We start from the raw sequence: 54,954 nt of genomic DNA on the forward strand, positions 1-54,954 counted from the left end.
TGACACGGGCCTGCGAAACGCCAAAACTGGCCGCCTGGTGTTCTTGCAGGGCATTGCTTTTCAGGTAGGTGAGCAGAAAAAACAGCTTCACATCGCTGCCCGCCAGCACCGCCGTCGGCCGTTCGCGGTGAGCCGGAAACTGCCGCCGCTTCCCCGCCAGCGTATGCCAGCGGTGGTGCCGCTCCCAGGCCGGCGCGAAGGCGGTGAGCAAGTCGTCAAACTCGGCCACGTGCAGGCTGGTCAGGGCCAGAAACTGCCGGGGCCGCTCGCGTAAGGCACGGTAATCCATGCCCAAATCTACGGCTGCTCCTCGCGGATTAACTTAGCCACCTTTTCCGAATTAGGTCTATTAGAATTAGGGGAAATCTATACTGCAAAGCGGCCGGGGTGGGGACTCCGGCCGTTTTTGATTTTAAATGGTAGCTAGGCTGCTCCTTACTTGACGCGAATCACTTAGGGTTTTGGGAAACTACGGGACAGGCGCAGTGTGTATTTGGAATTTGAAAAAGAACGTCATTCTGAGCTTATCGAAGCCTATCTACCACTTCGTTCGTGGCTTTTTCAACGAAGCGGTAGAGAAGCTTCGACAAGCTCAGCATGGCAGAAACAACGGTTTCTTAAATTTCCCAACATGCTCCTAAATTTGGGTACATGTGGGTTGAGACGCAGTTACTAAACAACGCGCGGGCTAGCGTTGAAGCTGATTATCAAGAGAAGCATCTCTTGCTGATGTATATTTGACCAATTGCGGATGGTGTGCCATAACTATTCCGGAATCAATTTTCATCTTGATTTATGCCTCACTATACTTTTCGATTTCATCTTTTACTCTGCTTAGTTAGCCTGATTCGGTTGTTGGCAGGAGCTACCCCAAGCGAAGCACAGGTCATAGCTGCAGGGCATATGCATACAGCGTCGGTGCATCCAGACGGCACACTCTGGACTTGGGGAGAAAACAGTTCAGGTCAACTCGGCGATGGTACTACGCTCAATCAGGCTGCACCCGTTCAGGTAGGCGCGGATACTACCTGGGCAAGCGTAAGCGCCGGCCGTAACTTCACTGTAGCTGTACGCAAAGACGGTAGTCTCTGGAGTTGGGGCGCGAACGACGTAGGTCAGTTAGGAAACGGAACAAACAGCAGTTGGAGCTACCCTTCGCGGGTTGGGCTTGATACATGGCGTAGCGTAAGTGCGGGCGAAACCCATGTATTAGCTATCCGCACGGATGGGTCGCTGTGGAGTTGGGGAAGCAACAGCAACGGGCAGGCAGGCAATAATGTACCAATGGGTACAAACGCACCCGTACAACTCGGCACCGCTACCAACTGGCAGAGTGTGAGTGCAGGCGAGAGATACGGTATGGCCATTCGTACAGATGGGTCGCTCTGGGCGTGGGGCGCAAACTATTACGGCCAACTCGGCAACGGTACGCAAACGAACCAGTCTGTACCCATACAAGTAGGAGCTACTGCTACTTGGCGTCAAGTAGCAGCAGGGATGGGCCACACACTGGCCATTCGTACAGATGGGTCGCTCTGGGCGTGGGGCGCAAACTATTACGGCCAACTCGGCAACGGTACGCAAACGAACCAGTCTGTACCCATACAAGTAGGAGCTACTGCTACTTGGCGTCAAGTAGCAGCAGGGATGGGCCACACACTGGCCATTCGTACAGATGGGTCGCTCTGGGCGTGGGGCGACAATACCTGGGGGCAGCTGGGCACAGGTACTACTGCCCGATATCTGAGCCCGGTGCAAATAAGCCCGCTCACCAACTGGCAGACCGTTTCGGCAGGTTACGACCATAGTGTAGCGCTTCGTTCCGATAGAACTTTGTGGGCATGGGGCGAAAATGCGTACGGTCAAATCGGTAATGGTACCACTAGCCAGCGGCTTTCGCCAGTTCAGGTAGGTAGCCTATCAGGGTGGAAAAACGCGGCGGCTGGTTATCGATACACCATAGCGTTGCGAACAGATAATACTTTCTGGGCGTGGGGCGACAATACCTATGGGCAACTCGGCAACAACAGTGGGCTACAACTGGCACCCGTGGCAATAGCACCTCCTAGCACGTGGCAACAGGTGGCAGCGGGCAGTGACCACTCCGTAGGGATTCGTACGGATGGCACTCTGTGGACCTGGGGTGAAAATTTCTGGGGACAGCTAGGGGATGGATCTTCTCGTACGCAAGACCGCCCGGTGCAGGTAGGGCTGGCGGTTTGGCGGAGTATAAGTGCAAATAACCGATATACAGTGGCCATCCGAGCCGATGGAACGCTTTGGGGATGGGGAGTATCTGGTACTGGGAATATTCAGCGGCTGCCGGTGAAGCTTGATTCCGCTACTACATGGCACAGCGTGAGCGTTGGTGGGCGGCACGTATTGGCTATCCGCACCGATGGTACCCTTTGGGCCTGGGGCGACAACTCCTTCGGACAGCTCGGCATAACTTCTTCCTCCGTCAGCGAGCCAACACAGGTAGGTACGGCTACTACATGGCAGAGTGTGAGTGCCGGTAACGCCCATAGTATGGCGGTTCGTACCGATGGCACCCTTTGGGCGTGGGGGCAAAATGACAGCGGGCAATTGGGGGAGGGCACCACCATAAGCCAAGGCACACCAGTCCAGGTCGGTACGGCAACTACTTGGCGACAGGTAAGTGCCGGAAATGAGCATACGCTGGCACTGCGTACCAACGGTACAATCTGGAGTTGGGGCACTACTACGCTCGGCCAACTTCTAACTCCCCGGCAGATTGGTACCGTCACGACTTGGCAGCAGGTGCAGGCGAGGGGAGCTGTGTCGGCGGCGCTGCGCAGTAATGGCACGCTCTGGACTTGGGGAAGCAACTATTTTGGACAATTAGGCAACGGTACCTTGGTAAGCCAGAACGCTCCTGTGCAGGTGGGCACGGGGGCAACATGGCAGCAAGTAGCTACCGGCGGCGAGCATATGCTCGCTATTCGTACCGACGGTCAGTTGTGGGCTTGGGGCACAAACCGCAACGGGCAGTTGGCGCAGCCCATCGATAACCCAACTCCCATTTATGTTCCCAGCGGCGGTACACCCTTGGCTACCAAAGACGCCCGGGCAACGGCTGCATGGCGCCTATTCCCCAATCCTGCTCGGACTCAGGTTCGCATTGCAGGCTTGCCATCAGGCCCAGTAGTGGTCGAAGTATTTAGCACTCAGGGTCGCTTGGTACGTACTGTAACAAACAAACAAGTTCCTCTATCTGGGCTAAGCCCTGGATTATACATGCTACGGATACGGGCCGCCTCCGCTGTTCGCACGCTACGGCTAGTAGTCGAATAGCCATCAAAGCTCTTGCTGCGGCAGCTATTGCCATAAAGTCACATACTAGTCTAACTGCGCAGCTTCGCCGCCAGACCGGCCGGGCACTACTTGCTCACATCCTGATACCGGAACTCCCGCGCTATGCCTTCGAAGGGCTTGCCGTCTACCTCGGCGTAGGGATAGATGAAGTAGTTGAGGGGCTGGCTTTGCTGGCGTGGGGTCAGCTGCACGTCGCGGCCCCGGGTGAATTCGATGCGGTTTTCGTCGTGGGCGCCGAAGAAGTAGGCGCGGCGGCTGGGGTCTTTGGCGGCTTCGGAGGCATCAACGGGTACCCAGCCGGTTTGCCTGGTATAGAACTCGGCCCAGCAGTGGTAGCCTTTGATTTCGCCGGTGCCGCGCTCCGCGGGCAGCGGGAACCCAATGCTGAACCGGGCCGGAATGCCCAGCGCGCGGCAATAGCCGATAAACACGGCGTGAAAATCGGTGCAGTTGCCGCGGCGGGCGTCGCAGGCATAGTAGATGTCGCCGCGGCCCCAGCCCTGCCCGCTTTTGTCGTACGTAACGGTGCTGACGACGTGCTCATACACGGCGCGGGCCTTTTGGAGGTCGGTTTTGGCGCCGGCCTTCGTCACTACTTCCTGCGCCCAAGTCTTGATTTTGGCATCCAGCGGCACCAGCCGGTCGGGAGCCAGCCAGCGGGCCATGTCGGGGTCAGTAGGTTCGGTGGCGCGGGCTTTTGGAGCTTTGCCCGTGGTAGCTGGCGCCAGAAACGGGTTCAGATGCTCGCGCCGGGTGGCTTCAAACTGCATCGCCACGCGCAGATTCGCGGCCTGCGCGGCGGGCACTTTCAGGTGCAGCACCTGGTTGCCGTACGGCGCCGCCGCCAGCTTGTAGGGCACCGACGCCGTGATTTTCAGGTCCCGGATATCCTGCGAGGCGTCGGGGTGGGGCACCGGCAGCCACAGCTCCAGCGAGTCGGAGCCGGCTGGCAGAGCGGCGGGTACGGTGGCCGTGTAAGTAAAGGTGAAGGCACGGGCGCGCGGCGCGGCAGAAGGCGCGGCGGCCAGCAGTGCAAACCCGATGGGCAACAGGCCCCGAAAACGAACAGAACGCATAGATCAGCAGTATCAGCAGAGGCCCGGTACTAAGCCACAGCTACTCAAGACGCAAAGGTAGCCGGTTGCGTTCCGGTAAGTCCGGGCTGGCCAGACGAGCGGCCGGCGCGGGCTTCTGCCAAACTTCTTACCTTCACCGTCCCAACTTCTCACCCGGTTTCCACCCGCAACGCCCGTTTCCCGCATGGCTTACTACCACCGCCTTGGCCAGATTCCGCGCAAGCGCCACACCCAGTTCCGCCAGCCCGACGGCTCGCTCTATGCCGAGCAGCTGGTAGGCACGCTGGGCTTTCATGGCGTCTCGTCGCTGCTCTACCACAAGCATTTGCCCACCGAAATCCGCACGGTAGGCACGCCCGAGCCCTACAGCCCCAAGCTGCTGAAAGACCGGCCGCTGGAGCCGGCGCACCTGCGCACCCTGGCCCAGACCACCACCGGCGGCGACTACCTGCAGGCACGCCAGACCATGCTCGGCAACGCCGACGTGACGCTCAGCATCTGCAACCCCACGGAAAAGCGGATGCAGTACTACTACAAAAACGCCCTGGCCGACGAGGTGATTTTCGTGCACGAAGGCCGGGGTGAGCTGTGGAGCCAGATGGGCAAAGTCGCCTTCGAGCCCGGCGACTACATCGTTATTCCGCGCACCATCATTCACCAGTTGCACTTCGAGGACGGGCCAGTGCGCCTGCTCATCATCGAGTCGTTCAGCCCCGTGGAAACGTGCCGCCGCTACCGCAACCACTTCGGGCAGCTGCTGGAACACTCGCCCTACTGCGAGCGGGACATCCGGCCGCCCCACGAGCTGATTCAGGACGACGTGCAGGAGTCAGGCGAGTATCTGGTCAAGATCAAGAAGGAAGGCCAGTTGCACCATCTTACGTATGGCCACTCGCCGTTTGATGTGGTGGGCTGGGACGGCTACTTCTATCCTTACGCCACCAGCATCCACGATTTTGAGCCGATTACGGGCCGCCTGCACCAGCCGCCGCCCGTGCACCAGCACTTCGAGGCCAACAACTTCGTCATCTGCTCCTTCGTGCCGCGCCTCTTCGATTACCATCCGCTGAGCATTCCGGCCCCTTACAACCACTCCAACGTCGATTCGGATGAGGTGCTGTACTATGTGGCCGGCAACTTCATGTCGCGCAAAGGCGTGGATCTGGCCTCGTTTACGTGGCACCCCAGCGGCATTCCGCACGGGCCGCACCCCGGCACCGTGGAGGCCAGCATCGGCAAGAAGGAAACCCACGAGCTGGCCGTGATGGTAGACACGTTCCGGCCGCTCTACCTCACCGAAGCCGCGCTGCCCTACGTAGACCCGCGCTACCCCATGAGCTGGCAGCCCGGCTTCGTGCCCGACCCGCCGCGCGCCGCCGATATGATGGATTAGTTGCTGATTTCCTGAGGCTAAACCCTAAACAAGAGCGCCTGCCACACGTGGCAGGCGCTCTTGTTTGGAGGCGAAAGAGTGGAATCTGCTTCCTGCCCGGCGTTACTCGGCTGGGGTAGCAGCCAGGGTATTGTAGTGCTCCACCATTTTCAGCACGTCGTTTAGGTTGCTGTAGTCGAGGCCCTTGTACTTGGCGTAAGCGTCCATGTCGCCGGCGCGGGCTTTAAACACGCGCATCATGTTGCGGCGGTCCAGCGTCAGCTCGCCGGCAAAATCGGGCTTGGCTGCCTGCGTATAGAACAGCGTGGTGACGTGCAGCTGCTGCGCCGGACGAATCACGGTGTTCAGGGCCGGGTTGATTTCGGCGGCGCGCTCCTCAAATGTGTGGCGCACCAGCAGGCGCACGTCGCCGGTGCGGTTCAGCTCTTCCATAAAGCCGCGCCCCGAGCCGGTGCGCGTCGAGCTGTATTTGTACTCGCGGAACAGGTGCGGAGCCTGCCCGGCCGCCGGTACCAGCGTGAAGCTTTTGAGCGTACCCGATGGATACACTCGAATGCCGCCGGGCGCCGTGGCATCCTGCACCTCCAGCCACTGCAGTTTCAGGTTGTAGCGTACCCCCGAAACCGGGCCTTTCTCTCCGTCGAGTGGCTGCACGGTGCCCGCATTCCAGCCCTGGTTGTAGTAACCCAGCGCCGGCGTGCCCGCAATGGCGGCTTCTTTGTTGGCGGTACTCATGTTGAGGTTGCGGGCCGACATGGGCCGGCCGCGCGTGACGTCGGCCATATCATAGGAGCTCATGCCCGCCTGAGCCAGGGCAGAAGAGGCCGATAAAGACAACGCAAATAGCAGCGGCAGAACAGGTTTCATAGGAGGAATTGGGTGGAGATACAGACGTCAAATATACCGCTTTCCGGGCCTGGTAAGTTCCCGCCGGACAGCCTTTAGCCTTTAGCGGTTGCGGCCGTACTGCTCGTGGCTGCTCACCCAGTCGGAGCTGCTGATGGCCGAGCCCAGGCTTAGCTCGCCGGCCAGCACCACGCCGGCCACTATTTCCGCGAACTTGTTCACGGTGCCGCGGCCCACGCAGCCCAGCATGCGCAGGCACTCGTTCTGGGTGGCCAGGCCAGTGCCGCCGCCGTGCGTGGCCACTATCAGGCTCGGGATGGTGATGCTGATGTACAGGTCGCCTTCGGGCGTGATTTCCGAGTACAGCACGCCCGCCGACGATTCGCTCACGTTGGCCACGTCCTGGCCGGTGGCAATGAACAGGGCCGTAATGCCATTGGCCGAGTGCGCGCCGTTGTTGTTGGCGCCGCTCAGAAACGCCCCCACGTTGCTCACCTGCCCGTGGTAAGCCAGCTGCTCGGGCGTCACGCGCATGCGCTGCTGCAGAATGTCGCGCTTGATGACGGCCTCGGCTACCACCCGCTTGCCCCGGGTGCGCATCACGTTGATCTGGGACGCCTTCTTGTCGGTGGCGAAGTTGGACTCGAGGTAGAAGTGGCGGATGGGCGCGCCCTTGTAGTGCTCCAGAATCCAGGAGCAGGCCGCGAAGGTGGCGCGGCCCACCATGTTCTGCCCGGCCGCGTCGCCGGTGCTGTAGTTGAAGCGCAGGAAGGCAAACTTGTTGCTCAGATACGTATCAATGTACTGCAGCCTGGCTACGCGGGAGGTGCTTTCGGCCTCGGGCCGGATCTGCTCGATATTCTCCTCTACCCAGCGCCCAAAGTCCCGGGCGCCGCGGGCATCATCAAACACGAACACCGGAGCCCGCTGCATGGCGTCGCCGATGACGGTACACTTGACACCGCCGCACAGGTTGAGCACCTGCATGCCCCGGTTGTAGCTCGCTACCAGCGTGCCCTCGGTGGTGGCCATCGGAATCAGGAACTCACCGTCGGCGTGCTCCCCGTTCACGCGCAGCGGGCCGGCCAGCCCCACCGGAATCTGGGCCACGCCCGTGAAATGCTCGCAGTTGCCCTGCAGGTCGTGGGCATCGAAGGAGTAGTGCTTGAGGTGCTTGAACTCCTGCCCCGAGAATTCCTCGGCGAAGCGCTGCCGGGCCTGAATGGCGGCCTCGGAGTAGTCGTCCTGGTCTTGGCGCGGAATGCGGTGCTTGTTGTCGTGCTGCTGCGCAATGGCGTCCTCCACCTCCACGTTCAGGTCGCCGAACGGGTCGGCCGAAAACTGCACCTGCACTTTGTGGATTCCCTCCTTCAGGTGCTCAGTAGCCAGATGGAACGTAGCGGCCTGGCCCACCGGCAGCGTGTAGCCGGTATTGTCGGCGTTGAAGATGGTAGCCGGGCGCACGTCGCCCTCGCCCAGGTCCAGCGCAATCTGCTCCACGCCAATCTTCACGCCGTCAAGCTGCACATAGTCGATGCGGGTGATGCGCACCGTATCGAGGCGGTTCTTGATGCTGAAGGCCACGCCTTCGGGCGTGTTGTGGAGGCTGCCGCGGGTGTAGAGCAGCTTCAGCAGCATGGGGCTGGGCGTGAATATCATGGGAATTACGCTTAGGACGATGAGCGGGTAAAGTGCGAATTTTTCCGGGAAACATTACCCCGGCCCCTATCACAGGCAACGGCAAGGCTACTTCGTGACGAACGGCACGGCCAGCGTGTAGTACACCGCCACGGGCTTCCCGTTCTGGCGGGCCGGCCGAAACTCCCCGTCCAGCAGATGAATCACGCGCAGGGCCTCGGCATCGAGGGTGGGGTTGAGGCCCTTCACCACTTCGGCCTCACGCACCACGCCCGTATCCGTCACGATGAAGCGCACGAACACCTGGCCCTGCGTGCCCCATTGCTCCCGCGGAAACCTGCGGTTGCGCTCCACAAACTGCGCCAGCGCCCGGTCGCGGCCGTGGCGGTAGGTGGGCATCTGCTCGGCATAGCTGTACACCGTGGGCGGCGCCTGCTGCGCAAACGCCCCGGCCGGCAGGGCCGCCAGCACCATCACGGCCGCCCAGCGGCACACCCACTGTGGGAAAGCCGAGCCCCGGCCGGGCCCAAAAAACCGGCCCCATAAAGCGCCGGCACTGCTACTATAGGAAGAAAAGAAAGGCATAAGCAGAAAGAGCAGAGAGAAACGAATGCGCCTGTTTACGGCAGCGGGGCCACCGGCGGGTGCTCGTTGCGGGCCACGGCCAGCAGCCAGTCTTCGCCGAACCGGGTGAGGCGGAAAACACGGCGCGGCCCCTCGTAGGCAAAGCGCAGCAGCCCGGCCCGCACCAGCCCCGTGTGGGCGTGGCTGCCCGCCACCCGGCCCACCCCGGCCGCGGCCGCCAGCTGGGCCGCCGTGCAGGCCTCCTGCCGCAGAAACGCGTAGCACATGTGCGCCTGCGTGGCCCGGCCCCGCGCATTGCGGCCGGGCACCAGCGCGGCCAGTGTGTCTTCGAGGCGCTGCCGCACGCGGGCCGGCGTGAAGGTGTGCTCGTCGGGCGGCGGGGGCTGGTCGCGGCGGGCTACGCGGGCGGCGAGGTGGCCCACCAGCTCATCGGGGGCGGAAATAGGGGAGGTAGACATCGGATAGCACCCGCGTAGATAGCTGCGGACCGGAAGATAGCCAACGCCCACCATTTCAGCCCCATGCCCGCCGCCCCCGCGTAGCCCTACTGCGTGCCGCCGACCGCCTCAACTACGTCGTTGTATAGTAACCGACGAAGAATGCACGCATAAGGCAAGCCTTTGCTGCCTAACCATCAGTGCCCGTGCATATCAGGAAAGCAGGTGCTGCATAACACCTGGCGGCTGTCCGTATCCGGCATCCCGGTGCTGCCTAACACTTGGTGCCTGTTCATAAAAGGCAGCCCGGTGCTCAGTAGCCGCATGCGGATGGTTGTATGCTAGGCAGTGTGGAGAGTGGGTGTAACAAGTGGTCAGATGTTCGCCAGACCGTCATGCTGAGCGAAGCCGAAGCATCTCTACCGCCAACGTAATTTCTGGTTACCACTGCGGTAGAGATGCTTCGGCAGGCTCAGCATGACGTGCTTTTTGCTTGCTGTCTATACATACTAGCCTGGGTTGTAGCAAAACCGGCCGGTGCGGGCCTCGGGCGGGCGGCCGTGGGGCTACTTATCTTCCCAGAACTCGCGCCCTTTGCTGTCGATGTAGCCCGGCTGCCCGGTGCTGGTGGTTACGCGGGCCACGTCGGCCACGAAGGGTTCGGCGGCGGCGTATTTCACCTCGGTCAGCAGCCGGCCCTCGTGGCTGAGGTAGCCGAAGCGGCCGGCCTGCTCCACTATCGGATACAGGAAGCCGTTGGCGGCCGTGGCCCGGATGGCGTCATACTCCAGCGGCAGCACGAGGCGGCCTTTGGCGTTAAGCACGCCCCACTTGCTGCCCTGGCGCACCAGCAGCAGCCCGCTGTGGTGCAGGTCCCGGATTTCGTCGTACTCGGCGGGCACTACGGTGCTGGAGCCGCTCGTGAACCGGAAGCCGACTTTGCCCTGGCGGCGCAGCAGGTCGCCCTGCTCCAGGTAGTCGGTTTCGGGCTCCGGCCCGGCGGGCGAGGCGAGGCGGTGGCCGGCCGGCCCGATGGCGAAGGTGTCGCCGCGCAGCACCACGGTGGCGCGCCCGTCGGGCCCGAAGTTGCCGGCGTAGCTGTACTGGGCCGGTATCAGGGCGTTGCCACTGCCATCGATGTAGCCGTAGAGCGGGCCCTGGCGCACCCAGGCCAGCTCCTGCACGAAGGGGCCGGCCTCATCGTAGGCCAGCGGCAGCACGAGGCGGCGGCTCTGGTCGGCATAGCCCCAGCGGCTGCCTTTGCGGAACGGCACGAGGCGGCTGCCCGCCGTTTGGGCCGGGGCAAACTCGGGAAGCAGCAGACTCAGGGCGCAGGACGCCAGCAGGAGCCATCCTGGCCGTAGCAGACGAAACCGGAAAGCAGACATTACAGCTAAGGTACGAGGGGCAGCCAAAACCTGAGCGCCTGTTTGCGGGTTTCACCAGTTCTTCACGCTGTAGCGTGCAGCTTCACTGCTTTTCTGCGGCCGGCTCGCCCGCCGGCGCATAGGGCGGCGCCCTCTCACCTTGTATCTTTGCGCCTGCGGGCGTGCTTCCGGCCGCAACGGCTACTATGGCTTCTCTACCACTACCCTATCCACGCTTTACGCTCGGTTCTGCCCTCACAACCGAACAGCTGGACTTCTTCCGGCAACACGGCTTTCTTCACTTTCGCGCTTTTGCCGGCCCCGGGCAGGTGCAGGAGCTGCTGCGGGCCACCGAAGCCGTGCAGCAGCAGTGGCTGGCCGAAGGGGTGCAGAAAGTAAACGGCGTCCCCATCAAATACGGCAAAGACGTGGATGGCTCGCCCATCGTGCAGCGCTTCGCCTTTGCCTCGCACTACAGCCCCGTGCTGGCCGAGTTCCTGCAGGATGCGCGCTTTCGGGCCTTGTTTCCGCTGCTCGAAGCGCCGGGCGGCCGCGTCGGCATCAACGAAAAGGACGGCCTCGTCATCAACCACTACGTGAACGTGCCGGGCTCGGAGTTTTCGCAGATGGGCTGGCACACCGACTCGCTGCGGGACGTGTTCTACGGCAAGCGCATCGGCCCGATGCTGAACGTAGGCTTCCACCTCGATGGCACGCCGGCCACCAACGGCGGCCTGCGCCTGATTCCGGGCACGCACCGCCAGCCGCTGCGCGAAATGCTGTTTCGCAAGAAATACTACAAGGACGTCAGCGCCGACTCGCACGAAATAGCCGTGGAAACCGAGCCCGGTGACCTGACCGTGCACGACGGCCGCATGTGGCACCGCGTGGCGCAGTCGCCGCTGGTGGGGGAGGTGTCGAGGCGCCGCGTGATGTATGTGCCCATCGTGGCCGGCAAGTACCAGCCCAAGCACGAACACAGCCCCACGCCGTTCTACCTGCGCTTTCTGCACCTGGTGAAGTAGAGTGAATGAGTGAGTGAATGAGTGAATGAGTGAATGAGTGTTTTTTCTGACAGCTTATGGGCTCGGTAGATAAGGTTGCTTTTATAGATGCGTTGAGGAACCGTACAAAGCAGTTATCCTTGCGTACTATCCGGCTGTTTCAGCAACTACCGAAGACCGAGGAGGCACGGATTATTGGGCGGCAGTTGTTGCGGGCTTCCACATCCGTTGGGGCAAACTACCGTGCTGTTTGCCGGGCTAGGTCAAAAGCAGAATATTATGCAAAGCTTTGTATTTGTGTGGAAGAGGCTGACGAAACGCTGTTTTGGCTGGAGCTTCTGATGGAGTCCGGTATAGTTTCGGAGGAGAAGCTAAAGCCACTGCACAAGGAGTTTGAAGAAGTAGTGTCCATACTGGCTACTGCACGTAAATCAGCTTCCGCGCACTGAGCAGTCAGCTACTCAGCCAACCATTCACCGCCGCGTCTACAGCACCTGCCGGTTGCGTCACTCATTCACTCATTCACTCATCCACTCATCCACTCATTGAAAACTGCCCTCATTACCGGCGCTTCCCGCGGAATCGGGCGCGCTTTTGCTACCGAGCTGGCCCGCCGGGGCTACAACCTGCTGCTGGTAGCGCGCTCCGCAGACCAGCTGGAGCAGGCCGCCACGGAGCTGCGCCAGCAGGCCGGTGTGGAAGTAGCCGTGCTGGCGCAGGACCTGGCCGCTTCAAATGCCGCGGAGCAGGTGGCGGAGTGGGCCAACAGCCAGACCCAGGAGTTGGCAGTGCTGGTGAACAATGCGGGTTATGGGCTGTGGGGGCGGTTTGAGGAGCTGAGCTTAGCCGAGCAGCAAAGCATGCTGCAGCTGAATATGCACGTGCCGGTGGCCCTTACGCACCGGCTGCTGCCCGCACTCCGGCAGCAGAAAAAGTCCTTCATCCTGAACGTGTCGAGTACGGCAGCCTACCAGGCAGTACCCACACTCACGCTCTACGCGGCCAGTAAGGCGTTTCTGCTCAGCTTCTCACGCGGGCTGCGCTACGAGCTGCGCGGCTCCGGCGTGTCAGTCACCTGCCTCAGCCCCGGCGCCACCACCACCGACTTCGCCGACCGTGCCGGGATGAGCGCCGGCCTGCAGGAAACCGCCAACAAAGTATCCATGACGCCCGAGCAGGTGGCGCAGGCCGGTATTGCGGCCATGCTGGCCGGCGAGGCCGAGCTGATTCCGGGCGCCCTGAACAAAGTATCGGCCCACCTGACCGGCCTCGTGCCCAAAGCCCTGACCGAGAAAATAGCAGCCGGCATCTACGAGAAGCACCTGAAGTAGCCTGCTCCGTTAGTACGCTGCTTTCCGGCTTCCTGAAACTATCCGGCCCGCCAGCCAGAAGCAGAATGCCGCGAAAAGCGGGGCGGCCAGCACGTCGTAGGTGTAGTGGGCGTGCTGCACCAGCACCAGCAGGCCCACGGCCACGGTGCCCGGCACCAGCCAGCGGCGCAGCCGGCCCGGCCCCACGGCCAGCGCCAGCAGTGCCACGGTGGCCGTGTGGCCCGAGAAAAACAGGTCTTTGGTGATGGGAGCCGGCGCTGCGTAGATAAGCGCATCCACCAGCGGGTCGCGGAGCAGGATGAGGCCGGCCGGGGGCTCCAGCGGCAGCAGCCACAACAGCAGGCAGCGGCACAGGTGCAGCAGCCAGTAGGCCCACAGCGCCCGCAGCAGCAGCGCCGGCCGCGGCAGCAGATACACCACAGCAGCCCCAATGCTCAGGTAGATAACCGCAAACGTGGGTCCCGATACATCGTAAGCGGGCAGCAGCGCCAGCAGCGGGTCGGGCAGCACCACGCCGGGCCGGGCCTGAATGAAGGCGAAGAAACCCGGCAGCCCCGCCACCAGCCCCAGCAGCAGCACCAGCACCCCCAGCAGCCGCCCCCGAAAGCCTGGCGTACGCCATGCGGCGGGCCAGCGCAGGGGCGCAGCAGTAGGTGGGGGGGCAGAAACAGGGGAAAGCGGCATCCGGCAAAGGTAAGGCCCGGCTGGCGTCGCAGGCGCAGCGTGGCCGGTGGCCGGAGCGGTTTGGTGGTTCTGCTGTTCGTGGGCGCGCGGAAGCCGCTGCCGCGCCGGATTGCTGGCGAACCGGCGCGGGCGTTGTACCTTTTGGGGCCACTTTCCACGTCTGCCGCATGAAGCGCCTGCTCCTGTTACTTCCCCTTGCTTTTGCATTTACCCGCCCGGCTGCTGCCCAGAATGCTGCCCTCAATGCCCGCATTGCCAAGCTCTCGGCGCAGCAGGAAACCCAGGTAATTGCCTGGCGGCGCGATATTCACGAGCACCCCGAGCTGGGCAACATGGAAACCCGCACGGCTGGCATTATTGCGGCGGAGCTGAGGCGGCTGGGGCTGGAAGTGCAGACCGGCGTGGCCCGTACCGGCGTGGTGGGCATCCTGCGCGGCGGCAAGCCCGGCCCCGTAGTGGCCCTGCGCGCCGACATGGACGGGCTGCCCGTCACGGAAAGTGTCGCGCTGCCTTTTGCCTCCAAAGCCCGCGCCCAGTACAACGGCCAGGAAGTGGGCGTGATGCACGCCTGCGGCCACGACACCCACGTAGCCATGCTGCTGGGCGCGGCCAACGTACTCAGCCAGGTAAAGAAAGACCTGCCCGGCACCGTGAAATTCATCTTTCAGCCGGCCGAAGAAGGCTCCTTGCCCGGCGTGACGGGCGGCGCCAAGCTCATGGTGCAGGAAGGCGTGCTCAGCAACCCCAAAGTCGATGCTATTTTCGGGGTCCACATCAACGCCCAGACCGAAGTAGGCACCCTCCGCTACCGCCCCGAGGGCGAAATGGCTTCGTCGGATGTATTCAGCATCAAGGTGAAAGGGAAGTCGGCGCACGGCGCGTATCCGTGGCTGGCCGTGGACCCGGTAGTGGCCGCCGCCCAGATCATCATGGGCCTGCAGACCATCGTGAGCCGGCAGGTGCAACTGACCGAAGATGCCGCCGTGCTGACTGTGGGCATGGTGCACGGCGGGGTGCGCAACAACATCATTCCCGAGCAGGTGGAGCTGACCGGCACCATCCGCACGCTCAACACCGACATGCAGCAGCAGATCTGGGCCGCCGTGCGCCGCACCGCCACCAACATTGCCGAAAGCGCCGGCGCCACCGCCGAAGTGGACATCGTGAACTATGCCCCCGTGACCTACAACGAGCCGCGCCTCACCGAGCAGATGCTGCCCACGCTGCGCCGCGTGGCCGGCCCCGGACAGGTGGAGCTGCAGAAAGCCGTGACCGGGGCCGAGGACTTCGCGTATTTCCAGGAGAAAGTGCCTGGGCTGTTTCTGTTTGTGGGCGGCATGCCCAAAGGCAAAAAGCCCGCCGATACGGCGCCGCACCACACCCCCGGCTTTTTCGTAGACGAAAGCGGCCTGACGCTGGGCGTGCAGACCCTGGCCACGCTGGCCGCCGATTATCTGGCGATGAAAAAATAAATCGTGATGAGGTGAAGGAGGGATGAAGTGATGAAGGAATGAGGTGGCAAGTGCTGGGCCAATCCCCACAATTTCATTTTTCCATCCTCATCACCTCATTACCTCATCACCTCATCACCCCATCACCAAAAACCACCTCAGTGCTCTAGTCCACCTGTACTCAATGAATATTGCCCTGGTAACCTGCGAAACGCTGGCTCAGTACGCCGCGCCCAACGTCGATGATGAAGACAACCTGCTCACGCGCTACCTCCGGGAGCAAGGCCACAGCGTCGAGCCCCGCATCTGGAGCAATCCGGCCGTCGACTGGCTGAGCTACGATGTGGTGGTGCTCAAGTCGCCGTGGGACTATTTCGACCGGGTGCAGGAGTTCTACTCTTGGCTCAACAGGATGGAAACGCTGGGCGTACGCCTGCTGAACCCCGTGAGAACCGTGCGCTGGAACGCCGACAAACAGTATCTGCGCGACATGGAGCAGGCCGGCGTGCGCATAGTGCCCACGCACTGGCTGGCGCAGGGTAGCGCTTTTCAGGCTGATGAGCTGTTCGCTACGCTTGGTTGTGAGCGGCTGGTGATGAAGCCCTCGGTGAGTGGCGGGGCCAAAAACACCTTCGAGCTGACCCACGACGAAGCCACGCGCCGCACCCCGGAACTGACGGAGCTGCTGCGCCACGAGGATTTTCTGGTGCAGCCGTTTCAGCCCCAGATTCAGGAGCAGGGCGAATGGTCGCTCATCTACCTGGGCGGCGAATACAGCCACTGCGTGCTGAAAACTCCCAAGCCCGGCGACTTCCGGGTGCAGCACTATCTGGGTGGTGGCATTGAGCCCCGTGAGGCGCCTGCTCACCTGCGCCGCGCCGCCGACCATATCGTGCGCGAGTTTGCCCAGGGCTGCCTCTACGCCCGCGTAGACGGAGTGGAAGCCAACGGCGAGCTGCTGCTCATGGAGCTGGAATTGATTGAACCCTTCCTGTACCTGGCCTCCGCCGAAGGCTCCCTGGCCCGCTACGAGCAGGCCCTGGCGCGGCTGTAAGTAGTTCTGATTCCGGCAGAAGCTCAGGTTTCTATCTGCCTGACTTTTGTGCGAAAAAGCCCCAGAAGACTTGTATCCGGCAAGTCTTCTGGGGCTTTCGAGCGTTCTAACTAGTAGTGCAAACCGCGGGAATCCGTGCTCAGAAGGCATTCACGGAGAAGCCCCCGTCTACGCTCAGGCACTGGCCGGTGATGTAGCTGGCGGCCGGCAAGCACAGAAACGCCACGGCGGCGGCCACTTCCTCCGGCTCGCCTACCCGGCCCTGCGGCGTGCGGCTCACCACCTGCTGCAGATATTCCGGGTTGCGCAGCACGGTTTCGGCCAGCGGCGTGCGGATGTACCACGGCGCCACTGCATTCACCCGGATGCCGGCCGGCGCCCATTCCACGGCCAGGTTGCGGCTCAGCTGAATGAGGGCCGCCTTGGTCATGCCGTAGATGGAGCCGGTGCGCACGTGCTGCAGCCCCGCCACCGACGACACATTGACGATGCTGGCCGCCCCAGCCGCCTTCAGCATCGGGTACGCGCCCTGGCACAGCCCAAACGCCGATTCCAGGTTAGTAGCCAGCAGCTGCTGATACTCGGTAGGGCTGTAGTCGGTGGTGGGCTTGCGGATGTTGGTGCCCACATTGTTGACCAGAATGTGGAGCACGCCACCGCGTTGCGCTACTGCGTCCAGTAGAAGCTGGCGGCCGGCTTCGGTGCTTACATCGGCTGCAATGGCGTGCGCATCGAGGCCCAGTGCCCGCCAGGCCGCTACCTGCGCCTCCAGTTCGGGAGCCTGCCGGGCTACGGCCAGCACCGTGGCACCCAGGTTCAGCAGCTCCGTCGCTATTGCCGCACCAATTCCTCTGGAAGCGCCCGTCACGAGGGCAAGCTGCTGGGTAAGGTTCCAGCGGTTGTTCAATTCAGTAGAAGAGGAGTACATGGTAGGGGCAAATGAGCGTGTAAAATTATGTCAGCCTGATGCTAAGGAAATTTGATTTTAGGGGGCTTAGGAGGGATAATATGGTACTAAAGATTCTAATAGTTGTATTAAGTATATATAGTAGATTATTGTGATAGTTGTAATAATTGTTGAGGATGAAAAATTAAATTGCAATGAAATGCGGCTGGTTTTGAAAAAAATATAAATTGATGCCCTGCATTATGGAAATTATGCAGGCCGATCTTCTTTCACTTCCACAACCACACAACATGCTCAACAAGTACTCTGCCGCAGCATTATTGCTGCTCGGTGGCCTCCACTCCGCGGCCGTAGCCCAGGACCTGTCCCGGGTACAAAGTAAAGACCTCAACGACAACGGCACGCCCTATCTGGTGCAGTTCAAAGCCGATGTGGCAGCCTACCAGCTCAACCAGGCCACCCAGCTGCTCCGCGACCAGCTGCAGCTCACCTCCGACGACCAGCTGCTGCCCCTCAAATCAGAAGCCGATGACCTGGGCTTTGCGCACGAGAAATTCCAGCAGTACTACAAAGGCATCAAGGTAGAGCATGCTACGTACTCGGTGCACGCCCGTGGTGGCAAAGTGCAGAGCATCAGTGGGCAGTTTGAGCGGGTGCGCGGCCTCAATGTCACGCCTTCCCTCTCCGCCGATGCTGCGCTGCAGCAGGCTATGGCCTTTGTGGGCGCCCGCAAATACATGTGGCAGGATGAGCGGGAAGAAGCCAGCCTGAAGCAGCAACTGGACAACGCCAACGCCACGTACCGCCCGCAGGGTGAACTGGTCGTGGTGCGCAACCTGCGCACTACCAATGCCGCGCTGGCTGGCAAGCCTACCCTGGCTTGGAAGTTCAACATCTACGCGCAGGCCCCCATCAGCCGCGCCTACATTTATGTTGATGCCCACTCCGGCGAAGTAGTGGGGCAGGACAACATCATCAAGCACGCGGCGGCCACGGCCACGTTTGCCACGGCCTACAGCGGCACCCGCACGCTGGCCAACGGCACCGCTACCGGCGGCTACAACCTGCGCGAAGCTACCCGTGGCCTGGGCATCGAAACCTACAACTGCAAGCGCAGCAACAGCTACACCGGCGCCGTGGACTTCGTGGATGCCGACAACAACTGGACCGCCGCCGAATACAACAACGCCACCTTCGACAACGTGGCCGGCGACGCACACTTTGGGGCGCAGGCTACCTACGACTACTGGAAGCTGGTACACAACCGCAACTCCTTCGACAACGCCGGCGCCAAAATCAAGAGCTACGTGCACTTTGATGACGTGCCGGGTGGCGCGGGCTACGAAAATGCCTTCTGGGACGGGGTGCGCATGACCTACGGCGACGGCGCCAGCACCTTCAAGCCCCTGACTGCCCTGGACGTGTGCGCCCACGAAATCGGGCACGCCATCTGCGAGAAAACCGCCAACCTGACCTACCAGAACGAGTCGGGCGCCATGAACGAAGGCTTCTCCGACATCTGGGGCGCCTGCGTGGAAGCCCGCTCGGCCAGCACCTACGGCCTCACCGGCAAGAGCACCTGGCTTATCGGCGAAGAAATCATGAAGGCCGGCGGCGCGCTGCGTTCCATGAGCAACCCCAACGCCTATGGCCAGCCCGACACCTACAAAGGCACGTACTGGAGAGCCACGACCAGCAGCCCAACCCAGTCCAACGACTACGGCGGAGTGCACACCAACTCGGGCGTACTCAACTACTGGTTCTACCTGCTGAGCCAGGGCGGTTCCGGCACCAACGACATCGGCAGCGCCTACACAGTAGCGGGCGTGGGGCTTGATGCGGCCGCCAAAATTGCCTACCGCACCGAAGCTGTGTACCTGTCGGCTTCCTCTACTTTCGCTAATGCTCGTGCCGGCGCTATTTCGGCCGCTACCGACCTGTATGGCGCTGGCTCGGCGCAGGTTACGGCCGTTACGAATGCCTGGTATGCCGTGGGGGTTGGGGCGGCTGCCGGTGGCGGCGGAACTACGCCTACCACGCCTACCTACTGCGCCAGCAAAGGCACCAACGTATCCTACGAGTGGATTGACCTCGTGAGCCTGGGCAGCATCAACCGCAGCTCGGCCAGCAATGCCGGCTACTACGACGGCACGGCCACCAGCACCAGCGTAGCCGCTGGCTCGTCGCAGACCATCAGCTACAGCGCCGGCTTCACGGGCACGGCCTACACCGAGTACTGGAAGATCTACATCGACTACAACCAGGACGGCGACTTCATTGACAGCGGCGAAACCGTGGTGAGCCGCGCCGGCACCAGCAGCAGCACCACACTCACGAGCACCTTCACCATCCCGACTACGGCCAAAAACGGCAAAACCCGGATGCGCGTGGTCATGAGCGACGCCTCGGCCACGACCAGCTGCGGCATCTACAGCTACGGCGAAACCGAGGACTACAGCATCACGATTTCCGGTGGCGCCGCTATTGCCGGCAACACGGGCAGCAACGCCAGCATGGGCCTCACGCAGAACGTTGCGCGCAGCCTGGAGCTGTATCCTAACCCTGCCACCGATGTCGTGAACATCATCATGCCCGACAACGCTCCGGTAGTATCCGTGACGCTCACGGACCTGCGCGGCGCCAAAGTAACCGGTCTGCGCATCAGCGGCGACCAGCTGAACGTGTCGGCTCTGGCCCGCGGCATCTACACCCTCACTGTCAGCGACGGGCAGAAAGTGTTCCACCAGCGCTTCGTGAAGCAGTAATTGCTTCTCGCGCTTGCAAAAAAGGCCCGTCAGTAGACGGGCCTTTTTTTGTTGATGGGTTGGTTGCTACACGTTGATGACTATTGCATTATCGGCCCCAGGGCGCGTATTCCAGCTTCAGCTCTACCAGGCCGTAGCCGTCGTTGAGACTGGAGCTGGAGCGGCCGCTTACCGGGCTCACATCGTCGAGCTGGTCGGTGGTGGTGAAGAAGTAGGCGGCTTCGGCCGTGGCGTTGAGCTTGGGAGTGAGGCGGAACACAATGCCCAGGCCCACGGGCGCCGTAACGGCCAAAGCCGGATAATCCTTGCGCTCCGGGGACAGGAAGGGAGTCCGGTCGTCGGGCCGCAGCGTACCGATGTAGGATTTGGGGTTGTAGAGCAGAAAGCCGGCCCCGGCTTTCACGAACGGCTTGATGAGGGCTGCCGGCCGCTTGGGGCTGGCAAACTCGCTTTCATCGCGCAGCAACTCGTAGCGCAGAAACGTAACCCCGCTCACGTTGCGCCCCCGGAAGGCCAGGCCCCGTTCAGCCAGCTGGTCTTTGGCCCCAATCTGAAAGTAGGTGGCTTCTCCGCCAATCACCAGGCGCGGGCGCAGCAGGTACAGAATGCCCAGGCTGCCGCTGCCACCGGGCAGGTTGTTGCCCAGGTCACCGGCCAGGTCGCCGTTGTAGAGGGCCACCCCGCCGCCGGCCGTAAAGCGCACCGGGCCCCGGTAGTAGGCGCGGGCCTGGCTGCTGTAGTGGCGTTTGCGGCGCTCCGGCCCATCCTGGGCAGCAGCGGCGTGCGCCAGTACCATGCCGGCCGCAAAAGTAGAAATCAGCAGAAAGTGCTTCACGCAGGGAAAAGGGGGTTAGGTGAGCAAGTGGATAGCAGGTAGAACGTAGGTATACACGAATAAGAGCGCAAAACGCGTGGTACGCGCAACACCGGGGGCGGGGTTGCGGCGGCCGGCCCAGAGTGGCAGCCACAATCCCGGCGGCCTATTTAAACTTGCCTTCCGGGTCGGGCATCTTCGCCAGCAGGTCGCTGATGAAGTTGAAGTCGATGCTGGTCATGTTGATGTTCTGGCCTTTGTGGACGGCCTCCCAGGCTTTGGCGTAGTCTTCCTGGAAATAATGTGCCAGCCCCATCTGCTGCCAGGCAATGGCGTTGTTCGGGTCGGCGGCCAGGGCCCGCTGCAGATAGCCAATGCCGGTGGTGAGGTCCTTCTTCTTTTTCGTCTGCTCGTAGCGGATCAGGTGGCTGGAGCCCAGGTCGGCGAGCATCAGGGCATTTTCGGGAGCCAGCGCCAAGCCCTGGGTCAGCAGGTCAATGGCCTGGTCGGGCGTTGGGTTCTTGCTGGCGATAATGCCCAGGCCGCGGTATACTTCCGGGTTTTTGGCATCGAGCAGCCACGCCAGGTTCAGGCGCGTAACGGCCGTATCTACCTGGCCTTCGCTGAGGTATTCGTAGCCTTTGCCGGAAAAAAAACGGCTGGCCTCAGCCCGGGAGCCGAAGCTGGCGGCCACTTTCTCCACGTAGCCCGGCCCCAGCAAGCCCTCGGCCTGCGCCGCCGCAATGCCCCCGAACAGCGGCTGCAGGCGGTTGGCGGCGCTAACGGCCTCGTCTTTGGTCTTTACTTTGGTTTTGCGCTGAGCCTGAGCCGGCAGGGCCAGCAGAGCGGCAGCAGCCAGTGCTACAAAAAACGGGTATTTCATGGAAAAGAAGCGTCGGAAAAAGCGGAACGGGCAGTCTGATAACTGCCGCCTACGGTTGCAGGCAAATATAACGTTCCAGGCGCCGGAGTTCGTGTAGTAGGGCGCAAAGCAGCCGCCCGGCACCTGCAGCATGTCCAGACAGGCATTCAGATTGTCCGGCAGGGGAATAGGGCCACACCGGTACCAGCCGCCCGCTCACCTTCTGGCAATTCGTGGCGCGGCATACGCGCCGCCTGTGGTTGGGAAGTAGCTTCTAAAACAGCGAGGCCTGCACGGCGGGCTGCTCAAACTCCAGCAGCCATTTCTTGCGTGGCAGTCCGCCCGCGTAGCCCGTCAGCTGCCCGCCGGCCCCGATGATGCGGTGGCAGGGCCACACAATGGCTAGCGGGTTTTGCCCGTTGGCGGCGCCCACGGCCCGCACAGCGGCCGGGTTGCCCAGCTGCCGGGCCAGGTCGAGGTAAGACGCCGTGCGGCCGAACCCCACACCCGGCAGTGCCGTCCAGACGCGCCGCTGAAAGTCCGTGCCCTGCTGCACATCATAGGTCAGCGTGAAGTCGCGCAGCTCGCGGCCGAAGTAGGCCCGCAGCTGCCGGTGCGCTTCCCGCAGACTGGCCGGCACCAGTGCTGATGGCGTTTCGGCGGCCTCTTCGTTCAGAAATTCCACCGCGCAAAGGCCGGCATCAGTACCGCGCAAGCGGAGCGGCCCCAGCGGCGAAGCAAGAAAAGCAACGGCTTCAGTCATAGCAAGCAAAAGTAGGGTCGCAAAAATGCAAAAAGCTGCCGGGAAGGTGCCCAGCCACAATTCTGCTACGTCAATATACTATACACAGGAAAAAATTGGAAATGAACAAGTTGGCGACTATCAGAGGAATACGGTAGCAAAAGAATGCAGTATATTGCTTCAGCGTCTGGTACGGAGGAGGTTGGAATAGTACTTCCGTACGATAGTTTTGCCTGCTCCTGACTTTACCTCATCAGTTCAACTTTAGATTTTTACGCATTGTGCGACACCTACTGTTCTGTTTCGTAGCCGGTTTGCTCTCCACCGGCACTGCCCTGGGCGGCCTGCCCGTTTCGGGGCCCGCGGCGCAACCGGGTACGCAGGCTACTACCGCCGGGCCGGGCGAAGGCACTGGTCTTACAGGCTCCTATTTCAACAATGGCTCCCTGGCCGGCACACCGCTGCTGCGCCGGGTAGATGCCGTGGTGGATTTCGAGTGGAAAACGGGCATTCCGGCTCCCGGCCTGCGCAGCGACAATTTCTCGGTGCGCTGGGAGGGCCAGATTGAGGCGCCCGCCACCGGCCGCTACAAGTTCATCACCAAGTCCGATGACGGGGTGCGGCTGTGGGTAAATGGCAAGCAGATTCTCGATAACTGGAACGGCCAGGGCAGCACCACTACCTCCACCAGCGCCGAAGTAAGCCTGGCTGCCGGTGAGCGCGCCACCATCAAGGTTGAGTACTATGACCAGGACGGCGACGCCAACGTGCGGCTGCAGTGGGTGCGCCCGGGCCAGGGCGCCCAGACGGTGCCTTCCGTGTACTTGTATCCGCTGGAAGGCCCGGGCATGCCCGTAGCCGAGAAAGCAACTATTATTACGGCCGTAGCGCCCGAGCCGGAGAAGCCCGCGAAACCAGCCAAAGCCACTGCCGCCAAGCCCGCCGCTCCGGCAACGTCCAAAGCTGCCCCGGCCGCCAAGGCGCCGGCTACTACGGCGGCCAAGGCGGCAGCGCCCAAGCCGGTTGCCGCCGCCAAGCCGGCTCCGGCGCCCAAACCAGCTAAACAAGCCGCGCCCACGGCCGCCGAAATTTCCAAAGCGCTGAATATACCCGGCGTATTCACCCTGATGGCCCGCTCCGACGGCAAACCGTTGGAGGTAGCCGGCGACGCCCCGGTTTCGAAGGATCCGGGCCTGACCTCGGCTCCGGCGGGTGCCCCGCAGTGGGAGATTGAGGAAGCCGGCAGCGGCTACTACAAGCTCACGGTGCAGGGTGGCCGCAAAGTGCTGGAAGTGCTGGGCAGCGAAACGTCCAACGGCGCCCCCCTCAGCCTGTGGCCTTACTACAGCGGCAACAACCAGCTCTGGAAGATTGAGGATGTCGGCGAGGGCTACTACAAGCTCACGGCCAAGCACAGCAACAAGGCCCTGACAGCCGGCACCGAAGAAGAAGGCGGCCTGCAGCAGCGCCGCTACGGCAGCCGCCCCACGCAGCAGTGGAAGCTGGAAGCCGCTGCGCCCAAGGAAGCGGCCATGGCGGGCCCCGTAGCCAACGTGCCCGTGACGGGCTCCAACCGGCTGGCCGTATATCCGAACCCTTCCAGCGGCATGGTGCAGATGGCGTATCAGCTGGGTGATGCACAGCCGATTGGGTGGGTGCTCTACGACCAGCGCGGCTCCGCAGTGCGCGTATCGGACTACCGCCGCCAGCAGGCCGGCCCCCATCACCAGACCCTCGACTTCACGGGCCTGCCCTCCGGCGACTATAACCTCAACCTGACTGTGGGTGGCGTAACTACCCGGCAGCTCGTGAGCATCCGGCGGCCCGGCGCTGCTACTGCCGAGCCCGAGCCCGGTGCCGAAGCTTCCAAGTAATTAGCCGGCACCTGCTGCCTTAACCGAAAGTGCCACCTGTTCCGAAGAGCAGGTGGCACTTTTGTGTTGTATTGGAGACGAGCCCGATGACTTATCCTTCAAAGGGGGCCAATGCTTCCCAAAGCCGGCCAAACTCCTGGCTGTAGCGCCGGACAATAGTGGTGTCGTCGGTGATGAGCAGGTTTTCTAAATTGAGTTCCGCGGCCGAGCGGGTCCAGTTGTAGGAGCCGGTCAGTACGGTGCGGCTGTCGGCCAGGGCAAACTTATGGTGCATGTGGTCGGTGGTGCGGTCGGTGCGCACGGGCAGGCCGGCCGCCTGCAGCTGGCGCACGTCGGAGCCCCGGTCGTAGAGCTTGTCGTTGTCGGTGAGCAGGCGCACGCGCACCCCGCGCTTGTGGGCGGCCAGCATGGCATCGGTCAGCCGGTCGTCGGCAATGGTAAACAGGCAGATATCGAGCGTGTGCGCGGCCTCACCCAGAAACCGCCGGATGGCCGCTACGCAGTCATCATTGGGGCTGAAGAACACTTCGGAGCGGGACGCACGGGCGGGCGTGTCGGCCGGGGGCAGGAGCAGGGCGCTGGCGGCTTCCAGCCACTCAATCACGGTCTTGTCCTGAAAGCTGTTGAAGCGGCTGCGCGCCAGCCCGAACAGCCGGTGGCGCAGCTCGTGCAGGTCTTCGCCGTGCTGGCCATGCTCCGCCAAACGCTGGCGCAACTGGCGCGCTTCGTCCAGCGAAAGGGTCGAGTCGGCGAAGGCGCGCTCGAAGTGGTGGAGCAGGTCGGTGGTGGCGTCGGGCAGTCGGTTCATGCTGGCTAATATAGAGAACGCGCCAGCGAACCGACGAGCTCCGCCGACGCGGCAGTGGTTTCGGCCAGGGCGGCCGCTACGGTTTGCTGTCCTTCCAGCAGCGCATCGGCGTAGGGCTGGTGCAGCACCCGCAGCGGCGGCTCGTTGGGGCGGAGCACGGCGTCCCAGAGGCCGGAGCGGTGCCATTCCCGGTCCAGAAAGTCCCAGTCGGGCCGGTCGAGGATGGGGTAGAGGCACACGCCCCACAGCGGCACGCCCTGGCGCAGCGTTTCGGCGCATTCCTGCGCTACCATGCGCATCCAGTGGGGCCGGTCGAGGCCGGGGTGGCTGGTTTCGCTCACCACCAGCGGGCGGCCGTACCGCTCGTGGGCCTGGCGCAGCAAGTGGTGCAACGGGCGCCAGCGGGGGTCGTACGGCTCGTTTACCCAGGGCAGGCGGTGGTGCGTATGAATCTCCCACTGGTTGTTGTAGTAGTAGTTCACGCCCATGATGTCGAAGAACTCCGGGCGGCCGCCCAGCTCGGGGCAGAGCCGGCCGCAAAGCATGTCCACGCTCTGGTACTGATTATCGGTCCACTCGCGGGCCTGCTTCTTCTGGGCTTTGGTGGCGTTCAGCGGCGGCACAATATGAATGAGCGGCTCAGTGGTCAGAATCCGGATGCCGGGGTCCAGCTCGCGCATGGCCGCCACGCCCTCAATGTAGGCGCGCATCAGCCCGTACTTCACTTCCCAGCCCTGCCCCACGCAATAGGGCGAGGTGCCGCGCGCATCGCCGCCCAGCCAGCTCATAAAGCTGACTTCGTTGATAGGCGTCACAATCAGCTCACCTTCAGGGCGCAGCTCGCGGTACATCTGCACGAAGGCCCGGCACAGCGCCGAAAAGCGCCGCGCAAACATGGGGTGCAGCGGCGTCAGGTCGTCGGGGTAGCCGAAGTGGCACAGGTCCCAGACCTGCTGAATGCCGTGGCGCTGGCCGGCGGCCAGCATGGTGCGCACCGTGCTCCAGTCGTATTGATAGGGCGTTTTCTCGATCTGGCTCCAGCGGATACCTTCGCGCACCGTACCCAGGCTGTATTGCTGCAGGCCCTGGTAGTCGTCGTCGAGAAGTTGCAGATGGCCCGTCAGCGGCAGAAAATCAACCCGGTTGCCGAAGCAGTTGAGCTGGTCGGTACATTCGTAGCCGGCCATCCAGAACGATTGGAACGGGTTGGAATGGGTAGCAGCATGAGCCATAAATACGGAGATTGGTAAGCGGAAAAAACACGGCAGCATAGCTCAATCGGAGCCGTGCTACGGTGCAGTGTACCCCCAAACCCGGCTATAGGTTAAGGTGGAGCTTATGGCGGAGCTAAATCTGGGGGGAAACCGGTGGCTGGGGCCCCGTAGCGCGCTGCTTGCCGGCCAGGCCCTTGGCTTCAATAAAAATGCGCTTAAACTCAGGGTGCTTGTCCCGGATGGCGTCCTGCAGCTTATCCACCTCATTTTCCACTTCCACCGCCGACAGATGGTCGTGAAACTCCACGTCGAGGGCCAGCACCACGTCGTGCGGGCCCATGTACATGGTGAGGGGGCGCCGCACCTGCTCTACGCCGCGCTGCTGCCGCGCAATGGCTTCGAGCGAGTCGAGCGTTTCATCGTCCACACCTTCACCCACCAGCAGGCCTTTGGTTTTGTAAATCAGGAAAACAGCCACCGAAACCAGCAGCACCCCAATGCAGATGGAGGCCCCGCCGTCGAAGTAAGGGTTGTTGAAAGCATGCCCAAAATAGACGCCGGCCAATGCAAGGACGAGGCCTATCAGGGCGGCCATGTCTTCCAGCAGAATAGCGAAAACGGAGGGGTCTTTGCTGCGGCGCAGCGTGGGCCAGAAGCCGGCGTCGCCGCGGGTTTTGTTGAACTCGCGGAAAGCCAGCGTAAAGGAAATGCCTTCAAACACCAGCGAGAGGCCCAGTACCCAGTAGTTCCAGGTAGGGTCGGTGATGGGGGCGGGATGCTTGAGGTGCTCTACGCCTTCGTAGAACGACATGCCGCCGCCCACCGAAAACACCAGAATGGCCACAATCAGGGACCAGAAATACAGCTCCTTGCTGCGCCCGAACGGGTGCCGGGCATCGGCGGGCTTCTCCGACTGCTTTACACCGTAGAGAATCAGTAACCCGTTGCCGCTGTCCACGAGCGAGTGAATGCCTTCGGACAGCATGGCCGAGCTGCCGGTGAAGAAAGAGGCCACAAACTTGGATATGGCAATAGCAATATTGGCCCCGATGGCGCCGTAGATGGCAATTTTGGAAGAACCGGCAGACATAAGGGATAGCTAGCGTATGCCCGTGGTACGCGGCGCGGTTGGCGCAGGTTGGCAGCAGGCGGGTCGCCGACGGGCCGGCGCGTGAACATTCAACGATTCTGCGACTTTTACAGCTCTCTTTCCTGCTTATGCTCCACCCCGACTCTCCCGATTCTTCTGCCACCGCGCCGTTGCGCCGCCGCCTCGGGCTGGTGCAGGCCACCGCCCTCAACATGATAGACATGGTGGGCATCGGGCCCTTCGTGACGCTGCCGCTGGTCATGGGCTTCATGGGGCCGAATTTCCTGCTGGCCTGGCTGGTAGGGGCGGCCCTGAGCTTGTTTGATGGACTGATCTGGAGCGAGCTGGGGGCGGCGCACCCGGAAGCCGGCGGCTCCTACCGCTTCCTGAAGCTGGCCTACGGCGAGCAGACCTGGGGCCGGCTGCTGTCGTTTCTGTACGTGTGGCAGACGCTGGTGCAGGCGCCGCTGGTGGTGGCGTCGGGCGCTATCGGGTTTGCGCAGTATTTCGGCTACTTGGTGCCCCTGCAAGCGTGGTGGCAGCCCAAGCTGGTATCGGGCGTGGTGGTGCTGCTGCTGATTGGGCTGCTCTACCGTCGTATCGAGGACATCGGGCGGCTGGGCGTGCTGCTGTGGGTGGGCGTGCTGGGCCTCATGGGCTGGCTGATTTTCGGGGGCATCACGCATGCTACGCACGAGGTGGCGTGGCTGCCGGCCGGGGGCTTCTCCGAGCTGCCGGGCGTGCTGCTCTCAGCGGCTATGGGGCAGGCCACCGTCAAGACCATCTACAGCTACCTGGGCTACTACAACGTGTGCCACCTGGGCGGCGAAATCAAGGAGCCGCAACGCGTGATTCCGCGCAGCATCTTCCTGAGCATTCTGGGCATTATGGCGCTGTATCTGCTGCTGAACTGGAGCGTGGGCACCGTTATTCCGTGGCAGGAAGCGCAGCACTCCGAATTCATTGTCAGCACGTTTGTGGAGCGGCTGTATGGCGCTACGGCCGCCAAGGCCGCTACGGCGCTGGTGCTGTGGGTGGCGTTTGCCTCGCTGTTTGCGGTGCTGCTCGGCTACTCGCGCATCCCGTACGCCGCCGCCGCCGATGGCGAGTTTCTACCGGTGTTTGCCAAAACGCACCCTACCAAGCACTTCCCGCACGTGTCGTTGCTGGTGCTGGGCGGAGCCGGCTTCGTATTTAGCCTGCTGTTCCGGCTCGGCGAGGTTATTTCGGCCATACTGGCCATGCGGATTCTGGTGCAGTTTGTGGGGCAGGCCGTGGGGCTGGTGCTGCTCCGGCGCCGCCGTGGGGCGCAGGGGCTGCCGTTCCGGATGCCGCTCTACCCGCTGCCCGTCCTCATTGTTATTGTGGTGTGGCTGTGGGTGTTCTGGAGCATCAATGACGGCATCAGCTTCTCGCTGCAGTCAGGCAGCTTTTTTCTGCCGTTTCAGGTGGCAGCCCTGCTGATGATGGCCGTGGGCACGGGCGTGTTTCTGCTCTGGAGCCGCCGGCTGGGCCGCTGGCCGTTCGGGCAAAACCGAAACTAACGCTGCCTTTACCCCAGCCGTTTCTCGTAGCAGAAAAACCGCAGGCCCGGCCGGAACGCCAGCGTGATTTCTCCCGCAAAACGGTAGCCCAGCTTCGGGAACAGGCGCTGCGTGGCGGCGTTTTCGGAGTTGGTGTCTACGCGGAGCACGCGCAGGTTCTGCTGGTGGGCCAAGTGCTCGGCCTGTTCCAGCAGCGCTGCCGCCAGCCCGTGGCCCTGAGCCGCCGGGTCCACGGCGAGGCGGTGCGTCACGAGGGCCGGCTCGTTAGCGTCCCAGTCGGCCTGGGCGTATTCGGGGTCCTGGTGGTTGTGGGTGAGGGCGGCAAAGGCGGCTACGGTCCCGTTCAGCTCAGCTACCCAAAGATGCTGCTGCTCAATGTCGCGCCGAAATACTTCCTCGTTCGGGTAGTCGGCGCTCCACTGCTGGTTGCCGGCCGCATTCATCAGCGGCACCACGCGGCCCAGAATGGCCAGAATTGCGGGCAGGTCGGAGACGGTGGCCAGACGGACGGTAGATGGCATGGCTGAAACGAGGTGAAGCAGCAGTGAGGGGCAAAAAAAGAACGCGCCGCAGCGCGTTCCTAATTTGCGGAGCAGAAATGATACTGCCTAGCCGCGGCGCAGCACAGCCGCCGCTTCCTTGGCAAAGTAGGTCAGAATGGCATCGGCGCCGGCCCGCTTGATGCTGGTCAGCACTTCCATCATGGTTTTCTCGCCATCGAGCCAGCCGTTTTGGGCGGCCGCTTTCACCATGGCGTACTCGCCCGACACGTTGTAGGCCGTCACGGGCAGGTGGGTATGATTGCGCACCTCCCGAATCACGTCGAGGTAGCTCAGGGCGGGCTTAATCATCACCATGTCAGCGCCTTCGGCCTCATCGAGAGCTAGCTCGCGCAAGGCTTCCCGACGGTTGGCGGGGTCCATCTGGTAGGTTTTTTTGTCGCCTTTCTTGGGGGCCGAGTCCAGCGCGTCGCGGAAGGGGCCGTAGAAGGCGGACGCGTATTTGGCCGTGTAGCTCATGATGCTCACGCCCGGGAAACCGTTGCTGTCGAGCACTTCCCGGATCCAGGCCACGCGGCCGTCCATCATGTCGCTTGGCCCGATGATGTCGGCGCCGGCGCGGGCCTGCGCCAGAGCCATCTGGCCCAGCACTTCCAGGGAGGCATCGTTGAGAATCTCGCCCGAGTCCACATCTACCACGCCGTCGTGCCCGTCGGAAGAGTAGGGGTCCATGGCCACATCGGTCATCAGTACCACGTCCGGAAACTGGCGCTTGATGTCGGCCACGGTCTTGAGGTACAGTCCTTCGGGGTTAGCTGATTCTTTGGCGAGCCGGTCTTTCAGCGCGTCGTTGATGGCCGGAAATGGGGCGAAACTTTTGATGCCCAGCTCCACGCAGCGCCCGATTTCGTCGATGAGGCGGTCGGCGGTGAAGCGGTGAATGCCTGGCATCGAATGGATTTCCAGCTGTTGGTTCTGGCCTTCAATCAGGAAAAGCGGATAAATGAAATCGTGCGTAGTGAGGCGGGTTTCCTGCACCATGTCGCGGATAACCTGAGACTTACGGTTGCGGCGCGGGCGGTGCGTGGGGACGTTGGGCATTGGTTCGGTCAGTTGGTAAGACAGGATAGAACAACTCGCGCAAAGGTAAGGTTGCGGATGGGAGTGGCTTTGCGAGTGCCGCGAATGCGCCGCGGCGGCCGCCGGCCGGCGCGGGCTAACCGCCCGGAAGCCGGAAGCCGCCGGCCGTTTTTGAAGTGGCAAGCGTGAACTGAACAAGCAGGTAAGTGGCTGTACGGCAAGCTCAACCGTGCTGGCTGTGGCAAAATTCTTTCTCGGCCGCAGGTCAATAGCAGCCGTAAAAACCGGCAGGTTGCCTGCAGCCCGTTATGTTCTTTTATCCACCAACCAGACCCAAGCCATGAACGACAACAAGCAAACCCCGAACTCTCCCAACAGCGCCGAAACCGGCAAACAAGCTCCCGGCATTAGCGGCCAGCCTTCCGGCCCGCACGAAGGCCCGGTAGCAGGCGGCGCCGATAATACCCGCGGCGAAAACGTGCCCAGTGGCGAAGGCCGTAGCGGCGGCGCCAAGCAGGGCAAGTTCGACCCGGAAACGCACAGCCCGTAAGGCTCCAATGCAGCCCCGTCGGATGAGCGCGGCGCCGACAGCTCCGACAAGGAATTCCGCAACAACCAGTCCAACGACAGCACGTCGCAAACGAGCCGCCACACGAGCTAGATCCGGCTCCTTCTTGTAAACCACACGGCTCCGGCCCCGCTACGCAGCAGGGCCGGAGCCGTGTCGGTTTTATGGGTGCCTGGCTTACCGCCTACATATTGAAGAACTCCTGAAACACCTCCAGCCACGCATGCTTGCCCCCGATACCGACGCCCACGAAGTAGTACCCGAGCAGCACAACCAGCGCCCCGACGCCCAGCCCCAGCCAGCCGCCCAGCAGAATACCGCCTACCACGCCGCCCGCTATCAGCGCGGCGCCCAGCACAAAAGCCGCCGTGTGTTCCAGCTGCGTCTGCCGGGGCTGCCGCTGGTGCTTGTGGTAGGGGCTGGTGGCCGCCGAAGCCGTGCTGGCGGCTGGCCGGTGCACGGGGCGCACCAGGTGCACTGAAGCGGGAAGCAGGCGGCGCGTTGGGGCCTGGTGGCGCACAGCTGCGGGTCGTGTGGTTGGCTCCTGCTGCATGGGCGTGCTGGAATGAGCCGATGACGCAACAACGGCAGCAGCTGCAGATTCTGCTGCCTGAGCGCCAGCCACGCTACTGCTAGCTGCAGCCGGCTCAAACCGAAAGGCTGCCTGCTGACTGCGGCAGCCGGCCAGCAGCAACAGCGCCGCGCAGTACAAAGAGAAGGTTGATTTCACAGAGAATAGGAGAGTAAGCCGCCCAAGATAGGCACAGCACTACGGTTTGAGCGGTGCCTACGCTGAGCGCTTAGGCAGAACTGTTTGGCCCGTACGCAGCAAGAGCCTGCTTGAAAGCAGGCCCTTGCCGGAGGTTGCCCTCATCAGGGCGAAGAAGAATCGGAACGAATGCGGTCTAGAATTCCAGGATGACCTGCTCGATAATGTCGCAGGCTTCGTGGAGCTGCTCTTCGGTGATAACCAGCGGCGGGGCAAAGCGGATAATGTCGCCGTGGGTGGGCTTGGCCAGTACGCCGCGCTCCATCAAAGTCACGCACACGTCCCAGGCCGTGCGGCCGTCGGCGTGGGGCTTGATAACCACGGCGTTCAGCAGCCCTTTGCCCCGTACCAATTCTACCACTTCGGGGCGCTTGGCCTGCACGCGGCGCATCCGTTCCCGGAATACTTCGCCCAGCGCGCGGGCATTGTCAGTGAGCTTTTCCTCGATGAGTACATCCAGCGCGGCGCGCATCACCACGCAGGCCAGCGGGTTGCCGCCAAACGTGGAGCCGTGCTGCCCGGGCTGAATGGTGAGCATGATTTCGTTGCGGGCCAGCACCGCCGACACCGGCAGCACGCCGCCGCTCAGGGCCTTGCCCAGGATCAGGATGTCGGCGTGTACGGCCTCGTAGCACACGGCCAGCAGTTCGCCGGTGCGGCCCAGGCCGGTCTGGATTTCATCGGCAATAAACAACACATTATGCGCCTTGCAGATGGCTGCTGCCTTGGCCAGATAGCCTTCGGAAGGCACCATCACGCCGGCTTCCCCCTGAATGGGCTCTACCAGAAAACCGCATACGTGCGGATCTTTCACGGCTTCTTCCAGCGCCTCCAAGTCGTCGTAGGGCACCACCTGGTAGCCGGGGGTGTAGGGGCCAAAACCACCGGTCGAGTCGGGGTCGGTGCTAAAGGAGATGATGCCCGTAGTGCGGCCGTGGAAGTTGTGCTCGGCCACAATGATGCGGGCCTGATTCGGGGCAATGCCCTTCTCCTGGTAGCCCCATTTGCGGGCCAGCTTGAGGGCCGTTTCCACGGCTTCGGCGCCCGAGTTCATCAGCAGGGCCTTGTCGTAGCCGAACAGCTCACACACCTGCTTCTCGGCGGCGCCCAGCTGGTCGTTGAAGAAGGCCCGGCTCGTCAGGGTCAGCTTTTGCGCCTGCTCCGTGAGGGCCCCGATAATGCGCGGATGGCAGTGGCCCTGGTTTACGGCCGAATAGGCGGAGAGAAAATCGTAGTAGCGCTTGCCTTCCACGTCCCACAGGTGCGCGCCTTCGCCGCGGCTCAGCACCACAGGCAGCGGGTGGTAGTTGTGGGCGCCGTATTGGTCTTCGAGGGCCATCAGCTCCTGGCTGCGGCTGGTATGCGTGGTGGGAATGGTTTGCATAGAGCAGGAAAGGTTAGTAGTTCAAAAATACGCAAAACCATGCGGCGTGGTCGTGCGGAGCTTCCGAAGTGGCCGCATTACGCCGGCGGATAGTAGCTTTAGCCGCAATGCCCGGTTGCCATACCTGATTCTATGCCCCATCCTATACCCTTTTCGGCGCTGCGCAAGGCGCTGGGACCTTTATTGCTGGCAGTAGCCACTGGCTTGTGCCTGCTGCCGTTTCTGGCGTTGTGCTGGTACGCTCACCCTTCCGCCGATGACTTCCTGCAGGCCACCGATGTGTACAAGTATGGCCGCTGGGGCTACATGCCGCACATGTACCTCACCTGGACGGGCCGCTACACGTCCGTTGTATTGTGGGCATTGCTGAATCCGGTGCAGTACGGCGGCAACATCACGGGAGGCTACGGGGCCATTTGTCTGCTGCTGCTGGCGCTGCCGGTAGCGCTGGTGGTGCTGCTGCGTACGCTGCTGGCCGGGCAGTTCCGGCGCCGCACACTGTGGCTTGCCAGCGGCGTCCTGACCAGCCTGCTGCTGTGGCAGCTGCCCAGCCCGGCCGAGGCTTTCTACTGGATTGTGAGCGGCTACAACTACCTGCTGCCGGCCCTGCTCACACTGCTGTGGCTGGCCGTGCTGGTGCGACACGCCCAAGCCGGCGAGCCGGCCGAAAAGCGGAAGTGGCTGGCGCTGGCTGGTGGACTGGCCGTGCTTATTATCGGGGGCAACGAAACCAACGCGGTGCCCCTGGCCGTGGGCGTGACGGGCTTCACGGCCCTGCGCACCCTGCAGCAGCGGCGCCTGCCGTGGGACTATGTGTGGCTCAGCGCAGTAGTAGCGGTGGCATGCGCCGCCGCGTTTCTGGCGCCCGGTAACTTTGCCCGGCTGGGGCCGGCCAACAAGTATTCCGTGCTGGAATCACTAGACAAGGGTGCTCTTTCCGCCTACCGCTTGGTGTGTAACTGGCTCGGTAATGGGGTGCTGCCTGCCCTCACGCTGCTGCTGCTGCCGGTCAGCTTCCGGTTGCGGCGCGTGGCCGGGCTGCCGCTAAACCGGCTGGCGCAGAATCCGGGGTTCATCACGCTACTCATGGCCGTGAGCTTGGTGCTGGTGGCATTCATGGGCTGGCGCTTCAACAGCCAGCCGCTACCGTTCCGCACGCGCAACATCCTGTACCTGTTTTTTCTAATCGGCTGGTTTCTGAACGCCCATGCCTGGGCGCAGTACCTGTGGCGCCGCACAGCACGGACCACGTTTGCACTGCCCTTAGTAGTGCGCGCCAGTCTGGTAATCTGGATAATAGCTGCGTTCAGCGGCGGGCACCTGCTCACGCTGCGCGGCCACGAAACCACCGACAACTACAACAACGTGCTGCTGGCTTACGAGGATTGGCTCGGTGGCGCTGCTGCCCGCTATGATGCCCAGCTTACGGCCCGCTACCACGCCCTGCAGACTCCCGGCTGGCTTCCCGCCGAGGCCGTGGTAGAGCCGCTGCAGGACCCGCCCTATACCCTTCTGTTCGGCGACATCACGCCCAACATCTACGACTGGTCGAACCAGGCGTACGCGGAGTTCTTTGGCCGCAAAACTATCCGCATAAACTAGGAGCCGCCGTTTAGCGAGGACCGGTCAGGCTGCCAAGTCGGTCTTCCAGGTCCAGGAACTTACCCACGTGGTTGCCTTCTTCGGTGCCGTTGGGGTGCAGGATCATCCAGTCCACTATTTCGGCTTCGTCAAATTCTTCCTTGTTGTTGCCATCCGGCAGGTTGGAGCCTACCAGCCGGCCCATCACGCGGCCATCCTGCCAGCTCTGGACCTGTACCAGCTGAGGCACACGGCTGGCGGCATCGTTGAGGAGAGTGGCCGTTACGTACAGCAGCTGGCCCGAGGCCAGTCCTCGGGTAAAGCGCTGGCGGGCCTGCGAGAGAGTACGCCGGGCTTCCTTAACCGGAGCCGGCGGCAAGGTATCCACGCCTGCCAGCTGCACGGCCAGTCGCACGGCTGGCGCGGCGGTTTCGGGCTGCTGTGCCTGCGCTGCCAATGGCCAGGCCAGACAAATTCCCAGCATCGTCAACGTTAGAATCCGGTACCGCATTGGCCAGGGAAGAGAAAGGTTGAGTTAAAACAATCTAATTCACTATCGGAAAGATACTAAAATAAAGCTGTATACGCAGCCTTCGCCCGGCTTGTCGTACCTTGCAGGCTGTTTGCGTTTGCCGTGTCTTCCTTCTCCGCTCAGCCGCTCCAGCCCGACGACTATTACTTCACTCCCGAAGGCCTGATGGTTTTTACGGAGCAGTACCACCGCCGCCGCGGCACTTGCTGCGGCAGCGGCTGCCGGCATTGTCCCTGGCGCTCGGCCAAGCCGAAAAAGTAACGGCCCATAGAGGCCGCTGAGGCCATAACGGCTTATTTTTCAGCCATCCGGTTTGCTTCTGTCAAACTTATACCGATATTTGCGTCCCTTTTTCCAGCATTGAAACCTTTAAGTTCCTGATACCATGGCCCGAGTTTGTGATCTGACCGGCAAGCGTACCCGTGTAGGCAACAACGTGTCGCACGCCAACAACAAGACCAAGCGCAAGTTCTACCCGAACCTGCAGAAAAAGCGCTTCTACATCCCCGAGGAGGATGCCTGGGTAACGCTGAAAGTAGCGACCAGCACCATCCGCACCATCAACAAGAACGGCATCATGTCGGTCCTGAAGAAGGCCAAGGAGCAGGGCTTCATCGTTTACTAGCCAGCCAACGACGTTCTTCGGAGCGAATTTATTTCAGACGCGTACCCGCCTCGAAAAGCAATTTTTGGGGCGGGTACGCGTCTTTGTTGTATTCACCTTCTCCCCGTTGCAATGTTTCTGACAGTTACCCTTCGTGCGCTGCGGTGCATGGTGCTGGCCTTGGCGCTGGCCCCGGCCGCATTAGCCCAGCGGGCCGCCGGTCCCGGCCGCCCCACCGATTTTCTGGATCCGGCTTTTCACCAGAGCCGCCGGGAGCTGCTCCGCAAGGCCCTGCCCGCCGGCTCGGTCGCCGTGTTGTTTGCCAATCCGGTCCGCAACCGCGCCAACGACGTCAACTACAGCTTCCACCAGCACCCCGACCTGTACTACCTCACGGGCTACGATGAGCCGGATGCTGTGCTGGTGCTCTTCAAGGAACCCCAGACGGTGGGCGGGCAGGCGGGCGTCACGGAGGCCCTGTTCGTGCAGCCCCGCGACCCCAGGGCGGAGCAGTGGACTGGCCGCCGCCTCGGTACCGAAGGCGCCCGGCAGCAGCTGAAGCTGCAGTACGTAGCCGACAACAAGGATTTTGCCGGCGCGGGCATCCGATGGGCCGATTTCAAGCACATCCATTTCCTGGACCTGCCGGCCGACATCCGCGACGACTCCCGCAACCCCGCCGACCTGTTTGACCTAGTGGCCACGTTCCGGCGCCAGGCCGCCATTCCCGCCGACTACGATTCCCGCCGCGACGAGCTCTACACCGCTGTGCAGCGCTACGGCGTAGTGAATGCGGCCGGAATGAAAAGCTACGTTGAAGGTATGGCCAAAAACCAGCCCGCGTTGGCCACTGACGCCTATCTGCAGGGTTACCTCAAGGCTACAACGGATGATGAACGGCAGCAGGCTATGGCCGCGCGCCCGGTTAGCCGCTTTGAAGCCGGCCGCCTCAATGAGGCGATGAACGAGCTACGTGCCGTGAAGACTGCGGAGGAACTCAAGCTGCTTCGGCGAGCCGTGCGCATCAGTGCCGTGGGGCAGCAGGAGGTGATGAAAGCCCTCAAACCCGACATGGGCGAGATGGAAGTGCAGGGCCTGCACGAGTACGTCTACAAAAAGTACGGGGCCGAGTTCGAAGGCTACCCCAGCATTGTAGGGGCCGGTGCCAACGGCTGCATCCTGCACTACGAAACCAACGACAAGCTCCGCATCGGCAACGACCTGATTCTGATGGACTGCGGCGCCGAATACCACGGCTACACCGCCGACGTCACCCGCACGGTGCCACCTTCCGGCAAGTTCAGCCCGGCCCAGCGCCAGATCTATGAGCTGGTGCTGGCCGCCCAGGATGCTGGTATTGAGGCCTGCAAAGCCGGTAACGAGTTTCAGGCGCCTAATAAGGCAGCGCAGAAAGTAGTTGCCGAAGGCCTCATCAAGCTCGGCATTATTCAGACGGCCGAAGAGATGCGCAAATACTTCCCGCATGGCACCAGCCACTACCTCGGCCTCGATGTGCACGACCGGGGCACCTACAAGCCGCTGGAGCCCGGCAACGTCATTACCGTGGAACCCGGCATCTACATCCCGGAAGGCAGCCCCTGCGACAATAAGTGGTGGAATATCGGGGTGCGCATCGAAGACGACATCCTGATTACGGCCGGCGCGCCCGAAAACCTGTCGAAGGAAGCGCCGCGCACCGTAGCCGAGGTAGAAGCCCTGATGGCCAAACCCAGCGCCTTCGACAAGTTCAAATTGCCCGGCCTGGACTAACGTTGGTGGGGCCCGCTTACCAGCGTGCCAAAACATGGAATACGGCACAAAGGCGCAGCACAGCGCCGCGCTGGTAACGGCGTATGCCTGATAAACAGCAAGGTAGATGCCGGGCCGATCTGCCTGGAGTACAAGGAATGTGTATATTTGCGTGGCAGATAGCATGGGGGCAGAAGCCCTGACTATCAAAATGATATTTGCTCGCGGATTATTCAGTTGACTGTTTGTCTATTCCGAAAAGACGCGTACCTTTGCAGTCCTTAATCCCAAAAACCCCGTCGAGATGGCTAAGAAAGGCAATCGGGTGCAGGTGATCCTTGAATGCACTGAGCATAAAAACTCGGGGCAGCCGGGCACCTCGCGCTACATCACCACCAAGAACCGCAAGAACACTCCTGAGCGCATCGAGTTGAAGAAGTTCAACTCCGTGCTCAAGAAGATGACCGTTCACAAGGAAATCAAGTAATTGAGCAATGGCTAAGAAAGTAGTAGCAACCCTGAAAACTCCAGGCGGCAAGGACTGGGCGAAAGTCATTCGTGCCGTGAAATCGGAGAAAACCGGTGCCTATACCTTCCGCGAGGAAATGGTGCCCGTTGACAAAGTGCAGGATTACCTCGCCACCGGCGTTAAGTAATTCGGCGCCCCTGTGGCAATCTGAATAAGTGAAGAAGTCCCGCCATCGTGGGACTTTTTTGCGTTGTGCTATAGCGTCGAGCTTTTGCTGGACGTCTTGCCAGGCAGCCCGGCAAAGCTGCCTGGTCGTATTGTTCATCGATGCGCTGGATACTTGCTCCGCGCCAACCTCTGATTATGGGCCTCTTCGATTTTTTCAAGAAGGATAAGGAAAGCAAAGAGCAGCAGCAGGCTCTCGATGAAGGGTTGCAGAAAACCAAAACCAACTTCTTCGACCAGCTCAGCAAAGCCGTGGTAGGCAAAAGTACCGTGGACGAAGCCGTGCTCGACGACCTGGAAACCATGCTCGTGCACGCCGACGTCGGCATCGACACGACGGTGAAGGTAATTGACCGCATCGAGAAGCGTGTGGCCCGCGACAAGTACGTGAGCACCTCGGAGCTGGACCGGATTCTGCGCGAGGAAATCGTGGAGCTGCTGGACCGCAACAGCGGCGCCACCGGCTCCCGCGCCATCCTCGACCGGCCCGATAATACCGGCTCGCCCTTTGTGATTATGGTGGTGGGCGTGAACGGCGTGGGCAAAACCACAACCATCGGTAAGCTGGCGCACCGTTTCCACGCGGCCGGCAAGAAAGTGGTGCTGGGCGCCGCTGACACGTTCCGGGCCGCGGCTGTGGACCAGCTCATCATCTGGGGGCAGCGGGTAGGTGTGCCGGTCATTTCGCACGGCATGAACACCGACCCGGCCGCCGTGGCCTTCGATGCGGTGCAGAAAGGCGTGGACATGGGCGCCGACGTAGTCATTATTGATACGGCCGGCCGCCTGCACAACAAGGTGAACCTGATGAACGAGCTGAGCAAAATCAAGCGCGTGATGCAGAAGGTGATACCTGATGCGCCCCACGAGGTGCTGCTGGTGCTCGATGGCAGCACCGGCCAGAATGCCTTCCTGCAGGCCAAGGAGTTCACCAAAGCTACCGAAGTATCGGCCCTGGCCATCACCAAGCTCGACGGCACGGCCAAGGGCGGCGTGGTTATCGGTATTTCCGACCAGCTGCAGGTGCCCGTGCGCTACATCGGGGTAGGCGAGAAGATGACTGATTTGCAGCTCTTTGACCGGACCACGTTCGTGCATTCGCTATTCAAGAAGTAAGCAGCTGCTACACGAACGCCATTCCTCGGCTCCGCTCGGAATGACCGTTTCTATACGTACCATTCCCAGCACAAAGAAACCTTCTGTGTAGGAAAAGGCGTTGCCTCCTGCGTACCTTTGCGGTCCGATTTTCGTCGCGGGCCGTAGCGGGCAACTTTCTCACTCCTAAGAAATTGCCCGGCCGCCCGCCTACCCAATCCAGCATGAAAGTAAGAAGCCAGCAGGCCAATAAAGTCAACGTCATTACCCTTGGCTGCTCCAAAAACCTCGTCGATTCGGAGGTGATGATGGGCCAGCTCCGCGCCAACCAGTTCGACGTAACGCACGAAGCCGAAACCAGCGACGCTAACATCGTCATCATAAACACCTGCGGCTTCATCGACAACGCCAAGCAGGAAAGCATCGACACCATTCTGCGCTACGCCGACGAAAAGGAAGCTGGCAAGCTGGAAAAGCTCTACGTGACGGGCTGCCTCTCGCAGCGCTATAAGGACGACCTGGAGGTGGAAATTCCGCAGGTAGACGCTTTTTTTGGCACCTTGGAGCTGCCCCAGCTGATGAAAACGCTGGAAGCCGACTACAAGCACGAGCTGGTGGGCGAGCGGCTGCTGACCACACCCAAGCATTACGCTTACTTCAAAATTGCCGAGGGCTGCAACCGGCCCTGCTCGTTCTGCGCCATTCCGCTGATGCGCGGCAAGCACCAGGACCGGCCCATTGAAGACCTGGTAAAGGAAGCCAAGCGTCTGGCCTCGATGGGCACCAAAGAGCTGATTCTGATTGCGCAGGACCTGACCTACTACGGCCTGCAGCACTACGGCGAGCGGAAGCTAGCCGACCTGATGCGCCACCTCTCCGACGTGAACGGCATCGACTGGATCCGGCTGCAGTATGCCTACCCCTCGCAGTTCCCGCTGGAGGCGCTGGACGTGATGAACGAGCGTAGCAACATCTGCAAGTACCTGGATATGCCGCTGCAGCATATTTCCGACAACATGCTCAAGACTATGCGCCGCGGCATCAGCAAGCGCCGCACCATTGAGCTGGTAGACACCATCCGGCAGCGGGTTCCCGATATTGCGTTGCGCACCACGCTCATTGCCGGCCACCCCGGCGAAACGCAGCAGGACTTCGAGGAGCTGTACCGTTTCGTGGAAGACACCCGCTTCGACCGGCTGGGCATCTTCAACTACTCGCACGAAGACAATACGCACTCCTACACGCTGGCAGACGACGTGCCGGCCGAAGTGAAGCAGGACCGCGCCGACCAGATTATGGAGCTGCAGCAGGGCATTTCGATGGAGCTGAACGAGGAGCGGGTGGGCCAGACCTATAAGGTGCTCTTCGACCGCAAGGAAAGCGGCTACTTCGTGGGCCGCACCCAGTACGACTCGCCCGAGGTAGACAACGAAGTGCTGGTGCCCGCCACCAAAGACACCTACGTACGCCTCGGCGACTTTGCGCAGGTGCAGATTACGGAGGCTTCCGACTTCGATTTGTACGGCAAGCTGGTGTAGTTTTTTTGGTTATTAGCTCTCAGCAGGTGGCTGTCGGCGGGTGATGGGCGTAAGCGCCTTACCTGCCGACAGCCACTTGTTTTTACGGCTGGTGGCTGAGCCCGGCACCCTCTTAGCCACCAGCTAGAAGTCAGCAGCTTAAAAATACCCAGTTACTTTGTGGCCACTGGCCGGTTATAGCCCGATTAGCCCTCTCTCGTATGTCCGTCACGACTCTCTCGTATGCCGAAACCGGCGCGTTTTCCACTCTGCTCACCGATTATCTGGCCCGCCACGAAGCTCTGACGCCTTTCTATCATCGGTTTCCGACGCTGGAAGCATTTGCGGAGCAGCTGCAGGAAAAGCAGGCGCATTACACCCCCGAGGCGCGGCAACGGCTGGTAGCGGCGCTGCGGCAGCAGTACGCCGCGCTGCCCGCCGTGCACCCGGCCGTGCAGGCCAACATAGAGCTGCTGGAAAAAGACACGACGTTCACCATCACCACCGGCCACCAGCTCAACCTGTTTACCGGGCCGCTGTACTTCATCTACAAGATTGTGACGGCCGTGAAGCTGGCCCGCCAGCTGAAGGAGCAGTATCCGCAGTATGATTTCGTGCCGGTGTACTGGATGGCTACCGAAGACCACGATTTCGCGGAAATCAACCACTTCACCCTGTTCGGCAAGAAATACGAGTGGAACGCGGCGGAGCCAGGCGGGCCCGTAGGCCGCATGCCGCTGGCCGGCCTGAAAGAGGAGCTGCTGGACCAACTACCGGCCGACATACCAGCCGTGTTCCGGGCCGCCTACGAAGAGTCCGGCACGTTGGCTGAAGCTACCCGCCGCCTCACTCATGAGCTGTTTGGAGAGCTGGGACTGGTAAGCCTCGATGCGGATGCCGCGGAGTTGAAGCAGGCCTTGGTGCCGGTGTTGGAGAAGGAAATCAAGGAGCAGGCTTCCAACCAGGCGGTGCAGGCGGCCAATGCGCAGCTGGAAGCGGCCGGCTACCGGCCGCAGGTGTACTCGCGCCCCCTCAACCTGTTTTTCCTGACCGACGCCGGTAAGCGGGAGCGGCTGGAGTACGATGCCGCGCAGGACTGCGTACAGATTACGGTGCGCAACACCGGCCGCTGCCACAGCCAGCAGGAGCTACTGGATCTGGCCCGCCAGCACCCAGAGCAGTTTAGCCCCAACGTGGTGCTGCGGCCGCTGTATCAGGAGTTGCTGCTGCCCAACCTGTGCTACGTGGGCGGCGGGGCCGAGGTGGCGTACTGGTTCCAGCTGAAAGGCGTATTCAAGGAAAACAACGTGCCCTTGCCGATGCTGCTGCTCCGCAATTCGGCGCAGTATATTAGCAAGGCCAATGCGGGCAAGCTGCGCAAGCTGGGCCTGACTTCGCGGGACGTGTTTCGGCCGCTGTCCGAGCTCAAGAAGCAGGTAGGCAGCACCTTGGGTCAGGAAGAAGTGAGCCTGCAGAAGCAGCAGCAGCAGCTGGCCGAAGCATTCCGGCAGGTGTCGGAGCTGGCGCAGCGTCTCGACCCGACGCTGGTAAAAACGGTAGCCGCCGAGCAGCAGAAAGCGGCGGGCATCGTGGCGGGCCTCGAAAAGCGCCTCAGCAAAGCCGCCGAAGCCAAGCACGAAACCGCCTACAGCCAGCTCACGGCCCTCAAAGACAAGCTGATGCCCAACGGCCACCTGCAGGAGCGGGAAGACAACGTGCTGAGCATCCTGATCAACAATCCGGGCTTCATCAATCAACTTATGGAAGCCTTCGACCCGCTGGCGCTGGAGTTTACGGTGCTGGAAGAAGAGTAAAAACAGGTGTTGATTGCCAGTTGATGGGTTGGGTAAATGGTCAGCAATTCACAATCAGCAACTAACTCATGACCAAAGCCGACCTGCGCCGCGCCGCTCTGGCCCGCCGCCGAGCCTTGCCCGAAACGGACGTGGCGCAACGTAGCGCCGCGCTGTGGCTGCAGTTGCGGGCCGGGTTTCCGGTGGCTGAGTGGCACTGGCTGCATGTGTTTCTGCCCATTCCGCACCAGCACGAGCCCGACACCTGGCTGCTGATTCGAGAGCTGTGGCAGGAGCTGCCGGCGCTACAGCTGGCCGTGCCCGTGGTGCAGTCCGATGGCCAGACCCTGCGCCATTACCACCTCACGCCCGAAACGCAGCTTTTCGACAGCAAATGGGGCATTCCAGAGCCTTCCGGAACCGTGGAGGTGTTCCCGAAGCAGCTGGATGCTGTGCTGGTGCCGTTGCTGGCTTTCGATGAGCAGGGCCACCGCGTAGGCTACGGCAAAGGCTTTTACGACCGGTTTCTGGCAGCCTGCCGGCCCGATGCGCTGCGGATTGGAGTTAGCCTGGAGCCGCCGGTGCCGCGCATCACCGATGCCTGGGAGGGCGACGTAACGTTGCACGCCTGCATCACGCCGGAGCGGGTGTGGCGGTTTAGTAGAGCGCGCCCGCCACAATAAGCCGGAACCTCAGGCCGTTGAGTGAATATCAATTCACTATATACTGGTTGTGTCATGGCTGAAATCCAATCCTCCGCGCCGGCTGCTCGTGGCCGCAAACCCCGCAGCAAGAAACACACCTTCCGGCTCGATATGACGCCGATGGTAGATCTGGCGTTTCTGCTGCTAACCTTCTTCATCCTGACGGCTACCTTCAACAAGCCCACGACCATGGACCTTACCATGCCGATGAAAGGCCCGTCGTCGGATGTGCCGGACAAGAACGCCCTGACGCTGATTCTGGGCAAAGACAGCAAGGTGCACTACTTCTTTGGCCTGAACCGCGCCGATGTAGCGCGGCCCGAACTGCGAACCACCAATTTCAGCGCCGAAGGGCTGCGGCAGGTGTTACTTCAGCGCCAGCGGCGGCAACCCGCCCCGGTTGTTCTCATCAAGGCCGGCCCCGATGCCAAGTACCGCGACTTGGTAGATGTGCTGGACGAAATGAACATCACCGACCAAACCAAATACGCGTTGGTCGATTTCACGGCTGCCGACCAGCAATTGCTGGACCGTAACCCGCTGTAAAACCAGGCTAAACTTGCCGTACGGTATTTCACCGAGGCCGTCAGCATCAGAGGTGATGCTGGCGGCCTCGGATTGCTTAGGGCATAGCCCGCTCCGCCGGCAGCACCTCTACCTGCGAGATGCGCGCCTGCCCCCACGGCGCCACGCTCACCTGCACCTGCAGCGGCTGCTGGCGCCGGAGCTTGCGGCGGGTTTCTTCGGGCACGTAGTAGCGCTCCAGCCCGTAGCGCAGGCGCATACTGCGCCGCCACGTATCGGCCACCCAGCCGCGCAGCACGGTCTGGCCGGGCTCCACGTCGGGCCGTTCCGGATACACCGCCACCGCCTCAAAAGCCCCCGGACGAGGCTGCAGCACCACGTATACCGGGTCTTTGCGGCGCGGCAGGGTGCTGCCTTTCCAGAGGTGGCCGGGCAGCAGGCTGATGGTGTAGTGCAGCTCCAGATAATCGTTGAAGCGCAGGGCGCGCGGGTCTACGGGCCTGGTGCGCAGCACCACCACGCTGCCGAACCGGCCGGTAGCGTAGCCGGCTGCCGCTACCGCCAGCACAAACAACAGCTGCGCGCCCACCAGCCACAGCAGCCAGCGCTGCCGGTGCGGCTTGGGCAACGGCGGATGGCGCGTAGCCGCTACGTTGTTGTCGGGCGCGGAGGGTAGAGGAGTGCTCATGGCTGGCCGGGAGTTTCGGGCGCGGAAAACGTGTGCGCCGCACGGCGCCGCAAAAACCAGCTCAGGCCCAACAGCAGCGAGCCGCCCAGCAGGAAAAACAACGACTTATCCATGAAGCCCCAGGTCAGCTTGAAGTACGCCACGGCCGTGGTCAGAATGAAAAGCACCGTGCCCAGCGTTACGCGGTCCTGGTTGCGCTCCTGGTGGGCGCGCCACAGCACAGCCCCGGAATACGCGTAGAGCACCACCAGCGTAGCCACGGCCAGCGGCAGCCCGCCCGGCAGATAGAAGCCGGGCAGCAGCAGCAGCCAGTCGGTGGCGCTGCCCAGGCGGCCGCGGCGCTGCTTGCCCCAGAGCGAAAGCGCCAGCACCGCGCCCAGCACGCCCACGTACGCCAGCAGCGGCGGCCGCAGCTCCCCGGTGTAGTCATCTGACTCACCGAACAACGCTAAACCCAACGTAAACAGGAAGGCCGCTACCAGCGGCGGCCCCTGCAATGCCCGACCGGCCGGCCGCTGTTCCTGCCAGTCGCCAAGTGTATATATGAGCATGCCCGGCACGAAAAACCAGGTGATTTTGATGTGCAGATGGCTCACCAGCAGCGCCGTTTGCCAGAGCAGGCCGGTAGCCAGCACCGCACCCAGCAACGAATCGGGGCGGCGCCACCAGTAGTAGCCCAGCCCGCCGGCCGTGAGCACCGCCGTGAGGTAGCTGAATGCACCCAACTGGCCCGTGTTATAGCCCTGCACAATGCCGCCGATAGCCACCGTCAGGATAAACAGAAACCGGCTGCGGTACACCCACGTGAGGGCTACGCCGGCCACAGCCCAGGCTACTAAGCCCGTCAGGTCGTAGCCGATGAGCTGGTACATCTGGCTGGTCAGAATAATGCTGATGCCGAACAGCAGCAGCCCCAATCCCACCAGCCCCATCCCCAACGATTCGTATTGGCGGCGCAGGAAGTATTCGGCGCCGGCGTAGGTGCCGGCCAGAGAGCCCAGCAACAAGCCCAGCCGCACCGCTTCGGGCAGACTCTGCCAGTTGGCCGCCACCAGACTCAGGGCGCTGAGCAGAATCAGGAGGCTCCCGAGCAGCGGCAGCAGCCCGATGGCCGGCCGCTCCTCGGGGTACAGCGCCAGCAGCTGCGCGCGTTGGGCTTCCGTCACGATGCCCTTCTGCACCCATTCCAGCCCATCCGTCTCTAGTAGTTTTCTACTCATAACAGGGCCAACTTACGCATGATGCAGGAAAGGGAAGTCAGCACACTGCTATTCTTCCAGAGAGTTTCGCTGGCTGGCCCAGGCTTTCCGGTCCCGGCGGCGCTGCTTAGCTCGATGGTCTAAGTGCCCCCCGTAGGAAATCCGTTGGTCGCTGCTGAAACATATGACATCCTCTGCGAGACGTGTTCCTTGCCGAATCATCAGGCCGTTGAGAGGGCAGGTGTCGTAGCCGCAGCCGTGCTTGGCGTACGTGCCGAAATTGCGGTGCCGGATGCGCTTTTGGGTCAGGATACGCTGTTGTGCATGGCTGATTTCATCCCACGCAGCTCGTTCATCGGATACGGTTAGCTCCTGGCCCAGCGTGTTGAGGCGGAAGTAAGTTTTGGGGTCCTTTAGCTGCAGAAATTCATAAAACTTCGGAAAAGCCTCCACCGCCGCATCTCGCAAACGTAGCCGCTGCTCCAGATTCAGTTTTTCATTTTCAAGCAGTCCGCGGAATAGCCCCAGTGAGTTAAAATCGGTGTAGCGCCGATGCTGAGTGAGCAGGTGCCGGTACTCGGGTTCGGTGAGTTGGCTAAGGCGACGATTGAGTTTCATGGAGAATATCAGCTGCTACTTCCGCTTCCAGGCGCGCGTCATTTCGCGCTTGCCAGCTGGACCGGGCACTTTTTCTACCTGCCAGCCGGCTGCTTTCAGGCTGCGCCGGAACGAGCCTTTGGCGCAGTAGCTGACCAGGCAGCCGCCAGGCGCGGTAGCCGCGTACAGCTGGGCAAATACCTCATCAGTCCACATATCGGGCTGCTTCTCGGGCGCGAAGGCATCGAAGTAGATAACCTGGTACGTGTCTTCGGCCAGCAGCGTATCCTGCAGGGCACCGGCCATTTTCAGCAGCGCAAACTGCGGCGTGAGGGCCACCGGCGTGCCCCACGAAGCAGCATGAATCTGCTGGTGGTAGTCGAGTAGGTCGGGGTTCAGCAGGTAGCGCTCCACCCCAAGCTGCCCGATAACGGCTTCCGGGAGCGGGTGCTTTTCCACGGTGTCGTAGAAAATAGGGTGCTTGCTTTCCAGGCTGCGCTGCAACGTGAGCAGCGCGTTCAGGCCCGTTCCGAAGCCAACTTCCAGCACCCAGACCATGCCGGTGGCTTTTGAGAGAATGGGCTCCAGCCCCGCTGCCAGATACACGTGTTGGGCTTCCTGCACCGCGCCGTGCGTGGAATGATAATGCTCGTCCAGGGCCGGCACGTACAGCGTGCTCGAGCCGTCGGCGGTAGTGCGGACTTCTACTTTGGGGGTGGACATTGTGGGAGTGGAAAAGGGGGGAGTAGAGCAGGTACGGCGCGACGCCAGAAGAGGCTGAAAAGAAAGCTGTACGGGGCCACTAAACCGCCCAGCCTGCAAGCCATGCGTATGTATACCACCCGCCTACTTTTTGCTTCTACTACATGGCTCGCGTCAAAGTAAATCTACCGGAAACTTTCCTGTTTTCCACCGAACTGTCCATCCGGATTACGGACCTCAACTATGGGGCTCATCTCGGCAACGATGCGCTGCTCAGCCTGCTGCACGAAGCCCGCGTGCAGTTTCTGCGGCATGTGGGCCTCGCGGAGTTCGAGCCGGCCACCGGCCGCGGCACCATCATGGCCGATGTGGCTATTGAGTACAAAGGCGAGGGGTTCTACGGCGACGTGCTGCACATCCAAATGGCCGCCGATGACCTCTCGAAATACGGCTTCGATGTGGTGTACCAGGTGCGCACCCAGGACGGCCGCGAAATAGCCCGCGCCAAAACCGGCATGCTCATGTTCGACTACAAAGCCCGCAAGCTGCAGCTGCTTGGCGAGGAGCTGGCCAGCCGGCTGCGCGGCGAAGCTGGCTAGCGCTGGCCGTGGGTTTCCGTGCTATATTGCTCGCATGAAACGACCGGCTTTGCTGCTGCTCTTGGTACTTGCTACAAGCCAGGCTTTCGGGGAGGCATTCAAAAACGGCACGGTAGTAGACATGCTGGGAGCGGCCTTGCTGCTCATGTTCGGGGCGCCGGTGGCCATTGGGCTGGGGGTGTACGGGCTGCTGCGCCTCACCGACCAGGACTACACGGCCAGTCTGCCGGTGACGCTCTTTCTGACCTGCGTGGCGTGGTGGTTTGGCCTGTTTGTCATGTTTGATATGCCAGCCAACCCGGCCCGGTTCTGGTTTGTAGAGCTGTGTGTGAGTGCAGGGGCCGCGGCGGCAGGCTACTACGGGAGCCGGGAAGAGAAGCCGGAAGCGTAACTGCTCCGGTAGCGCGCTACCGGCAGCAGGAAAGTGTTCCAAGTCTGTTCCGGCTTTTTACCGGCTACGCTCATTTCGGCTGCCTGAGTGGGCACTTTTTTCATATTCAGGGGGTTGAGGCACGTTCCCGCGTTGTAGCGTATCGCTTCGGCGCGCGGAGTTGTATCTTTGCATTATGATGATTGAACTGCCCGTAGTTTCCAAGCGCGACATTCGCAAACTCACCCCCGATGAGCTCAAGACCTTTATGGTAGAGCATGGCGAGAAGCCGTTCCGTGCCAAGCAGGTGAGCGAGTGGCTGTGGAAGAACACGGCCGGCTCGTTTGAGGAAATGAATAACATCAGCCTGGCCACACGCGAGCTGCTGGCCCGGCATTTCGTGATTAACGGCGTGCAGGTCCAGAATCAGCAGCTCTCCAACGATGGCACCATCAAGTCGGCGTTCCGGCTATATGATGGCAACGTGGTGGAAGGCGTGCTCATCCCGCACGACACGCGCATGACGGCCTGCATCAGCTCGCAGGTGGGCTGCTCGCTCACGTGCAAGTTCTGCGCAACAGGCTACATGGACCGCAAGCGTAACCTCGACGCTGCCGAAATCTACGACCAGGTAGTGCGCATTAAGGAGCAGTGCGAAGCCCAGTACGGCACGCCGCTTACCAACATTGTGTACATGGGCATGGGCGAGCCGCTGCTCAACTACGCCAACGTGGTGAAAAGCATCGAGCGGATTACGGCGCCCGACGGCCTGAACATGGCCCCGCGCCGCATCACGGTCAGCACCGCCGGCATTGCCAAGATGATCAAGAAGCTGGCCGACGACGGCGTGAAAGCCAATCTGGCCCTGAGCCTGCACGCGCCCAACGACACGAAGCGCAACGAAATCATGCCCATCAACGAAGCCAACTCGCTGGCCTCGCTGAAAGACGCGCTGAAGCACTACCACCAGGTGACGGGCCGCAAAGTCACCTACGAATACATTGTATTCGAGAGCTTCAACGACACGCTGGAGGACGCCGAAGAGCTGTTCCAGATTTCGAAGTGGATTCCCTGCAAAGTAAACCTCATCGAGTATAACCCCATCGAAGCCGCCGACTACAAAAACACCGGCGAAGTGAAGCTGATGGCCTTCCTGAAATACCTGGCCGACCGGGGCGTGCAAACCAACCTGCGCCGCTCGCGTGGCAAAGACATTGATGCCGCCTGCGGGCAGCTGGCCGTGAAGGAAAAGCCGGAAGTAGCCGCTTAATTCAACGCCGGCTCAAACGCCCAACGGCCCGCCATTCTCAGGAGTGGCGGGCCGTTGGGTTTACAAGCAGTGCGTTTGGGGCAGCTTACTCAACGAACAGGAGCATGATGGAAGGGCATTGCTGCGCCGACTGCGCGCCTACTTTGGTGCCCAGGGCGCGCAGCTTCCCGCTGTCGTTCATGGCATTGGCGCCGTACAGTTGCTGAATTTCCTTGGAGTGCGCTTTGAAGCTGATTTCCAGCTGGCCGGACACCACCGGCAGACGCTTTTCCGAAGAAAGGCCTTTGAGCTCTTTTATGCGGGGCGTCATGGCGGAGCAGAATTCGGCGCTCAGCGTGTTCACCAGCTTGGCTTCCTCCGGCGTAGTGGCTGCTGCCGCCGCAGGAGTCTGGCTTTCACCCAGGCGCATCAACAAAGGATGGCTGACGGGGCAGTCCTGCAGCAGGAGCAGAACTACGCGGCGTCCCATCTGCTCGCCATAGGCGCGGGCCTCGCTGCCCATGCCCCCCACACGGTCCATCAGTTGCTTATCGGAGGTAACGGCCTGGGTGAAGACGCGCACGAAAACCTGTTGCGCATCGGCTTGGGTGAGGCCACTCAGCGGCTTTTTCTTGTTTTCCTGCTCCAGCTGCCGGCACATATCGACGGCTAGCATCTTAAGCATTTTGTGCTCCCCCACCGTGTCGGGAGCTGCGGTTTGGGCGTGGCTGGTAAGTGCGGTACCGAACAGGCTCACGAAAAATAGCAGCGAAAGGAATTGTGTCTTCATTTCCAAAGCTACCATCTTGCCCGCCTATTATCTAGCGGCTGAAGGCTGGGGGCTAGCTTTTCCAGCGGCCCTGGGAACGGGGGCGGCCCGTGGTAATTTCCTCTTTCGATTCTCCTTCCGGGACTTCGCGGGTTTCGATGCGGACGGCGTGGGCCTTGGGCTGCACTTTCTGCCCGAAGGCATCGGCAAACTCCTGGGTGAACTCGGCCCCGAAAAAGATGATGAGCGACGAATAGTTTACCCACAGCAGCAGCAGAATGGCCGAGCCCGCCGCCCCGAAAGCCGAGCCGGGGTTGGCGTAGGCGATGTAGGCCGCAATCAGGTACTTGCCGAGCATGAAAAGCAGCGCCGTAATGAACGCCCCAATGCCCACGTCGCGCCAGCGGATGATGGCATCGGGCAGGAACCGATAGATGAGCGCAAACAGCAGCGAAGTAATGAACAGCGACAGGCTGAAGTCGATGAGCCGGATCAGGACGACGGTGACTTCGGGCAGCAGCCGCTGCAGATAATCGGTGAAGACGGAGAGCATGGCGCTGATAACGAACGAAATCAGCAGCAGCAGCGCCACGCTCAGAATCAGGCCAAACGAGAGCAGCCGGTCCCGCACAAACTGCCAGATACCGTTGCGGGGCTTCACTTTCAGGTTCCAGATGTCGTTGATACTTTCCTGCAGCGTCACGAAGAAGGTGGTGGCCGCAAAAACCAGGGTGCCGACACCAATGATGGCCGCCGCGCCGCCTTTCTGCTGCTTGGTAAACTCGGCAATGGAATCCTGCAGAAACTTAGCCGAGTCGGCACCCACGAAGCCGCGCAGCTGCCCGTACACCTGGCCCGTTACGGCCTCGCCGCCATACATGGAGCTGGCCACCGTGATGACGATGAGCAGCAGGGGCGGCAGCGAGAAAATGGTGTAGTAGGAGAGGGCCGCCGCGTGGCGAAACGAGTTGTTGACCATGAACTCGGCGGCCGTAGTTTTGAAGATATTGACGATATCGGAGAAGCGGTAGTGCGTGGCCATAGAGCAAAAAAATCAGGGGCAAAAGTTCTGCATAGTACGGCCGGAAGGCAAAGGCGTTCGGCGAAGCCAGCCAAAGCAGGCGCTTCTGCGTAGAAAAAACACCTTGTTTCATCCCGCAACGTCTGCCGTCTATGTCCTTTACTTTCCGCTCCACGTCTATTACCCGTCTGTTTGCTGTGCTGGCCGCACCGGCGCTGCTGGCCGGCCTGAGTGCCTGCAAACAGGCCACTGAACAGCCGGCTGCCACCGCTACTACGGATACTACAGTTGTAGCGCGTCCCGACAGCACGGAGCGGTATCCGGCCGCCGACGGGTTCGACCGGGTGGGCTCCGATGTGCAGGCGCTGGCCCTGGCCGACAAGGTGATGCAGCACATGGGCGGCTACGCGGCCTGGCAGCATACCCGCCTGCTGGGCTGGGACTTTCTGGACGGCTCCTATCAGCTCTGGGACAAGCAGACCGGCGACTTTCGGTGGCAGAAAGACAGCCTCGTGGCCCTATACAACGTGGAGCGCAAAGAGGGCCACATCTACAAGGCCGGACAGGATATTTCGGGCACCCTGATTGGGCAGAAGCTGCTGGAAAACATGTACCCGATTTGGGTGAACAACTCCTGGTGGCTGCTGATGCCCTTCAAGCTGAAAGACTCGGGCGTAACGCTCAACTACCTGGGCCCCGGCAGGTTCATGGACAGCACGGCGGCCGAAATGCTGAGTATGCGCTTTCGCAACGTAGGCGTGACGCCCCACAACCGCTACAAGCTGTTCGTGAACCCGCAGACCAGCCTCGTGGAGGAATGGGCCTTCTATAAAGACGCCAACGACTCGTTGCCCGCCTTCCGCCGCCGCTGGGCCGACTACCGCCGCTACGGCCGGCTGCTGCTGGCTTCTGACCGCACCGATGGCCAGGATGGCCGCCGCCTCAACCACATCGTGGCCCTCGACTCGGTGCCGGCCGGCGTCATGACCAATCCGCAGCTGATCCAGCCGCTGTAGAAGCTGCCGGCTGGCTAGGGCTGGGCGCTGAATTGCCAGCGCAGCGTTTCGACAGGGGCTTCGCGCAACGCTGCTGCCAGTTCTGCATCGTCCCGAAACTGCAGCTGCCGCACCTGCAGCGCCTCCACGCTCACCTCAAACTGCTGCTCCCGGAACGGCCAGGGCTGCACCGTTAGCGGGCCGTCGGGCGCCGGCTGCCGCACTTCGTAGCGTTGCCCGTTGGGGCCGGTATATATTTCGAGCGCACGGCCCATTTCCGGCACTTCCTGGCGGCACAGAATCAGGCTGAGCCGGTCGCACCAGTGCAGCAGGTCGTAGGCCTGGCGGGCTTCGGATTTCGTGACTTTAAGCTCCCGCAACCACTTTTTCTGTTGCGCCTGCTGCTCATCCAGAAAGGCCGGCAACGCCTCATGTTCGTCGCGCATATCCTCGTAGAGCGTGCTCAGGTGCATGCTGGTCAGCAGACTGCGCCAGCGCCCCTGAAAGCGCGCGGCCTGCATCAGGCGCGTAGCCTGCTTCAGCGAAAATTCCTTCATCGTGAAGTTGGCCGGTGCCCCCGCCGCCGTAATGCCGTAGTGCCCGTCCCAGTGCTGTTGCTCATCATCGTGCTGGGTGGTGGCGGCCAGTAGGCCCACCCACCGGTCGGGCGGCCCCAGCGGCGGCCACTGCCACGCCAGCTGGGCCGCCAGCAGCGCATGCATCTGCTGATAAATTATCTGCCAGCCATCGGGGGTGTGGTTTACTATCATAGGAGTGGTGTGCTGATACGACGTACTACGTTCATCCGGTGAGGCGCAGACATGCAAAAGCCGCCTCTTCACCCGAAGAAACGGCTTTTGCGAGGGCAACAAACGTATACTACTTTTTACCGCGCCCCTTGGTTTTATCTCTATCCGTTAGGGTGAGAGTAATTGAGCCATTGGGGTCTGTGATGGCTACTGTATCATAAACACGGCCCAACGATTCGGTGTGGGTATTTTCGGTGAAGGTGGAGTTGAATACCACCCGTTGCGCTGGACGAGCTGCCACAGGGACAGTGCCACGCCATACGATAGTTGCTTTGCCTGAAGGGGTGGCAACGAGCTTTTCACGCGTCATGGTTACGCAATCAGTAGCTGCAAGAGCGGGCACGCCCAGTAAAGAGTTAGGAAGACACTGAGTTGATTCCTCCTTCAGCACAAAAGCGCCGTTGCCTCTTTGGGGTACACCGCCGTACGTGTTCTGTGCCCAGGCATTTGTGCCTCCGAGCGAAAGTGCGCTGAACAAGGCAACAGCAGATATTTTTTTCAGGAAAGAGTTCATGGTAATTGGGTGTGAGTGGTAAAAGAGCATAAGCTGCCTGTTCCAATTACTGTACCACATTTTGGCTGATAGCAGGGGGAAATGGTGACAAGCGGAGCTAGTACGGCAAGTGGCTGGTAGGGTTGTTAAGTAGCTGAAAAACCAAAGGAATTTGCTTGCTTCTATCTGATAATCAGTATTTCTATAAATATTGAATCCCGCCGGAGAAGCAGGATTCAATGCCATGGGCCACAGAAAGCAACATTTATATTATGTTCCTTTCTCATTTTTAGATAATGATGTGTCGGCTGCGGCCATACGTTGCAGGAATTGCGCGGTCCAATACGCATCTAACCCAACTTCAACCATACCGACCTGAAATAAGCCGGGTGTGTATTCGGTTTCGCTCAGGGAAGTTGCCTTAAATGGTTCTGGTTGCTGCAGCAGTTCGATATGGCTGTACGGGATTCTGACCAGGGAAGAAAATCCCATGGTGTTGCGGATGACGACATCCTGCGCATCAAAGCCAATCTGCAGTACATCGTTGTACCATATGCCTCCGATGCGGGCAGAGAACTGGACCATGCGCAATACGCCATGCGAGCTTTCATATTGATCCAGCAACTGTGCCCAGCCGGCCTGAAATGGATTGGCAGAACGCACGCTGCCGTAGTAGCGCCGGATGATAGTGCGAAAAAACCAATAGATCAGGTAAACGGCGCCAGCATTGACAACCAGTCCAATCAGGAAGCCAATAACGCCCATGCTACTTCAGCACCACGGCTTCCTTCAGGTGCAGCAGCATGTCGTCGGTCATCTTGTCCAGCGTGAACTGGGGCTGCCAGTGCCAGTCGTGGCGGGCCTGGCTGTCGTCGATGCTGGCGGGCCAGGAGTCGGCAATCTGCTGGCGCGAGTCGGGCTGGTAGGTTACCCCGAAATCGGGGTAGTGGCGCTGAATGCTGGCCGTAATTTCAGCCGGTGAGAAGCTCATGGCGCCCAGGTTGTAGGAGCTGCGCACCGCAATGCTGTCGGCGGGCGCGTGCATCAGGTCCAGGGTGGCCTTCAGCGCGTCGGGCATGTACATCATGGGCAGGTAGGTGTCCTCCTTCAGGAAGCACTCGTAGGCCTCGCCCGCTACGGCCTTGTGGTAGATGTCCACGGCGTAGTCGGTGGTGCCGCCGCCGGGCAGGCTCTTGTAGCCGATTAGGCCGGGGTAGCGCAGGCTGCGCACGTCCAGGCCGTGCTTGCGGCAATACCACTCGCACCACTGCTCGCCGGCCAGCTTGCTGATGCCGTACACCGTGTTGGGGTTCATGATGGTGAGCTGGGGCGTGTTCTCGCGGGGCGTATCGGGCCCGAACACGGCAATGCTGCTGGGCCAGTACACCTGCTGCACGCCCAGGTCTACGGCCGCATCCAGCACGTTGAACAGGCCGTCCATGTTCAGCTGCCAGCCAAACTTGGGGTTCTTCTCGGCCGTGGCCGACAGCAGCGCTGCCAGGTGGTACACCTGCTTGGGCTTGTATTTCTGCACCACTTCTTCCAG

At 61.6% G+C, this 54,954-nt stretch carries 56 protein-coding genes (1 of these 56 only partly in view); 26 read left to right on the plus strand and 30 right to left on the minus strand.

Annotated elements, in window-relative coordinates; genetic code table 11:
* Positions 1–289, minus strand: a 289-nt coding sequence (locus BUE15_RS13105) for a hypothetical protein (protein WP_211617656.1), incomplete at its 3' end; no start/stop codon positions are given.
* Between the two features lie 506 nt (positions 290–795).
* Between BUE15_RS13105 and BUE15_RS22645 the strand changes: the two genes are divergently transcribed.
* Positions 796–3,315, plus strand: coding sequence for an RCC1 domain-containing protein (locus BUE15_RS22645; RefSeq protein WP_084549033.1), 2,520 nt, complete (start codon positions 796–798; stop codon positions 3,313–3,315).
* Positions 3,316–3,401: 86 nt separating this feature from the next.
* Here BUE15_RS22645 and BUE15_RS13115 read toward each other — a convergent pair whose 3' ends face one another.
* Positions 3,402–4,412: a transglutaminase-like domain-containing protein gene (locus BUE15_RS13115; protein WP_073285764.1), complete on the minus strand. Its 1,011-nt coding sequence runs from the start codon at positions 4,410–4,412 to the stop codon at positions 3,402–3,404.
* A gap of 184 nt (positions 4,413–4,596) precedes the next feature.
* Between BUE15_RS13115 and BUE15_RS13120 the strand changes: the two genes are divergently transcribed.
* Positions 4,597–5,805, plus strand: coding sequence for a homogentisate 1,2-dioxygenase (locus tag BUE15_RS13120; RefSeq protein WP_073285766.1), 1,209 nt, complete (start codon positions 4,597–4,599; stop codon positions 5,803–5,805).
* Positions 5,806–5,907: 102 nt separating this feature from the next.
* Here BUE15_RS13120 and BUE15_RS13125 read toward each other — a convergent pair whose 3' ends face one another.
* The 5 genes from BUE15_RS13125 to BUE15_RS13145 form a co-directional block, all read right to left on the minus strand.
* Complete coding sequence (locus BUE15_RS13125) at positions 5,908–6,672, minus strand: hypothetical protein (RefSeq protein ID WP_139252280.1); 765 nt, start codon at positions 6,670–6,672, stop codon at positions 5,908–5,910.
* A gap of 81 nt (positions 6,673–6,753) precedes the next feature.
* Positions 6,754–8,310 carry a hydroxymethylglutaryl-CoA reductase gene (locus tag BUE15_RS13130; RefSeq protein WP_073285772.1) on the minus strand — a complete coding sequence of 519 codons (1,557 nt, stop codon included), beginning with the start codon at positions 8,308–8,310 and terminating at the stop codon, positions 6,754–6,756.
* A gap of 87 nt (positions 8,311–8,397) precedes the next feature.
* Positions 8,398–8,874, minus strand: coding sequence for an energy transducer TonB (locus tag BUE15_RS13135; protein ID WP_073285775.1), 477 nt, complete (start codon positions 8,872–8,874; stop codon positions 8,398–8,400).
* Between the two features lie 35 nt (positions 8,875–8,909).
* Entirely contained in the window at positions 8,910–9,332 is a 423-nt protein-coding gene (locus tag BUE15_RS13140; protein ID WP_073285777.1) for a hypothetical protein, read from the minus strand.
* 545 nt (positions 9,333–9,877) lie between these two features.
* Complete coding sequence (locus BUE15_RS13145) at positions 9,878–10,699, minus strand: WG repeat-containing protein (RefSeq protein ID WP_073285780.1); 822 nt, start codon at positions 10,697–10,699, stop codon at positions 9,878–9,880.
* 185 nt (positions 10,700–10,884) lie between these two features.
* On the opposite strand from BUE15_RS13145, the gene BUE15_RS13150 reads away from it, so the two are divergent.
* The 3 genes from BUE15_RS13150 (at position 10,885) to BUE15_RS13160 (ending at position 13,013) form a co-directional block, all read left to right on the plus strand.
* On the plus strand, positions 10,885–11,703 hold the full coding sequence (locus BUE15_RS13150) for a phytanoyl-CoA dioxygenase family protein (RefSeq protein ID WP_073285783.1): 819 nt from the start codon (positions 10,885–10,887) through the stop codon (positions 11,701–11,703).
* A 56-nt stretch (positions 11,704–11,759) separates the two neighbouring features.
* On the plus strand, positions 11,760–12,131 hold the full coding sequence (locus BUE15_RS13155; protein WP_073285786.1) for a four helix bundle protein: 372 nt from the start codon (positions 11,760–11,762) through the stop codon (positions 12,129–12,131).
* Positions 12,132–12,227: 96 nt separating this feature from the next.
* On the plus strand, positions 12,228–13,013 hold the full coding sequence (locus BUE15_RS13160; protein WP_073285789.1) for an SDR family NAD(P)-dependent oxidoreductase: 786 nt from the start codon (positions 12,228–12,230) through the stop codon (positions 13,011–13,013).
* 9 nt (positions 13,014–13,022) lie between these two features.
* On the opposite strand, the gene BUE15_RS13165 is transcribed toward BUE15_RS13160, so the two are convergent.
* On the minus strand, positions 13,023–13,697 hold the full coding sequence (locus tag BUE15_RS13165) for a phosphatase PAP2-related protein (RefSeq protein ID WP_073285792.1): 675 nt from the start codon (positions 13,695–13,697) through the stop codon (positions 13,023–13,025).
* A 167-nt stretch (positions 13,698–13,864) separates the two neighbouring features.
* On the opposite strand from BUE15_RS13165, the gene BUE15_RS13170 reads away from it, so the two are divergent.
* Together BUE15_RS13170 and BUE15_RS13175 are read left to right on the plus strand one after the other, a co-directional pair.
* Positions 13,865–15,169 carry an amidohydrolase gene (locus BUE15_RS13170; RefSeq protein WP_073285795.1) on the plus strand — a complete coding sequence of 435 codons (1,305 nt, stop codon included), beginning with the start codon at positions 13,865–13,867 and terminating at the stop codon, positions 15,167–15,169.
* 163 nt (positions 15,170–15,332) lie between these two features.
* Positions 15,333–16,202 (plus strand): ATP-grasp domain-containing protein, encoded by an 870-nt coding sequence (locus BUE15_RS13175; RefSeq protein ID WP_073285798.1) that lies wholly within the window; start codon positions 15,333–15,335, stop codon positions 16,200–16,202.
* A gap of 139 nt (positions 16,203–16,341) precedes the next feature.
* Here BUE15_RS13175 and BUE15_RS13180 read toward each other — a convergent pair whose 3' ends face one another.
* Positions 16,342–17,130 carry an SDR family oxidoreductase gene (locus BUE15_RS13180; RefSeq protein ID WP_170865262.1) on the minus strand — a complete coding sequence of 263 codons (789 nt, stop codon included), beginning with the start codon at positions 17,128–17,130 and terminating at the stop codon, positions 16,342–16,344.
* A 269-nt stretch (positions 17,131–17,399) separates the two neighbouring features.
* Here BUE15_RS13180 and BUE15_RS13185 point away from each other — a divergent pair, with 269 nt between their 5' ends.
* Complete coding sequence (locus BUE15_RS13185) at positions 17,400–19,874, plus strand: M4 family metallopeptidase (RefSeq protein ID WP_073285804.1); 2,475 nt, start codon at positions 17,400–17,402, stop codon at positions 19,872–19,874.
* An 88-nt stretch (positions 19,875–19,962) separates the two neighbouring features.
* On the opposite strand, the gene BUE15_RS13190 is transcribed toward BUE15_RS13185, so the two are convergent.
* From BUE15_RS13190 to BUE15_RS13200, 3 genes are all read right to left on the minus strand, one after another.
* Positions 19,963–20,709, minus strand: a complete 747-nt coding sequence (locus BUE15_RS13190) for a hypothetical protein (RefSeq protein WP_073285807.1) — start codon at positions 20,707–20,709, stop codon at positions 19,963–19,965.
* A gap of 145 nt (positions 20,710–20,854) precedes the next feature.
* Positions 20,855–21,571 (minus strand): tetratricopeptide repeat protein, encoded by a 717-nt coding sequence (locus tag BUE15_RS13195; protein ID WP_170865263.1) that lies wholly within the window; start codon positions 21,569–21,571, stop codon positions 20,855–20,857.
* Positions 21,572–21,824: 253 nt separating this feature from the next.
* Positions 21,825–22,313 carry a methylated-DNA--[protein]-cysteine S-methyltransferase gene (locus BUE15_RS13200; RefSeq protein ID WP_073285813.1) on the minus strand — a complete coding sequence of 163 codons (489 nt, stop codon included), beginning with the start codon at positions 22,311–22,313 and terminating at the stop codon, positions 21,825–21,827.
* Positions 22,314–22,573: 260 nt separating this feature from the next.
* On the opposite strand from BUE15_RS13200, the gene BUE15_RS13205 reads away from it, so the two are divergent.
* Positions 22,574–24,166, plus strand: coding sequence for a PA14 domain-containing protein (locus BUE15_RS13205; RefSeq protein WP_084549035.1), 1,593 nt, complete (start codon positions 22,574–22,576; stop codon positions 24,164–24,166).
* Between the two features lie 91 nt (positions 24,167–24,257).
* Here the strand turns inward: BUE15_RS13205 and BUE15_RS13210 are convergent, their stop codons facing one another.
* The 3 genes from BUE15_RS13210 to BUE15_RS13220 form a co-directional block, all read right to left on the minus strand.
* Positions 24,258–24,974: a phospholipase D-like domain-containing protein gene (locus BUE15_RS13210; RefSeq protein ID WP_084549036.1), complete on the minus strand. Its 717-nt coding sequence runs from the start codon at positions 24,972–24,974 to the stop codon at positions 24,258–24,260.
* Between the two features lie 5 nt (positions 24,975–24,979).
* The gene (locus BUE15_RS13215; RefSeq protein WP_073285819.1) at positions 24,980–26,206 is read right to left on the minus strand and encodes a glycoside hydrolase family 1 protein; all 1,227 of its coding nucleotides are present in this window, start codon (positions 26,204–26,206) and stop codon (positions 24,980–24,982) included.
* Positions 26,207–26,321: 115 nt separating this feature from the next.
* Positions 26,322–27,278, minus strand: a complete 957-nt coding sequence (locus BUE15_RS13220; RefSeq protein ID WP_073285822.1) for a cation diffusion facilitator family transporter — start codon at positions 27,276–27,278, stop codon at positions 26,322–26,324.
* A gap of 128 nt (positions 27,279–27,406) precedes the next feature.
* On the opposite strand from BUE15_RS13220, the gene BUE15_RS13225 reads away from it, so the two are divergent.
* Positions 27,407–28,822: an APC family permease gene (locus BUE15_RS13225; RefSeq protein WP_084549037.1), complete on the plus strand. Its 1,416-nt coding sequence runs from the start codon at positions 27,407–27,409 to the stop codon at positions 28,820–28,822.
* A gap of 8 nt (positions 28,823–28,830) precedes the next feature.
* Here the strand turns inward: BUE15_RS13225 and BUE15_RS13230 are convergent, their stop codons facing one another.
* Entirely contained in the window at positions 28,831–29,343 is a 513-nt protein-coding gene (locus BUE15_RS13230) for a GNAT family N-acetyltransferase (RefSeq protein WP_073285825.1), read from the minus strand.
* Positions 29,344–29,430: 87 nt separating this feature from the next.
* Positions 29,431–30,423, minus strand: a complete 993-nt coding sequence (hemB, locus tag BUE15_RS13235; RefSeq protein WP_073285828.1) for a porphobilinogen synthase — start codon at positions 30,421–30,423, stop codon at positions 29,431–29,433.
* Positions 30,424–30,742: 319 nt separating this feature from the next.
* On the opposite strand from hemB, the gene BUE15_RS13240 reads away from it, so the two are divergent.
* Positions 30,743–30,952: a hypothetical protein gene (locus BUE15_RS13240; protein ID WP_244535949.1), complete on the plus strand. Its 210-nt coding sequence runs from the start codon at positions 30,743–30,745 to the stop codon at positions 30,950–30,952.
* A 202-nt stretch (positions 30,953–31,154) separates the two neighbouring features.
* Here BUE15_RS13240 and BUE15_RS21610 read toward each other — a convergent pair whose 3' ends face one another.
* Together BUE15_RS21610 and rocD are read right to left on the minus strand one after the other, a co-directional pair.
* The gene (locus BUE15_RS21610; protein WP_139252281.1) at positions 31,155–31,700 is read right to left on the minus strand and encodes a hypothetical protein; all 546 of its coding nucleotides are present in this window, start codon (positions 31,698–31,700) and stop codon (positions 31,155–31,157) included.
* A 175-nt stretch (positions 31,701–31,875) separates the two neighbouring features.
* A complete protein-coding gene (rocD, locus tag BUE15_RS13250) occupies positions 31,876–33,123 on the minus strand; it encodes an ornithine--oxo-acid transaminase (RefSeq protein ID WP_073285833.1) in 1,248 nt (415 codons plus the stop codon).
* 132 nt (positions 33,124–33,255) lie between these two features.
* Here rocD and BUE15_RS13255 point away from each other — a divergent pair, with 132 nt between their 5' ends.
* A complete protein-coding gene (locus BUE15_RS13255; RefSeq protein WP_139252282.1) occupies positions 33,256–34,725 on the plus strand; it encodes a DUF6056 family protein in 1,470 nt (489 codons plus the stop codon).
* A gap of 10 nt (positions 34,726–34,735) precedes the next feature.
* On the opposite strand, the gene BUE15_RS13260 is transcribed toward BUE15_RS13255, so the two are convergent.
* Entirely contained in the window at positions 34,736–35,188 is a 453-nt protein-coding gene (locus BUE15_RS13260) for a hypothetical protein (RefSeq protein WP_073285839.1), read from the minus strand.
* A 150-nt stretch (positions 35,189–35,338) separates the two neighbouring features.
* Between BUE15_RS13260 and BUE15_RS21985 the strand changes: the two genes are divergently transcribed.
* From BUE15_RS21985 to BUE15_RS13305, 10 genes are all read left to right on the plus strand, one after another.
* Positions 35,339–35,497, plus strand: coding sequence for a C1orf53 family protein (locus tag BUE15_RS21985; protein ID WP_170865264.1), 159 nt, complete (start codon positions 35,339–35,341; stop codon positions 35,495–35,497).
* Positions 35,498–35,621: 124 nt separating this feature from the next.
* Entirely contained in the window at positions 35,622–35,861 is a 240-nt protein-coding gene (gene rpmB / locus BUE15_RS13265; protein ID WP_044015540.1) for a 50S ribosomal protein L28, read from the plus strand.
* A 111-nt stretch (positions 35,862–35,972) separates the two neighbouring features.
* Entirely contained in the window at positions 35,973–37,610 is a 1,638-nt protein-coding gene (locus BUE15_RS13270; RefSeq protein WP_073285842.1) for an aminopeptidase P family protein, read from the plus strand.
* 283 nt (positions 37,611–37,893) lie between these two features.
* Positions 37,894–38,076, plus strand: a complete 183-nt coding sequence (gene rpmG, locus BUE15_RS13275; protein WP_044510387.1) for a 50S ribosomal protein L33 — start codon at positions 37,894–37,896, stop codon at positions 38,074–38,076.
* Between the two features lie 7 nt (positions 38,077–38,083).
* Positions 38,084–38,245 (plus strand): DUF4295 domain-containing protein, encoded by a 162-nt coding sequence (locus BUE15_RS13280; RefSeq protein WP_071843814.1) that lies wholly within the window; start codon positions 38,084–38,086, stop codon positions 38,243–38,245.
* A 176-nt stretch (positions 38,246–38,421) separates the two neighbouring features.
* Complete coding sequence (ftsY, locus tag BUE15_RS13285; protein WP_073285845.1) at positions 38,422–39,399, plus strand: signal recognition particle-docking protein FtsY; 978 nt, start codon at positions 38,422–38,424, stop codon at positions 39,397–39,399.
* Positions 39,400–39,602: 203 nt separating this feature from the next.
* Complete coding sequence (gene rimO, locus BUE15_RS13290) at positions 39,603–40,916, plus strand: 30S ribosomal protein S12 methylthiotransferase RimO (RefSeq protein ID WP_073285848.1); 1,314 nt, start codon at positions 39,603–39,605, stop codon at positions 40,914–40,916.
* Between the two features lie 200 nt (positions 40,917–41,116).
* Positions 41,117–42,709, plus strand: a complete 1,593-nt coding sequence (gene bshC, locus BUE15_RS13295) for a bacillithiol biosynthesis cysteine-adding enzyme BshC (protein WP_073285851.1) — start codon at positions 41,117–41,119, stop codon at positions 42,707–42,709.
* A gap of 68 nt (positions 42,710–42,777) precedes the next feature.
* Complete coding sequence (locus BUE15_RS13300; protein WP_073285854.1) at positions 42,778–43,371, plus strand: 5-formyltetrahydrofolate cyclo-ligase; 594 nt, start codon at positions 42,778–42,780, stop codon at positions 43,369–43,371.
* Positions 43,372–43,425: 54 nt separating this feature from the next.
* Complete coding sequence (locus BUE15_RS13305; protein ID WP_073285857.1) at positions 43,426–43,938, plus strand: ExbD/TolR family protein; 513 nt, start codon at positions 43,426–43,428, stop codon at positions 43,936–43,938.
* A gap of 76 nt (positions 43,939–44,014) precedes the next feature.
* Here the strand turns inward: BUE15_RS13305 and BUE15_RS13310 are convergent, their stop codons facing one another.
* Genes BUE15_RS13310 through mnmD form a run of 4 tightly spaced genes read right to left on the minus strand, consistent with a single transcriptional unit; the run spans position 44,015 to position 47,124 of the window.
* The gene (locus tag BUE15_RS13310; RefSeq protein WP_084549038.1) at positions 44,015–44,605 is read right to left on the minus strand and encodes a GDYXXLXY domain-containing protein; all 591 of its coding nucleotides are present in this window, start codon (positions 44,603–44,605) and stop codon (positions 44,015–44,017) included.
* Positions 44,602–45,825: a DUF2157 domain-containing protein gene (locus BUE15_RS13315; RefSeq protein WP_073285860.1), complete on the minus strand. Its 1,224-nt coding sequence runs from the start codon at positions 45,823–45,825 to the stop codon at positions 44,602–44,604. Before BUE15_RS13315 ends, BUE15_RS13310 begins: the two co-directional genes overlap by 4 nt.
* A gap of 48 nt (positions 45,826–45,873) precedes the next feature.
* Complete coding sequence (locus BUE15_RS13320) at positions 45,874–46,422, minus strand: hypothetical protein (protein ID WP_073285863.1); 549 nt, start codon at positions 46,420–46,422, stop codon at positions 45,874–45,876.
* Between the two features lie 15 nt (positions 46,423–46,437).
* A complete protein-coding gene (gene mnmD, locus BUE15_RS13325) occupies positions 46,438–47,124 on the minus strand; it encodes a tRNA (5-methylaminomethyl-2-thiouridine)(34)-methyltransferase MnmC2 (protein ID WP_073285865.1) in 687 nt (228 codons plus the stop codon).
* A 143-nt stretch (positions 47,125–47,267) separates the two neighbouring features.
* Between mnmD and BUE15_RS13330 the strand changes: the two genes are divergently transcribed.
* From BUE15_RS13330 to rlmN, 3 genes are all read left to right on the plus strand, one after another.
* The gene (locus BUE15_RS13330; protein ID WP_073285868.1) at positions 47,268–47,702 is read left to right on the plus strand and encodes a thioesterase family protein; all 435 of its coding nucleotides are present in this window, start codon (positions 47,268–47,270) and stop codon (positions 47,700–47,702) included.
* 34 nt (positions 47,703–47,736) lie between these two features.
* Positions 47,737–48,093: a hypothetical protein gene (locus BUE15_RS13335; protein WP_139252283.1), complete on the plus strand. Its 357-nt coding sequence runs from the start codon at positions 47,737–47,739 to the stop codon at positions 48,091–48,093.
* 178 nt (positions 48,094–48,271) lie between these two features.
* The gene (gene rlmN / locus BUE15_RS13340; protein WP_073286070.1) at positions 48,272–49,342 is read left to right on the plus strand and encodes a dual-specificity RNA methyltransferase RlmN; all 1,071 of its coding nucleotides are present in this window, start codon (positions 48,272–48,274) and stop codon (positions 49,340–49,342) included.
* Positions 49,343–49,427: 85 nt separating this feature from the next.
* Here rlmN and BUE15_RS13345 read toward each other — a convergent pair whose 3' ends face one another.
* On the minus strand, positions 49,428–50,111 hold the full coding sequence (locus BUE15_RS13345; RefSeq protein WP_139252284.1) for a hypothetical protein: 684 nt from the start codon (positions 50,109–50,111) through the stop codon (positions 49,428–49,430).
* Between the two features lie 52 nt (positions 50,112–50,163).
* The gene (locus tag BUE15_RS13350; RefSeq protein WP_073285876.1) at positions 50,164–51,132 is read right to left on the minus strand and encodes a YihY/virulence factor BrkB family protein; all 969 of its coding nucleotides are present in this window, start codon (positions 51,130–51,132) and stop codon (positions 50,164–50,166) included.
* A 131-nt stretch (positions 51,133–51,263) separates the two neighbouring features.
* Between BUE15_RS13350 and BUE15_RS13355 the strand changes: the two genes are divergently transcribed.
* The gene (locus BUE15_RS13355; protein WP_073285879.1) at positions 51,264–52,127 is read left to right on the plus strand and encodes a hypothetical protein; all 864 of its coding nucleotides are present in this window, start codon (positions 51,264–51,266) and stop codon (positions 52,125–52,127) included.
* 14 nt (positions 52,128–52,141) lie between these two features.
* Here the strand turns inward: BUE15_RS13355 and BUE15_RS13360 are convergent, their stop codons facing one another.
* The 4 genes from BUE15_RS13360 to BUE15_RS13370 all read right to left on the minus strand — a co-directional run.
* Positions 52,142–52,876, minus strand: a complete 735-nt coding sequence (locus tag BUE15_RS13360; protein ID WP_073285882.1) for a DUF3891 family protein — start codon at positions 52,874–52,876, stop codon at positions 52,142–52,144.
* A gap of 109 nt (positions 52,877–52,985) precedes the next feature.
* Entirely contained in the window at positions 52,986–53,654 is a 669-nt protein-coding gene (locus tag BUE15_RS21615; RefSeq protein ID WP_139252285.1) for a hypothetical protein, read from the minus strand.
* A 24-nt stretch (positions 53,655–53,678) separates the two neighbouring features.
* A complete protein-coding gene (locus tag BUE15_RS13365) occupies positions 53,679–54,173 on the minus strand; it encodes a hypothetical protein (protein ID WP_073285885.1) in 495 nt (164 codons plus the stop codon).
* Position 54,174: 1 nt separating this feature from the next.
* Positions 54,175–54,954, minus strand: partial view of an NAD-dependent epimerase/dehydratase family protein gene (locus BUE15_RS13370; protein ID WP_073285887.1) — the 3' portion only. 210 nt of this gene lie beyond the right edge of the window; 780 of the gene's 990 nt are visible here — the last part of the coding sequence; the start codon falls outside the window, past its right edge — the gene reads right to left on this strand; it ends in the stop codon at positions 54,175–54,177.

Origin of the sequence: Hymenobacter psychrotolerans DSM 18569 (genome assembly GCF_900142395.1) — a bacterium.
Taxonomy (GTDB): Bacteria; Bacteroidota; Bacteroidia; order Cytophagales; family Hymenobacteraceae; genus Hymenobacter; species Hymenobacter psychrotolerans.

Excerpts from the sequence above, each read along its gene's own strand:
- BUE15_RS13120 (WP_073285766.1), top strand. The coding sequence starts at position 4,597 with ATGGCTTACTACCACCGCCTTGGCCAGATTCCGCGCAAGCGCCACACC.
- BUE15_RS13355 (WP_073285879.1), top strand. The coding sequence starts at position 51,264 with ATGTCCTTTACTTTCCGCTCCACGTCTATTACCCGTCTGTTTGCTGTG.
- BUE15_RS13230 (WP_073285825.1), bottom strand. The coding sequence starts at position 29,343 with ATGCCATCTACCGTCCGTCTGGCCACCGTCTCCGACCTGCCCGCAATT.
- BUE15_RS13150 (WP_073285783.1), top strand. The coding sequence starts at position 10,885 with ATGGCTTCTCTACCACTACCCTATCCACGCTTTACGCTCGGTTCTGCC.
- BUE15_RS13360 (WP_073285882.1), bottom strand. The coding sequence starts at position 52,876 with ATGATAGTAAACCACACCCCCGATGGCTGGCAGATAATTTATCAGCAG.
- mnmD (WP_073285865.1), bottom strand. The coding sequence starts at position 47,124 with ATGTCCACCCCCAAAGTAGAAGTCCGCACTACCGCCGACGGCTCGAGC.
- BUE15_RS13210 (WP_084549036.1), bottom strand. The coding sequence starts at position 24,974 with ATGAACCGACTGCCCGACGCCACCACCGACCTGCTCCACCACTTCGAG.
- BUE15_RS13320 (WP_073285863.1), bottom strand. The coding sequence starts at position 46,422 with ATGAAACTCAATCGTCGCCTTAGCCAACTCACCGAACCCGAGTACCGG.
- rocD (WP_073285833.1), bottom strand. The coding sequence starts at position 33,123 with ATGCAAACCATTCCCACCACGCATACCAGCCGCAGCCAGGAGCTGATG.
- BUE15_RS13170 (WP_073285795.1), top strand. The coding sequence starts at position 13,865 with ATGAAGCGCCTGCTCCTGTTACTTCCCCTTGCTTTTGCATTTACCCGC.
- BUE15_RS13180 (WP_170865262.1), bottom strand. The coding sequence starts at position 17,130 with ATGTACTCCTCTTCTACTGAATTGAACAACCGCTGGAACCTTACCCAG.
- BUE15_RS13350 (WP_073285876.1), bottom strand. The coding sequence starts at position 51,132 with ATGGCCACGCACTACCGCTTCTCCGATATCGTCAATATCTTCAAAACT.
- BUE15_RS13225 (WP_084549037.1), top strand. The coding sequence starts at position 27,407 with ATGCTCCACCCCGACTCTCCCGATTCTTCTGCCACCGCGCCGTTGCGC.
- bshC (WP_073285851.1), top strand. The coding sequence starts at position 41,117 with ATGTCCGTCACGACTCTCTCGTATGCCGAAACCGGCGCGTTTTCCACT.
- ftsY (WP_073285845.1), top strand. The coding sequence starts at position 38,422 with ATGGGCCTCTTCGATTTTTTCAAGAAGGATAAGGAAAGCAAAGAGCAG.
- BUE15_RS13330 (WP_073285868.1), top strand. The coding sequence starts at position 47,268 with ATGGCTCGCGTCAAAGTAAATCTACCGGAAACTTTCCTGTTTTCCACC.
- BUE15_RS13365 (WP_073285885.1), bottom strand. The coding sequence starts at position 54,173 with ATGGGCGTTATTGGCTTCCTGATTGGACTGGTTGTCAATGCTGGCGCC.
- BUE15_RS13145 (WP_073285780.1), bottom strand. The coding sequence starts at position 10,699 with ATGTCTGCTTTCCGGTTTCGTCTGCTACGGCCAGGATGGCTCCTGCTG.
- rlmN (WP_073286070.1), top strand. The coding sequence starts at position 48,272 with ATGATTGAACTGCCCGTAGTTTCCAAGCGCGACATTCGCAAACTCACC.
- BUE15_RS13165 (WP_073285792.1), bottom strand. The coding sequence starts at position 13,697 with ATGCCGCTTTCCCCTGTTTCTGCCCCCCCACCTACTGCTGCGCCCCTG.
- BUE15_RS13125 (WP_139252280.1), bottom strand. The coding sequence starts at position 6,672 with ATGAAACCTGTTCTGCCGCTGCTATTTGCGTTGTCTTTATCGGCCTCT.
- BUE15_RS21615 (WP_139252285.1), bottom strand. The coding sequence starts at position 53,654 with ATGGCATTGAATCCTGCTTCTCCGGCGGGATTCAATATTTATAGAAAT.
- BUE15_RS13185 (WP_073285804.1), top strand. The coding sequence starts at position 17,400 with ATGCTCAACAAGTACTCTGCCGCAGCATTATTGCTGCTCGGTGGCCTC.
- BUE15_RS13310 (WP_084549038.1), bottom strand. The coding sequence starts at position 44,605 with ATGAGCACTCCTCTACCCTCCGCGCCCGACAACAACGTAGCGGCTACG.
- BUE15_RS13155 (WP_073285786.1), top strand. The coding sequence starts at position 11,760 with ATGGGCTCGGTAGATAAGGTTGCTTTTATAGATGCGTTGAGGAACCGT.
- rimO (WP_073285848.1), top strand. The coding sequence starts at position 39,603 with ATGAAAGTAAGAAGCCAGCAGGCCAATAAAGTCAACGTCATTACCCTT.
- BUE15_RS13260 (WP_073285839.1), bottom strand. The coding sequence starts at position 35,188 with ATGCTGGGAATTTGTCTGGCCTGGCCATTGGCAGCGCAGGCACAGCAG.
- BUE15_RS13135 (WP_073285775.1), bottom strand. The coding sequence starts at position 8,874 with ATGCCTTTCTTTTCTTCCTATAGTAGCAGTGCCGGCGCTTTATGGGGC.
- rpmG (WP_044510387.1), top strand. The coding sequence starts at position 37,894 with ATGGCTAAGAAAGGCAATCGGGTGCAGGTGATCCTTGAATGCACTGAG.
- hemB (WP_073285828.1), bottom strand. The coding sequence starts at position 30,423 with ATGCCCAACGTCCCCACGCACCGCCCGCGCCGCAACCGTAAGTCTCAG.
- BUE15_RS13335 (WP_139252283.1), top strand. The coding sequence starts at position 47,737 with ATGAAACGACCGGCTTTGCTGCTGCTCTTGGTACTTGCTACAAGCCAG.
- BUE15_RS13115 (WP_073285764.1), bottom strand. The coding sequence starts at position 4,412 with ATGCGTTCTGTTCGTTTTCGGGGCCTGTTGCCCATCGGGTTTGCACTG.
- BUE15_RS13345 (WP_139252284.1), bottom strand. The coding sequence starts at position 50,111 with ATGAAGACACAATTCCTTTCGCTGCTATTTTTCGTGAGCCTGTTCGGT.
- BUE15_RS13215 (WP_073285819.1), bottom strand. The coding sequence starts at position 26,206 with ATGGCTCATGCTGCTACCCATTCCAACCCGTTCCAATCGTTCTGGATG.
- BUE15_RS13220 (WP_073285822.1), bottom strand. The coding sequence starts at position 27,278 with ATGTCTGCCGGTTCTTCCAAAATTGCCATCTACGGCGCCATCGGGGCC.
- BUE15_RS13305 (WP_073285857.1), top strand. The coding sequence starts at position 43,426 with ATGGCTGAAATCCAATCCTCCGCGCCGGCTGCTCGTGGCCGCAAACCC.
- BUE15_RS13200 (WP_073285813.1), bottom strand. The coding sequence starts at position 22,313 with ATGACTGAAGCCGTTGCTTTTCTTGCTTCGCCGCTGGGGCCGCTCCGC.
- BUE15_RS13240 (WP_244535949.1), top strand. The coding sequence starts at position 30,743 with ATGAACGACAACAAGCAAACCCCGAACTCTCCCAACAGCGCCGAAACC.
- BUE15_RS13175 (WP_073285798.1), top strand. The coding sequence starts at position 15,333 with ATGAATATTGCCCTGGTAACCTGCGAAACGCTGGCTCAGTACGCCGCG.
- BUE15_RS13300 (WP_073285854.1), top strand. The coding sequence starts at position 42,778 with ATGACCAAAGCCGACCTGCGCCGCGCCGCTCTGGCCCGCCGCCGAGCC.
- BUE15_RS13270 (WP_073285842.1), top strand. The coding sequence starts at position 35,973 with ATGTTTCTGACAGTTACCCTTCGTGCGCTGCGGTGCATGGTGCTGGCC.
- rpmB (WP_044015540.1), top strand. The coding sequence starts at position 35,622 with ATGGCCCGAGTTTGTGATCTGACCGGCAAGCGTACCCGTGTAGGCAAC.
- BUE15_RS13255 (WP_139252282.1), top strand. The coding sequence starts at position 33,256 with ATGCCCCATCCTATACCCTTTTCGGCGCTGCGCAAGGCGCTGGGACCT.
- BUE15_RS13140 (WP_073285777.1), bottom strand. The coding sequence starts at position 9,332 with ATGTCTACCTCCCCTATTTCCGCCCCCGATGAGCTGGTGGGCCACCTC.
- BUE15_RS13280 (WP_071843814.1), top strand. The coding sequence starts at position 38,084 with ATGGCTAAGAAAGTAGTAGCAACCCTGAAAACTCCAGGCGGCAAGGAC.
- BUE15_RS13315 (WP_073285860.1), bottom strand. The coding sequence starts at position 45,825 with ATGAGTAGAAAACTACTAGAGACGGATGGGCTGGAATGGGTGCAGAAG.
- BUE15_RS22645 (WP_084549033.1), top strand. The coding sequence starts at position 796 with ATGCCTCACTATACTTTTCGATTTCATCTTTTACTCTGCTTAGTTAGC.
- BUE15_RS13130 (WP_073285772.1), bottom strand. The coding sequence starts at position 8,310 with ATGATATTCACGCCCAGCCCCATGCTGCTGAAGCTGCTCTACACCCGC.
- BUE15_RS13195 (WP_170865263.1), bottom strand. The coding sequence starts at position 21,571 with ATGAAATACCCGTTTTTTGTAGCACTGGCTGCTGCCGCTCTGCTGGCC.